The 56,353-nt window shown below is 37.2% G+C and carries 60 protein-coding genes, 20 tRNA genes, 2 rRNA genes, 2 pseudogenes and 5 riboswitches (1 of these 89 only partly in view); of the genes and pseudogenes, 20 read left to right on the top strand and 64 right to left on the bottom strand.

Features of this window, described 5'->3' with window-relative positions:
* Nucleotides 1-64 precede the first annotated feature (64 nt).
* Nucleotides 65-1,720, top strand: a complete 1,656-nt coding sequence (locus KPL75_RS18165) for a Na/Pi cotransporter family protein (protein WP_219917227.1) — start codon at nt 65-67, stop codon at nt 1,718-1,720.
* Between the two features lie 35 nt (nt 1,721-1,755).
* Here KPL75_RS18165 and KPL75_RS18160 read toward each other — a convergent pair whose 3' ends face one another.
* On the bottom strand, nt 1,756-2,754 hold the full coding sequence (locus tag KPL75_RS18160) for a YhdH/YhfP family quinone oxidoreductase (protein ID WP_219917226.1): 999 nt from the start codon (nt 2,752-2,754) through the stop codon (nt 1,756-1,758).
* Nucleotides 2,755-3,032: 278 nt separating this feature from the next.
* On the opposite strand from KPL75_RS18160, the gene KPL75_RS18155 reads away from it, so the two are divergent.
* Nucleotides 3,033-4,283, top strand: coding sequence for an LCP family protein (locus KPL75_RS18155; RefSeq protein ID WP_309137435.1), 1,251 nt, complete (start codon nt 3,033-3,035; stop codon nt 4,281-4,283).
* Nucleotides 4,284-4,431: 148 nt separating this feature from the next.
* Nucleotides 4,432-4,872, top strand: a complete 441-nt coding sequence (locus KPL75_RS18150) for a hypothetical protein (RefSeq protein WP_002010734.1) — start codon at nt 4,432-4,434, stop codon at nt 4,870-4,872.
* Between the two features lie 33 nt (nt 4,873-4,905).
* Here KPL75_RS18150 and KPL75_RS18145 read toward each other — a convergent pair whose 3' ends face one another.
* From KPL75_RS18145 to KPL75_RS18095, 11 genes are all read right to left on the bottom strand, one after another.
* Nucleotides 4,906-5,679 carry a sulfite exporter TauE/SafE family protein gene (locus KPL75_RS18145; RefSeq protein WP_002063893.1) on the bottom strand — a complete coding sequence of 258 codons (774 nt, stop codon included), beginning with the start codon at nt 5,677-5,679 and terminating at the stop codon, nt 4,906-4,908.
* Between the two features lie 33 nt (nt 5,680-5,712).
* Nucleotides 5,713-6,192: a DsrE/DsrF/DrsH-like family protein gene (locus KPL75_RS18140; RefSeq protein ID WP_002063892.1), complete on the bottom strand. Its 480-nt coding sequence runs from the start codon at nt 6,190-6,192 to the stop codon at nt 5,713-5,715.
* A 72-nt stretch (nt 6,193-6,264) separates the two neighbouring features.
* The gene (locus tag KPL75_RS18135; RefSeq protein ID WP_219917224.1) at nt 6,265-6,561 is read right to left on the bottom strand and encodes a rhodanese-like domain-containing protein; all 297 of its coding nucleotides are present in this window, start codon (nt 6,559-6,561) and stop codon (nt 6,265-6,267) included.
* A 15-nt stretch (nt 6,562-6,576) separates the two neighbouring features.
* The gene (locus KPL75_RS18130; protein ID WP_201040565.1) at nt 6,577-6,936 is read right to left on the bottom strand and encodes a rhodanese-like domain-containing protein; all 360 of its coding nucleotides are present in this window, start codon (nt 6,934-6,936) and stop codon (nt 6,577-6,579) included.
* Nucleotides 6,937-6,974: 38 nt separating this feature from the next.
* Nucleotides 6,975-7,205, bottom strand: a complete 231-nt coding sequence (locus KPL75_RS18125) for a sulfurtransferase TusA family protein (protein WP_219917223.1) — start codon at nt 7,203-7,205, stop codon at nt 6,975-6,977.
* A 21-nt stretch (nt 7,206-7,226) separates the two neighbouring features.
* Nucleotides 7,227-8,363, bottom strand: coding sequence for an MBL fold metallo-hydrolase (locus KPL75_RS18120; protein WP_219917222.1), 1,137 nt, complete (start codon nt 8,361-8,363; stop codon nt 7,227-7,229).
* A gap of 38 nt (nt 8,364-8,401) precedes the next feature.
* Nucleotides 8,402-8,962 carry a sulfurtransferase TusA family protein gene (locus KPL75_RS18115; RefSeq protein WP_219917221.1) on the bottom strand — a complete coding sequence of 187 codons (561 nt, stop codon included), beginning with the start codon at nt 8,960-8,962 and terminating at the stop codon, nt 8,402-8,404.
* Between the two features lie 88 nt (nt 8,963-9,050).
* Entirely contained in the window at nt 9,051-9,314 is a 264-nt protein-coding gene (locus tag KPL75_RS18110; RefSeq protein WP_002063885.1) for a metal-sensitive transcriptional regulator, read from the bottom strand.
* Nucleotides 9,315-9,493: 179 nt separating this feature from the next.
* The gene (locus KPL75_RS18105) at nt 9,494-9,883 is read right to left on the bottom strand and encodes a DUF2606 family protein (RefSeq protein WP_219917220.1); all 390 of its coding nucleotides are present in this window, start codon (nt 9,881-9,883) and stop codon (nt 9,494-9,496) included.
* Nucleotides 9,849-10,184, bottom strand: coding sequence for a trypsin-like serine peptidase (locus KPL75_RS27685; RefSeq protein ID WP_002063882.1), 336 nt, complete (start codon nt 10,182-10,184; stop codon nt 9,849-9,851). Before KPL75_RS27685 ends, KPL75_RS18105 begins: the two co-directional genes overlap by 35 nt.
* Nucleotides 10,185-10,606: 422 nt before the next feature.
* The gene (locus KPL75_RS18095) at nt 10,607-11,191 is read right to left on the bottom strand and encodes a DUF3238 domain-containing protein (RefSeq protein ID WP_219917219.1); all 585 of its coding nucleotides are present in this window, start codon (nt 11,189-11,191) and stop codon (nt 10,607-10,609) included.
* 96 nt (nt 11,192-11,287) lie between these two features.
* Here KPL75_RS18095 and KPL75_RS18090 point away from each other — a divergent pair, with 96 nt between their 5' ends.
* A complete protein-coding gene (locus tag KPL75_RS18090; RefSeq protein ID WP_219917218.1) occupies nt 11,288-11,761 on the top strand; it encodes a MarR family winged helix-turn-helix transcriptional regulator in 474 nt (157 codons plus the stop codon).
* A gap of 64 nt (nt 11,762-11,825) precedes the next feature.
* Here the strand turns inward: KPL75_RS18090 and KPL75_RS18085 are convergent.
* The 3 genes and pseudogenes from KPL75_RS18085 to KPL75_RS18075 all read right to left on the bottom strand — a co-directional run.
* Nucleotides 11,826-11,930: pseudogene (locus KPL75_RS18085) on the bottom strand (alkaline ceramidase); the annotation flags it as partial.
* Between the two features lie 107 nt (nt 11,931-12,037).
* Nucleotides 12,038-13,456 carry a stage V sporulation protein SpoVR gene (spoVR, locus tag KPL75_RS18080; protein WP_219917217.1) on the bottom strand — a complete coding sequence of 473 codons (1,419 nt, stop codon included), beginning with the start codon at nt 13,454-13,456 and terminating at the stop codon, nt 12,038-12,040.
* Between the two features lie 115 nt (nt 13,457-13,571).
* The gene (locus tag KPL75_RS18075) at nt 13,572-14,132 is read right to left on the bottom strand and encodes a nitroreductase family protein (RefSeq protein WP_002166344.1); all 561 of its coding nucleotides are present in this window, start codon (nt 14,130-14,132) and stop codon (nt 13,572-13,574) included.
* A gap of 231 nt (nt 14,133-14,363) precedes the next feature.
* Here KPL75_RS18075 and KPL75_RS18070 point away from each other — a divergent pair, with 231 nt between their 5' ends.
* The 9 genes from KPL75_RS18070 to KPL75_RS18030 all read left to right on the top strand — a co-directional run bounded on the left by KPL75_RS18070 (nt 14,364) and on the right by KPL75_RS18030 (nt 21,062).
* Nucleotides 14,364-14,960, top strand: coding sequence for a hypothetical protein (locus KPL75_RS18070; protein ID WP_219917216.1), 597 nt, complete (start codon nt 14,364-14,366; stop codon nt 14,958-14,960).
* Nucleotides 14,961-15,085: 125 nt separating this feature from the next.
* Complete coding sequence (locus KPL75_RS18065; protein ID WP_219917215.1) at nt 15,086-16,591, top strand: spore germination protein; 1,506 nt, start codon at nt 15,086-15,088, stop codon at nt 16,589-16,591.
* Nucleotides 16,588-17,670, top strand: coding sequence for a spore germination protein GerYC (locus tag KPL75_RS18060; RefSeq protein WP_219917214.1), 1,083 nt, complete (start codon nt 16,588-16,590; stop codon nt 17,668-17,670). The genes KPL75_RS18065 and KPL75_RS18060 overlap by 4 nt, the downstream gene beginning before the upstream one ends.
* A gap of 12 nt (nt 17,671-17,682) precedes the next feature.
* Complete coding sequence (locus KPL75_RS18055) at nt 17,683-18,792, top strand: GerAB/ArcD/ProY family transporter (RefSeq protein WP_219917213.1); 1,110 nt, start codon at nt 17,683-17,685, stop codon at nt 18,790-18,792.
* Between the two features lie 45 nt (nt 18,793-18,837).
* The gene (locus KPL75_RS18050; protein WP_219917212.1) at nt 18,838-19,347 is read left to right on the top strand and encodes a PCYCGC domain-containing protein; all 510 of its coding nucleotides are present in this window, start codon (nt 18,838-18,840) and stop codon (nt 19,345-19,347) included.
* A gap of 122 nt (nt 19,348-19,469) precedes the next feature.
* Entirely contained in the window at nt 19,470-19,721 is a 252-nt protein-coding gene (locus KPL75_RS18045) for a YhdB family protein (RefSeq protein ID WP_002150460.1), read from the top strand.
* Between the two features lie 167 nt (nt 19,722-19,888).
* Nucleotides 19,889-20,308: a disulfide formation protein C gene (locus tag KPL75_RS18040; RefSeq protein WP_002116351.1), complete on the top strand. Its 420-nt coding sequence runs from the start codon at nt 19,889-19,891 to the stop codon at nt 20,306-20,308.
* A gap of 12 nt (nt 20,309-20,320) precedes the next feature.
* A complete protein-coding gene (locus KPL75_RS18035; RefSeq protein WP_219917211.1) occupies nt 20,321-20,773 on the top strand; it encodes a thioredoxin family protein in 453 nt (150 codons plus the stop codon).
* A 73-nt stretch (nt 20,774-20,846) separates the two neighbouring features.
* Nucleotides 20,847-21,062: a DUF1540 domain-containing protein gene (locus KPL75_RS18030; protein WP_219917210.1), complete on the top strand. Its 216-nt coding sequence runs from the start codon at nt 20,847-20,849 to the stop codon at nt 21,060-21,062.
* Between the two features lie 33 nt (nt 21,063-21,095).
* Here the strand turns inward: KPL75_RS18030 and KPL75_RS18025 are convergent, their stop codons facing one another.
* The 3 genes from KPL75_RS18025 to KPL75_RS18015 form a co-directional block, all read right to left on the bottom strand.
* A complete protein-coding gene (locus KPL75_RS18025; protein ID WP_219917209.1) occupies nt 21,096-21,347 on the bottom strand; it encodes a hypothetical protein in 252 nt (83 codons plus the stop codon).
* Nucleotides 21,348-21,510: 163 nt separating this feature from the next.
* Nucleotides 21,511-22,272 (bottom strand): L,D-transpeptidase, encoded by a 762-nt coding sequence (locus tag KPL75_RS18020; RefSeq protein ID WP_219917208.1) that lies wholly within the window; start codon nt 22,270-22,272, stop codon nt 21,511-21,513.
* A gap of 221 nt (nt 22,273-22,493) precedes the next feature.
* The gene (locus KPL75_RS18015; RefSeq protein ID WP_219921125.1) at nt 22,494-23,360 is read right to left on the bottom strand and encodes an SDR family oxidoreductase; all 867 of its coding nucleotides are present in this window, start codon (nt 23,358-23,360) and stop codon (nt 22,494-22,496) included.
* Between the two features lie 224 nt (nt 23,361-23,584).
* On the opposite strand from KPL75_RS18015, the gene KPL75_RS18010 reads away from it, so the two are divergent.
* The 4 genes from KPL75_RS18010 to KPL75_RS17995 all read left to right on the top strand — a co-directional run bounded on the left by KPL75_RS18010 (nt 23,585) and on the right by KPL75_RS17995 (nt 28,747).
* Nucleotides 23,585-24,886, top strand: coding sequence for an NCS2 family permease (locus KPL75_RS18010; protein WP_002150469.1), 1,302 nt, complete (start codon nt 23,585-23,587; stop codon nt 24,884-24,886).
* Between the two features lie 91 nt (nt 24,887-24,977).
* A riboswitch (SAM riboswitch) is annotated at nt 24,978-25,083 on the top strand.
* An 88-nt stretch (nt 25,084-25,171) separates the two neighbouring features.
* Nucleotides 25,172-26,284 (top strand): sugar ABC transporter substrate-binding protein, encoded by a 1,113-nt coding sequence (locus KPL75_RS18005; protein WP_219917207.1) that lies wholly within the window; start codon nt 25,172-25,174, stop codon nt 26,282-26,284.
* The gene (locus KPL75_RS18000; protein ID WP_002150473.1) at nt 26,281-27,768 is read left to right on the top strand and encodes a sugar ABC transporter ATP-binding protein; all 1,488 of its coding nucleotides are present in this window, start codon (nt 26,281-26,283) and stop codon (nt 27,766-27,768) included. The genes KPL75_RS18005 and KPL75_RS18000 overlap by 4 nt, the downstream gene beginning before the upstream one ends.
* A complete protein-coding gene (locus tag KPL75_RS17995) occupies nt 27,752-28,747 on the top strand; it encodes an ABC transporter permease (RefSeq protein WP_002150474.1) in 996 nt (331 codons plus the stop codon). Before KPL75_RS18000 ends, KPL75_RS17995 begins: the two co-directional genes overlap by 17 nt.
* 179 nt (nt 28,748-28,926) lie before the next feature.
* Here KPL75_RS17995 and KPL75_RS17990 read toward each other — a convergent pair.
* The 4 genes and pseudogenes from KPL75_RS17990 to KPL75_RS17975 form a co-directional block, all read right to left on the bottom strand.
* Nucleotides 28,927-29,201: pseudogene (locus tag KPL75_RS17990) on the bottom strand (sugar ABC transporter ATPase).
* Between the two features lie 48 nt (nt 29,202-29,249).
* Nucleotides 29,250-29,453, bottom strand: coding sequence for a hypothetical protein (locus tag KPL75_RS17985; RefSeq protein WP_002150476.1), 204 nt, complete (start codon nt 29,451-29,453; stop codon nt 29,250-29,252).
* Nucleotides 29,454-29,565: 112 nt separating this feature from the next.
* Nucleotides 29,566-30,420, bottom strand: coding sequence for a patatin-like phospholipase family protein (locus tag KPL75_RS17980; RefSeq protein ID WP_219917206.1), 855 nt, complete (start codon nt 30,418-30,420; stop codon nt 29,566-29,568).
* Nucleotides 30,421-30,550: 130 nt separating this feature from the next.
* A complete protein-coding gene (locus KPL75_RS17975; protein ID WP_219917205.1) occupies nt 30,551-31,012 on the bottom strand; it encodes a MarR family transcriptional regulator in 462 nt (153 codons plus the stop codon).
* A 140-nt stretch (nt 31,013-31,152) separates the two neighbouring features.
* Between KPL75_RS17975 and KPL75_RS17970 the strand changes: the two genes are divergently transcribed.
* Nucleotides 31,153-32,334 carry an MFS transporter gene (locus KPL75_RS17970; RefSeq protein ID WP_219917204.1) on the top strand — a complete coding sequence of 394 codons (1,182 nt, stop codon included), beginning with the start codon at nt 31,153-31,155 and terminating at the stop codon, nt 32,332-32,334.
* A gap of 26 nt (nt 32,335-32,360) precedes the next feature.
* Here the strand turns inward: KPL75_RS17970 and kdpDN are convergent, their stop codons facing one another.
* From kdpDN to tenA, 18 genes are all read right to left on the bottom strand, one after another.
* Nucleotides 32,361-33,515: a KdpD-like non-kinase potassium sensor gene (kdpDN, locus tag KPL75_RS17965; protein WP_219917203.1), complete on the bottom strand. Its 1,155-nt coding sequence runs from the start codon at nt 33,513-33,515 to the stop codon at nt 32,361-32,363.
* A 56-nt stretch (nt 33,516-33,571) separates the two neighbouring features.
* The gene (gene kdpC, locus KPL75_RS17960; RefSeq protein ID WP_219917202.1) at nt 33,572-34,153 is read right to left on the bottom strand and encodes a K(+)-transporting ATPase subunit C; all 582 of its coding nucleotides are present in this window, start codon (nt 34,151-34,153) and stop codon (nt 33,572-33,574) included.
* Between the two features lie 17 nt (nt 34,154-34,170).
* On the bottom strand, nt 34,171-36,261 hold the full coding sequence (gene kdpB, locus KPL75_RS17955; RefSeq protein WP_219917201.1) for a potassium-transporting ATPase subunit KdpB: 2,091 nt from the start codon (nt 36,259-36,261) through the stop codon (nt 34,171-34,173).
* 13 nt (nt 36,262-36,274) lie between these two features.
* Nucleotides 36,275-37,942, bottom strand: a complete 1,668-nt coding sequence (gene kdpA, locus KPL75_RS17950; protein WP_219917200.1) for a potassium-transporting ATPase subunit KdpA — start codon at nt 37,940-37,942, stop codon at nt 36,275-36,277.
* A 19-nt stretch (nt 37,943-37,961) separates the two neighbouring features.
* Nucleotides 37,962-38,042: a K(+)-transporting ATPase subunit F gene (gene kdpF, locus KPL75_RS17945; protein WP_000972378.1), complete on the bottom strand. Its 81-nt coding sequence runs from the start codon at nt 38,040-38,042 to the stop codon at nt 37,962-37,964.
* Complete coding sequence (locus KPL75_RS17940; protein WP_127814081.1) at nt 38,039-38,143, bottom strand: SipW-dependent-type signal peptide-containing protein; 105 nt, start codon at nt 38,141-38,143, stop codon at nt 38,039-38,041. Before KPL75_RS17940 ends, kdpF begins: the two co-directional genes overlap by 4 nt.
* Before the next feature lie 95 nt (nt 38,144-38,238).
* Nucleotides 38,239-38,384: riboswitch (cyclic di-AMP (ydaO/yuaA leader) on the bottom strand.
* 262 nt (nt 38,385-38,646) lie between these two features.
* Nucleotides 38,647-38,880, bottom strand: coding sequence for a hypothetical protein (locus tag KPL75_RS17935; RefSeq protein WP_219917199.1), 234 nt, complete (start codon nt 38,878-38,880; stop codon nt 38,647-38,649).
* 13 nt (nt 38,881-38,893) lie between these two features.
* A complete protein-coding gene (locus KPL75_RS17930) occupies nt 38,894-39,280 on the bottom strand; it encodes a hypothetical protein (protein WP_219917198.1) in 387 nt (128 codons plus the stop codon).
* 93 nt (nt 39,281-39,373) lie between these two features.
* Nucleotides 39,374-39,521, bottom strand: a riboswitch (cyclic di-AMP (ydaO/yuaA leader).
* An 85-nt stretch (nt 39,522-39,606) separates the two neighbouring features.
* Nucleotides 39,607-40,428, bottom strand: coding sequence for a bifunctional hydroxymethylpyrimidine kinase/phosphomethylpyrimidine kinase (thiD, locus tag KPL75_RS17925; RefSeq protein WP_219917197.1), 822 nt, complete (start codon nt 40,426-40,428; stop codon nt 39,607-39,609).
* A 6-nt stretch (nt 40,429-40,434) separates the two neighbouring features.
* Nucleotides 40,435-41,454, bottom strand: coding sequence for a thiazole biosynthesis adenylyltransferase ThiF (locus KPL75_RS17920; protein WP_219917196.1), 1,020 nt, complete (start codon nt 41,452-41,454; stop codon nt 40,435-40,437).
* On the bottom strand, nt 41,447-42,217 hold the full coding sequence (gene thiG / locus KPL75_RS17915; protein ID WP_219917195.1) for a thiazole synthase: 771 nt from the start codon (nt 42,215-42,217) through the stop codon (nt 41,447-41,449). The genes KPL75_RS17920 and thiG overlap by 8 nt, the downstream gene beginning before the upstream one ends.
* A gap of 2 nt (nt 42,218-42,219) precedes the next feature.
* Nucleotides 42,220-42,423 (bottom strand): sulfur carrier protein ThiS, encoded by a 204-nt coding sequence (thiS, locus tag KPL75_RS17910; RefSeq protein WP_105585848.1) that lies wholly within the window; start codon nt 42,421-42,423, stop codon nt 42,220-42,222.
* A 15-nt stretch (nt 42,424-42,438) separates the two neighbouring features.
* Complete coding sequence (gene thiO, locus KPL75_RS17905; protein ID WP_219917194.1) at nt 42,439-43,548, bottom strand: glycine oxidase ThiO; 1,110 nt, start codon at nt 43,546-43,548, stop codon at nt 42,439-42,441.
* The gene (gene tenI, locus KPL75_RS17900; RefSeq protein ID WP_219917193.1) at nt 43,541-44,161 is read right to left on the bottom strand and encodes a thiazole tautomerase TenI; all 621 of its coding nucleotides are present in this window, start codon (nt 44,159-44,161) and stop codon (nt 43,541-43,543) included. Before tenI ends, thiO begins: the two co-directional genes overlap by 8 nt.
* Nucleotides 44,162-44,171: 10 nt before the next feature.
* Entirely contained in the window at nt 44,172-45,173 is a 1,002-nt protein-coding gene (locus KPL75_RS17895; RefSeq protein ID WP_219917192.1) for an ABC transporter substrate-binding protein, read from the bottom strand.
* Nucleotides 45,170-45,922, bottom strand: a complete 753-nt coding sequence (locus KPL75_RS17890) for an ABC transporter permease (RefSeq protein ID WP_219917191.1) — start codon at nt 45,920-45,922, stop codon at nt 45,170-45,172. Before KPL75_RS17890 ends, KPL75_RS17895 begins: the two co-directional genes overlap by 4 nt.
* On the bottom strand, nt 45,922-46,671 hold the full coding sequence (locus KPL75_RS17885; RefSeq protein ID WP_219917190.1) for an ABC transporter ATP-binding protein: 750 nt from the start codon (nt 46,669-46,671) through the stop codon (nt 45,922-45,924). The genes KPL75_RS17890 and KPL75_RS17885 overlap by 1 nt, the downstream gene beginning before the upstream one ends.
* Entirely contained in the window at nt 46,640-47,335 is a 696-nt protein-coding gene (gene tenA / locus KPL75_RS17880; protein ID WP_219917189.1) for a thiaminase II, read from the bottom strand. Before tenA ends, KPL75_RS17885 begins: the two co-directional genes overlap by 32 nt.
* A gap of 89 nt (nt 47,336-47,424) precedes the next feature.
* Nucleotides 47,425-47,528: riboswitch (TPP riboswitch) on the bottom strand.
* Nucleotides 47,529-47,588: 60 nt separating this feature from the next.
* Nucleotides 47,589-47,701: riboswitch (TPP riboswitch) on the bottom strand.
* 259 nt (nt 47,702-47,960) lie between these two features.
* On the opposite strand from tenA, the gene KPL75_RS17875 reads away from it, so the two are divergent.
* Both KPL75_RS17875 and KPL75_RS17870 read left to right on the top strand, forming a co-directional pair.
* Nucleotides 47,961-49,121 (top strand): SH3 domain-containing protein, encoded by a 1,161-nt coding sequence (locus KPL75_RS17875; RefSeq protein ID WP_219917188.1) that lies wholly within the window; start codon nt 47,961-47,963, stop codon nt 49,119-49,121.
* Between the two features lie 5 nt (nt 49,122-49,126).
* A complete protein-coding gene (locus tag KPL75_RS17870; protein ID WP_002150506.1) occupies nt 49,127-49,459 on the top strand; it encodes a hypothetical protein in 333 nt (110 codons plus the stop codon).
* A gap of 240 nt (nt 49,460-49,699) precedes the next feature.
* On the opposite strand, the gene KPL75_RS17865 is transcribed toward KPL75_RS17870, so the two are convergent.
* The 24 genes from KPL75_RS17865 to KPL75_RS17750 all read right to left on the bottom strand — a co-directional run.
* Nucleotides 49,700-50,851: a DUF3965 domain-containing protein gene (locus tag KPL75_RS17865; RefSeq protein ID WP_219917187.1), complete on the bottom strand. Its 1,152-nt coding sequence runs from the start codon at nt 50,849-50,851 to the stop codon at nt 49,700-49,702.
* Nucleotides 50,852-51,320: 469 nt separating this feature from the next.
* Complete coding sequence (locus KPL75_RS17860) at nt 51,321-51,740, bottom strand: CBS domain-containing protein (RefSeq protein WP_219917186.1); 420 nt, start codon at nt 51,738-51,740, stop codon at nt 51,321-51,323.
* A 130-nt stretch (nt 51,741-51,870) separates the two neighbouring features.
* Nucleotides 51,871-51,942 (bottom strand) — tRNA-Glu (locus tag KPL75_RS17855).
* Between the two features lies 1 nt (nt 51,943).
* Nucleotides 51,944-52,018: transfer RNA gene (locus KPL75_RS17850), tRNA-Asn, on the bottom strand.
* A gap of 7 nt (nt 52,019-52,025) precedes the next feature.
* Nucleotides 52,026-52,102: transfer RNA gene (locus KPL75_RS17845), tRNA-Ile, on the bottom strand.
* A 10-nt stretch (nt 52,103-52,112) separates the two neighbouring features.
* Nucleotides 52,113-52,183 (bottom strand) — tRNA-Trp (locus KPL75_RS17840).
* Nucleotides 52,184-52,189: 6 nt separating this feature from the next.
* Nucleotides 52,190-52,262 (bottom strand) — tRNA-Thr (locus KPL75_RS17835).
* Between the two features lie 14 nt (nt 52,263-52,276).
* Nucleotides 52,277-52,352, bottom strand: a tRNA-Phe gene (locus tag KPL75_RS17830).
* 9 nt (nt 52,353-52,361) lie between these two features.
* Nucleotides 52,362-52,437: transfer RNA gene (locus tag KPL75_RS17825), tRNA-Asp, on the bottom strand.
* A 2-nt stretch (nt 52,438-52,439) separates the two neighbouring features.
* Nucleotides 52,440-52,516, bottom strand: a tRNA-Met gene (locus KPL75_RS17820).
* 24 nt (nt 52,517-52,540) lie between these two features.
* A tRNA-Ser gene (locus KPL75_RS17815) sits at nt 52,541-52,633 on the bottom strand.
* A gap of 60 nt (nt 52,634-52,693) precedes the next feature.
* A tRNA-Ser gene (locus KPL75_RS17810) sits at nt 52,694-52,786 on the bottom strand.
* A gap of 18 nt (nt 52,787-52,804) precedes the next feature.
* Nucleotides 52,805-52,877 (bottom strand) — tRNA-Ala (locus KPL75_RS17805).
* Nucleotides 52,878-52,892: 15 nt separating this feature from the next.
* A tRNA-Pro gene (locus tag KPL75_RS17800) sits at nt 52,893-52,966 on the bottom strand.
* Between the two features lie 10 nt (nt 52,967-52,976).
* Nucleotides 52,977-53,050, bottom strand: a tRNA-Arg gene (locus KPL75_RS17795).
* 3 nt (nt 53,051-53,053) lie between these two features.
* Nucleotides 53,054-53,142: transfer RNA gene (locus KPL75_RS17790), tRNA-Leu, on the bottom strand.
* Nucleotides 53,143-53,158: 16 nt separating this feature from the next.
* Nucleotides 53,159-53,233, bottom strand: a tRNA-Gly gene (locus tag KPL75_RS17785).
* Between the two features lie 29 nt (nt 53,234-53,262).
* Nucleotides 53,263-53,343: transfer RNA gene (locus KPL75_RS17780), tRNA-Leu, on the bottom strand.
* A gap of 15 nt (nt 53,344-53,358) precedes the next feature.
* A tRNA-Lys gene (locus tag KPL75_RS17775) sits at nt 53,359-53,434 on the bottom strand.
* Between the two features lie 4 nt (nt 53,435-53,438).
* A tRNA-Gln gene (locus tag KPL75_RS17770) sits at nt 53,439-53,513 on the bottom strand.
* A gap of 12 nt (nt 53,514-53,525) precedes the next feature.
* Nucleotides 53,526-53,609: transfer RNA gene (locus KPL75_RS17765), tRNA-Tyr, on the bottom strand.
* Nucleotides 53,610-53,617: 8 nt separating this feature from the next.
* Nucleotides 53,618-53,693: transfer RNA gene (locus tag KPL75_RS17760), tRNA-Val, on the bottom strand.
* 5 nt (nt 53,694-53,698) lie between these two features.
* Nucleotides 53,699-53,814 (bottom strand): 5S ribosomal RNA (gene rrf, locus KPL75_RS17755).
* Between the two features lie 101 nt (nt 53,815-53,915).
* Nucleotides 53,916-56,353, bottom strand: a 23S ribosomal RNA gene (locus KPL75_RS17750); it runs 484 nt beyond the window's last position.

Below are 56,353 nucleotides of genomic sequence, written 5' to 3'. Positions count from 1 at the left end.
GTTTACAGTCACTCAAGGTTCAGTTAATAATTACATCGTACATGAAATTTAAGGAGTGGAATGCGTGGAATATAATGTTCAAGAAATGATCTTCCAGTTCATTGGTGGATTAGGTATTTTCTTATTCGGGATTAAATACATGGGCGATGGACTGCAACAAGCAGCTGGAGATCGTCTTCGCGATATTCTAGATCGCTTTACAACGAACCCACTTATGGGTGTACTAGCAGGTATGTTAGTTACTGTATTAATTCAATCAAGTTCAGGAACAACTGCTTTAACGGTCGGACTTGTAAGTGCCGGATTTATGACATTAAGACAAGCAATTGGTGTTATTATGGGTGCGAATATCGGAACGACAGTTACTGCATTTATTATCGGAATTAAAATCGGAGAATACGCTCTCCCAGTTATGGCAGTTGGAGCGATTTTACTATTCTTCTTTAAAAATAAAAAAGTACATTCTGTAGGTCAAGTTGTATTCGGTTTTGGTATGTTATTCTTCGGTTTAGAATTAATGAGCGCAGGTATGAAACCTCTTCGTTCTTTAGAGTCATTCCAAGATTTAATGATTAGCATGAGTGATAATCCAATTCTAGGAATTATTGTCGGTACAGTCTTCACTTTAATTGTACAAAGCTCAAGCGCAACAATCGGTATTTTACAAGAATTATTTGGCCAGGGTGCAATCGATTTACAAGCTGCCCTTCCTGTATTATTCGGTGATAACATCGGTACGACAATTACAGCAGTATTAGCAGCAATCGGTACTTCAATTGCAGCAAGACGTGCAGCATTAGTTCACGTTATCTTTAATATTATCGGTACCATTATCTTTACAATTATATTGATACCATTTACAAGTTTAATTCAATATTTCCAAACGTCATTAAACTTAAATCCAGAAATGACAATTGCATTTGCACACGGAACATTTAACGTAACGAATACAATCATTCAGTTCCCATTCATTGCAGTATTAGCCTGGATTGTAACAAAAATTATTCGTGGTGAAGATGCATCCATTAACTTCAAACCACAACATTTAAATCCAATCTTTATTGAACAATCTCCAGCTATTGCTTTAACAGAAGCTCAAAAAGAGATTATCCGTATGGCGGAGTTTTCATTAGATGGATTAAAAGAAGCAAACCAATTTTTAAATACACAAGACAAAAAACACGCGAACATGGCTACTCAATTAGAAGGCGCTATTAACAATTTAGATAAAAAAATTACCGAGTATTTAGTTTTACTATCAGAAAAACCACTTTCACCTTCAGATTCTGAAAAACATTCCGTTTTAGCAGGTGTTGTCGGAGATATTGAACGTGTCGGTGATCATGTAGAAAACCTTGTAGAACTTGTAGATTTCCAAATTTCAAACCGTGTTTCACTATCGGATGAAGCACTAGCTGAACTAAATGAAATGCTTGAATTAACAATTTCAACATTACAAGACTCAGTTGAAGCTTTAACAAACTTCGATACTGAACTAGCTCAAACTGTTATTGCAAAAGAACGTAAAATTGACCAAATGGAACGTGTTCTTCGTAAACGTCACGTATTACGTCTAAACGAACGTAGCTGTTCAGGTGATGCAAGCATCATCTTCGTTGATATGGTAAGTAACTTAGAGCGTATCGGTGATCACGCTGTAAATATTGCTGATGGTGTTTTAGGGGAACAAGGAAAAGTAAATTTAAAACAATCATTATAATAGGAAAAGAGACGCTCAAATTAGCGTCTCTTTTTTCATTTCATATTTACAACCGTTCTCCCTTTTAACTTTCCTTGCAGTATAAGTACAAATTTCTCATCTAATTCTTCTAATGTACATTCTTCTGTATAGGACGCTAACTTTGAATTTTTCCACTCAGTCGCTAATAACGCCCACACTTCTCTTCTCACATCTATCGGACATTGAACTGAATCTATTCCTATAAGGCTAACTCCTCGTAATATGAATGGATATACAGTTGTATTTAACTCATGCCCCGCTACATTACCACACGTCGTGACACAACCTCCATACTTAACTACCTTTAAAGAACTTTCTAACATGTTTCCGCCTACAGTATCGACAACCCCAGCGTATATTCCTTTAAGCATCGGTCTTCCTGATTCATCACTCAATTCCGCGCGGCGAATCATCTTTTTTGCACCTAAACGTAGCAGCATCTCTTTCTCTTCCATTTTCCCTGTTGCCCCTACTACGCTATATCCTAGCTTTCCTAAGATACTAACTGCTACACTGCCTACTCCGCCCGTAGCACCAGTTACTAAAACATCTCCCGTACTAGGCGTAATTCCCGCTCTAATAAGCTTATATACCGATAAGGCAGCTGTGAAACCTGCTGTCCCATACATCATACTTTCCTTCAAAGACATTTCTTTTGGTAAAGGAACGACCCAAGATGATGGCACGCGAATATATTCCCCGAAACCACCAGAAGTATTCATACCTAAATCATATCCAGTTACAATAACTTGATCGCCTTCCTGAAAGGCGCTATTTTCACTACTAACTACCTCTCCCGCTGCATCGATGCCTGGTGTATGAGGATATGTTCTCGTTACACCTTTATTACCATTAGCTGAAAGGGCATCTTTATAATTTAATGAAGAATAATAAACACGTATTAATACGTCTCCTTCAGGTAAACTATCGACTTCTCTCTCAACAAAGGTTCTTTCAAATTGATTATTTTCCTTTTCTTTCACGACCATTGCTCGGAATGATGTATGATTCATTACGCTCTCTCCTTCATCCGTAAAATCCTTCTTTATTATATAAGAAATACCCATAAATCTATTCGCTTCTTCTTGGCTATATTTCAACAAATCTTACTTCTCTATCACTTTCTCACAATACATATTTTCATTTCTACTAAAACACATTATACTTGTTCTACATCTTTAAAATAAAATATAGAAAATCTGACTTTTTATAAATAAATTGAATTTTTACGAAATGTAAATGATTTGTAATGTTTTTTTTCGCTAAATTTCATTATAATAAGTGGATATGAGTGTCGTATTTCAATCCAAATGAAGGAGTACAAGAAATGGAGCAAAACCCATCTTTACAAGAAAATACACGAAGTAAACCGAAAAATAGTAAGAAAAAAACAAAAATTATTATAAGCGTTATTCTATTAGTTTTAATAATAGGTGGCGGTTATACATGGTTTTTAGTAAATAAAGCATCTTCTGCTGTTCGAAACGCCGCTCACGATTTAGCACGCGGTGATAAGTCTGATTTACGTGCTAAAGCTGTAAAACCTATTACAAATAACGTCTCTGTCTTAATAATGGGCGTTGATGAAAGCGATGTCCGCGGGAAAGAATATGGTGAAGCTATAAGAACGGATGCACTATTACTTGCAACTTTTAATAAAGATAGCAAAACTGTAAAGCTATTAAGTATTCCACGTGACACGTATACTTATATTCCAGTAGAAAAGAAAAAAGATAAAATTACACACGCTCATGCATTCGGTTCTACCAAAAACGGAAAAGATGGTGGACCACAAGCAAGTATTGATGCAGTTGAAAAGTTAATGAATGTCCCTGTCGATTACTTTGTAAAATTTAACTTTAAATCATTTATGAAAATTGTCGATGATTTAGGTGGCATTGAAGTTGACGTACCAGTTGAATTTACTGAACAAGATAGCAATGATAATGCCGATGCAATTCACCTGAAAAAAGGTGTTCAAAAGTTAAATAGTGAAGAAGCTCTTGCTCTTGCTAGAACAAGGCACATTGATAGTGATGCAATGCGTGGACAACGTCAGCAACTTGTTATTGAAGCAATTTTAAAGAAACTAACAAGCGCTGGGTCTGTAACAAAAGTTGGTAACATAATTGATGATATTAACGGACAATTCGTTACAAACTTAACATTCGATGACATGCTTTCATTCTATAAATATGGATCGGATTCGGAAATTGAGAAATTACAACTTCAAGGTGAAGATTGTTACATGGCAAAAGGTGATGATACATGTAGTAAGTCAGCTGGTGGTGGCCGAACTTACTACTACAATCCAGATAAAAAAGAATTAGCTAATGTTACAAACGAACTTCGTAGTCACCTTGGACTACCTGCCTATACAAAATCTGATTCTGATTCTGATTCGAAAAAAACAAGCTCAGAGAAAACAAAAGAATCTAAGTCTGAAAATACGAGTGAACGCGAATCAAGTAACAATGAAACTAAAGATAAGAATAAAAATAACAGTCAAGATACAGAAACATCGTCTAATGACAATGAATAAAGTGAAGCAGTGCTCTATGGAGGTAGAGCACTGCTTCTTTTTAATGCTTTCAAAACAAAAAATCAGAACTTTCCAACTATCTTTTTTAATATTTTTAAATTATAATAAATAATAGTAATCTATTCCAATTATCAGGGGGCTCATACATATGAAAGCTGCAGTAAAACATAACATTTCAGATTTTAAAGAGTACTTAAAATCAAACGATATATACATGGAAGAAAATATAGATGAAAATGATGGTTCGGTACATTTTTCAGTAGGATTAGAAACAGAAGCTGGCGCAAAAATTCAACTTATCGCTGCTTTCCAAAGCGAACATCCTGCTGTGGATATATACTGCTTCAATGTTGCTCTTGTACCTGATTCAACATCAAAAAATGACATTTTACATGTCATCAATGAATTAAACACATCTTATCGATTTGCAAAATTCACGCTAAACAAACAAAATGCAATTGATATTTCAACATCTCTTGCATTCTCAGAACCAAACTTTAATCCCGCACTTGTCTTTGAACACACGAGAATGCTATATAAACTGGCAAACGATGAATATAAGAACTTAATGAAAGTTATTTGGGCGTAAATAAAAAGATGGTGCTACAAGAGCACCATCTTTTTATTTCGATATCATATCAATCCACATCTTTATCGCAGTTCCTACAATTAAAGCGGACAATACATATTGCAAAATTTTTTGATTCAGTCTCTTCCCTACTTTCACTCCAAGAGGAGCGGCAAATAAACTTGCTATCGCAACGATAAGAGCCGGAATAACAACTATTTGTCCAGTAATCACTTTCCCAGTAGTAATTCCTATCGAGGAAATAAAAGTAATAGCGATAGAGGTTGCTATTGTCGTACGTATCGGTAGTTTTAAAACAACTAGCATAATCGGGACTAAAAGAAACGCACCACCAGCCCCAATAATGCCGGAAACACTTCCTACAATAAACGCTAACAAACTAGCTAGCCATTTATTGTACATAATCCCCTCTGATCCCTTACGATCGCTTCGCTTCGGTATAAACATCATAATAGCCGCGATAGTAGCTAATATTGTATAAACAACATTTACAGCATGCTCATTTAATAAATTCGCGCTAAAGCTACCTACAAAGCTTCCTATTAATATACTAGCTCCCATATACACAACCAACGTTTTATCCATATCGTTACTTTTCCTGTACGCCCACGCGCCTGCAAAAGTTGCAAAGAATACTTGAACTGCTGTAATACCACTCACTTCATGTGATGTATATCCGGCAAATCCTAGCAATACTGGAATGTATAGGATCATCGGATAATTAATAATTGCACCGCCAATCCCAACCATCCCTGATATGAACGAACCTATAAATCCAATAATAAAAAGTAGTACTGTTAAACTCATATTGTATCCCCCGCCTTCTAAAAAGAAGGTGATTTAAATAAATAAATTCACATTCCCATCCGAAGCATCTGCTAAATATGCACCTACTCCTGCAAACTCTACCCCTTCCATAATCTCTTCCTCTTTTAACCCTAATAAATCTACTGTCATTTGACAAGCTACAAGCTTAACCTCTTGCTCTTTCGCCATATCAATTAAATCTGGCAAAGACATCGCATTATGCTTCTTCATAATGCCTTTAATCATCTTTGGCCCCATACCAGCAAAATTCATTTTTGATAATCCCATCTTATCAGCGCCGCGCGGCATCATTTTTCCAAACACTTTCTCTATAAACGTTTTCTTTACTTTCACATGTTCATCTTTCCTAAGCGCATTTAAACCCCAGAAAGTATGAAAAATAGTCACCTCATGATCGTACGCCGCTGCACCATTTGCAATAATATAAGCTGCCATCGCCTTATCATAATCTCCACTAAATAAAACAATCGTCGTTTTCTTCTGTTGTTCCATGTTGTTCTCCTCCTAATTACCTATAGGGGTATTTAATTATTTATAAAAAGGCTCAAATCATTTATCTCCGTACTATACAACTTTACCTTCCCAAGCTAACATGCCACCTACCATATTTATGGCTCGAAAACCGTAACTCTCTAAAAACTGAACTGCTCTTGCACTTCTCCCGCCTGAGCGACAAACGATAATATATTCTTTATTTTTATCCAGCTCATGTATTCGAAACTCTAGTAAACCTAACCTAATATGAATCACTCCTGGAATTTTCCCTTCCATCACTTCTTCCACTTCACGAACATCAATCACATGTATCTCTTCATTTCGTAACAATCTTTCCTCTACTTCTCTCGCTGTTATTTCTTTCATCTTGCTATCCCTTCCTTACAAAGCGTTCATACCGCCTGAAACATTTATAATGTGCTGAAATCCTAATTTCTTTAATACTTTTGCTGCTTGCTTACTTCTCATCCCGCTCTGACAAATAACGATTACTTCCTTATTTTTATCTAGCTGATTTGCCTTACTAACTAACTCATTTAGCGGGATATTCTGAAATCCTCTCATATGATTTCCTCTATATTCACCTACTGTACGAACATCAATAAAGTACTTCCCCTGTTTTCCCACTATACTTTTTAATTCTTTTCCATTTATATTTTGAACACCTTTCACCGGTAAAAAACGTGAAATAACAAACCATGCAGCAAATACAATGAACAGCGTACTTAATATTGTATTCATATAACCAACCTCTCCGCCTTTATAAAACTAGTTCTTCACTACGCCTTCTTAATCCAAAACTTCAGCACACCGTCTTCTATATTATGCTTTACTATTTCATGACCGCCTGTTTTTGACCATGCTGGAATATCCTTAACTGACCCTTTATCCGTTACATGTACTTCTAACACTTCTCCAGATTGTAAAGTATCCATCGCTCTCTTCGTTCTTACAATCGGCATTGGACATGCTAAACCTTTCGCATCTAATACTTGTTTTACATTCATCATCTATTCCTCCAGTTTGTTATTTTATAATGAATCATGAACTGCACAACGATTTGGGCCAATCTCCATTTCACGCTCTTCTTCCACACTCGGATAAATCTTACCCATATTCGTTTGACGAATTTCTTCATAAGCATTCGGCTGAGGCGGTAAGTTCTCTGTCACAGTTTTACGAAACTCTCCCTCATCAACAATATTTAACCCTACATTCTCCTTAAATAAATCTTGTAAATGCGCACTCACAATGCCTCTGTCGTCCATTTCACTTATTTTTGAATAATGAGCTGGTAAAACAATTAAATCTTGAGACAGTTCCTTATAAAGTTTATATAACGTATTTCGTAAATCACTCACCCAATCTTCAGCCTTCCCAGCAAGATCTGGACGGCCAATTGAATCTACAAATAAAATATCACCTGATAATAAATAGGAATCATCTACAATAAATGACGTACTCCCAATCGTATGCCCTGGTGAGTATAACGCGTCAATTCCAATTTTGGTACCCCCCACCGTAATAACAGATCCTTCTACAAGTGGTTCGTATGAGAAAACGACTTCCTCCGCATCTTTTGGAGGTAACCAATACGTACCACCTACTTTTTCAGCTAACTTACGACCACCAGAAATATGGTCTGCATGTAAATGTGTATCCATTACATTCGTAATAGTAACTCCATGCTCTTTCGCAAATTCCTCGTATGCTTCAACCGTTCTTACTGCATCAATAACTGCTGCTTCACCGTTTGAAACGACCATATAAGATAGGCAGCCTTTCCCAAGACGGTTAAATTGATATATACTCCCTCCGCCCTGTACATCTCCTACTTTGAGCGGCTTTACATATTCATTCCAAGCTTTCATCCCACCAGCTAAATAGGAAACATCGTTGAAACCAGCATTTAACAATTGCTCCGCAACAAACTGCGAAGAACCTTCTTTCGCACATACGACTAAAATCTCTTTTTCTCTCGGTAATTCATCTACAATATGATCTACACCATCTAACAAGTCAAAATAAGGTTTATTTATAGAAGAAACTTGTTTCCCTTCAATTTTCCAATCTTCATAATCCGTCTCATTACGAACATCTAAAATAAACAAATCTCCGAATAAAACTTTCTCTGCAACATCTTTTGCTTGTAACATCTTAATGTTCATTTAATTACCCCCATAGGTATATTTTCATTTAAAAAATTTTATTTCTCCACATTCCCTTGCCACTCTAACATACCTGGAATGACATTTTTCACGTTTGAAAAACCTTTTTCTTTCAACATTTGACACGCTATATCACTACGATTACCCGTTCGGCAAACAACATAAATTGGTTTCGCACTGTCTAACAAAGCACTATCTAATTCACCTAACGGCACCGAAATTGCGGATGGAATATGACCAAAGACGAATTCCGCTTCTTCACGAACATCTAATACAGTGCAATCCTCACCACTTAATAATATATTTTGCAATTCCCCATTCGTAATCGTATAAGAATATTTCACAACTTCATTCACTTCATGCTCATGGGCTTTTCTTACATAATGCTTTAATATATCTCCCTCTTGTTTCGTCCCGATATATTGATGCCCTACTTTACTCGCCCAACTTTGAATATCTAACGTAGATCCTTTATCTGTTGCCTCGATTTCAATCACTTGCCCTGATGCCAATCTTTCCATCGCCTTCTTCGTCTTCACAATCGGCATCGGACAAGCCAATCCTTTACAATCTAGACTCGTATCCACTTTTATACTCATCGTCATTTCCTCCCTAATCACTATACATATACCTGTAGGGGTATAATAAAATGTTTTTGAAAATCTGTCAACACATATGTTTGACAGATTATCGGCTTTTTACAAGTAATTGAACAGCTTCTTTAATTAATTCTTCATTTGAACCATTTCCACTTTCAAACTGTTCACGTAAACATTGCTCTAAATTTGTTCCCACAACGAGTCCAATTGTACGATCTAGCGCAGAACGGGATGCAGTTAACTGTGTAATAACATCTCGGCAATCTTTTCCCTCTTCCATCATGCGAAGCACACCACGAACTTGACCTTCAATACGTTTCAATCTATTTTTCATATCTTGATTATATTCCACTGTAGACCACCTCCGTAATTATAACTATATTATACATTACTTTGTAACTTTGTATAATATCATATACCCTTGAGGGTATATTGTAAAGTTTTTAATTTTAAGCCTATAATTTATACTTTCTAACCAGATAAAAATAGACCGAATCAACCATATGGCGGGTTTCGGCCTATCCTTATTCATTAATTTACGTTAATCGTTATTAATTCAGCTATATTTCTATCATTAATCACAATCGCTTTTTTCTCATTATTCGGCAGTAAAATTATATACTTCCCTTTTCTGGGAGTCTTCCAAATAAATTTTCCTTCTTGATTAGTCTTCCCTATCGAAATTACGATTTCTTTGCTAGGCCCAGGGGATTCATCTTTTATAAGCATAATTTCAAAATCTTTTATCGGTTGTTTCTCTTTATTCTGAACATAGAAAGTTATAGGATTACCAACCTTACTAGCATTCTCCTCATTATTTGCTATACAACTAGACATCAAGATTATGACCAATATACAAAACAAAATCCCAATATACTTACTATATTTATTCAGACCATTTTTTAATATTATTAAAAACATCGTCTGTTATCCGATTTCCAGAATTCATATTTTTATTTCCTCTTGTATGAATGGCTATTATTCTGACACCCGTATCAAAATAATGGTATACAGGTGATCCACTTTGCCCCTCATAAGTATCAATCCTATATGTTAAAATTCTAGGGTTAACGCCTTCAAACGAAGGCGAAACAAGATCTTCTCCTCTTAGATCATTACTATACAAAGATTGTTCTTGAAAAAGTACTCTTTCTCCCTCATTCGAAACTGATGTCCAAGGTACATCTTCTGCATATACCTTCTGATTCACCCAAAATACCATATAAAAAAGATAAAGAGAACACCAAAACTGTAAAGAGCCAATCTACATCTTATAGAAATAAAGCTATACACTTTAACTTACCTCCTATATAAATGATAGCGAACAATTGAGGATCCCCTTTATAAATTCTAATTTTTCTTTTCTTAGAAGTCAATGTAATTAATAATGATTATCATTATTAATTACATTGACTTAACAAAACGATAAAATTATTTACATTCTTTACTTTGAGTTAAAAAAGCTTAGTTCTTCCAAGGATTCAGCTGTAAAGAAAAGGAGTTAGGTGGGAGATCAACTTCCCGTAAATGCCCAATTGGTGATGGCTAATACTCGGCGGATACTATGACTAATACAATATATCTACTACAAAAAATTCATTTCATTTACGAACGAAAGAATCAACCGTTTTATTATCCTACTTCCTATAATCTCTTTGTAAAACTATAATCCATCTCTCCACCTAAAGCTCCAGCTGTATCACCAGTTTCTCTAAAATCATGTGTATAAATTTGCTCAAATGAACCAAAATCTACTTGTTTATAAAATTCATAACAAGGGAATCCATCATGCTCTCCTTGAATATCGATACTACCATCCTTTTTAACACATACAGTTAATAAATAATCCACAGGAGGTGCATATATATTTAATGGATTACTTGCACTGGCACTCATTTTGAATTGGACACCATCAGAATTCCATGCAATATGAGTACACACAATATTTTCAGTACTCGCTTTTCCTGTTCTTTTATTCACAGAACCATCTAGATTTGTAATCTTCTCTGTCGTAATACCCGTGTTTGCATATGAAAACACTTCTTCTTTATAAAAATCTACTACTACCTCTTGCTCAACTCTAGAGCGCATAGTATTTACCGCATGTGGTGTAAATTCACGTGAATCACCTTCGAATTGGATTACTCTTCCTGTTTGTACATCCTTCTGTGGTTCTGTCCACGACATTGGAATAAATACGTTAGCTCTAATTTTAACGATATTAACCATGTGAAACCTCCATTAATTCTATTTATATAAATCATTATTTGTTCTATCACTAACATATAGTCAATTTAATTGACTATATGCAAGGAGGTTATTTACATGGATCATCAAACATTTAACGAATTAGATCTTACTTCACTTTTATCACTATCCTTCAGTACATTAATTACTGAACTACACGACAAATTAAGTGAATTGGGATTTGAAGATATTAGGCCCGCACACGGTTTTATGTTCAAACGTATCCTTCCTAATGGAGCAACCGGTATAGAACTAGCTGAATATTTAGGGGTTTCAAAACAAGCCATAAGTAAAATGGTAGATTCTCTTGAGAACAGTGGTTATGTCGCGCGCCAAACGCATCCTACTGATAAAAGAGGTAAAATCATTGTTCTCACCGAACGTGGTTTAGCAGTAATGCAAGCAAAAAAAGAAATAGTAGCTGAAATAGAACAGCGATGGATTGCAAACATAGGTGCAGAACGAATGCAAATGCTTAAAGAGGATTTAACAACATTCGTTACTAAAGAAAATACAGGTAGATTTTCATCAAGTATACGACCTGTTTGGTAACCAAAAGCTCCATATAAAAAACGAATCCATTTTGATTAGTCTTTTTCAAAATGGATTCGTTTTCTACAGTTTTATTAAAATCATTGATTCCCTTATCTCTATGATATCCGATAAAATCAATACCTAAAGGCGGCGTAATATCCACCTGACATACCCCTACTTTGCTCATTTGAATCGCTCCATTTCTATATTTAACTCCCTTTCTTCAAGAATAGCATAATTAACTTTGTTCCAAATAAAAAGAACGGACACAGCATTCTATGTCCGTTCTTGCCCTCACACATACTTCCGATGCACCATCTTCCCATCATAAGAAAACACAACACCCTTACTCTCCACAATGGACTCCATATGCACCGTTCTTCCCCATAACTGATGAAGATACGGTAATACCTTTTCTAAGTATTTTAAATCGAGCTCAATTCCTTCGTAACTATGTTTAATGTACAATTCCCCATTCTTTAAGTAATCGCCATCTTCTACCACTAAGTATGGGAAACCTCCATTTGTACGCATATTTACAAGTTGATCTCGTACTTGTTTCCACTCTTTATCAATTACTTTATATTCTTTACCTTGGCGCTGGAATAAGTACATATCTTCTCTCATTACGAGTTCTTTATTTAAGTAATTTCTTAGGAATGATACGTCCCATTCAATTTCTCGTACTTCAAACATTTTCTCACGGCCAGAACCAGGCTTCACACCACGCCTTTTCATTTCTTCTGTCGGATTGTTATAGCGTTCTTCAATATCTTCAAACATTTTAATACCAAGGTAGTATGGATTAATACTTGTTTTTGATGGCTGTACGACACCCGCATTTAATTTCGCAAATTCAATTGCTTCACCAGATGTTAAGTCCATTTCACGAAGTATGCGTTGATGCCAGTAGGAAGCCCAGCCTTCATTCATGATTTTCGTTTCAAGCTGCGGCCAGAAATATAACATTTCTTCACGCATCATCGTTAATATGTCGCGCTGCCAATCTTCTAGCTCACGGCTATATTCTTCGATAAATAGGAGTAAATCTTTCTCTGGTTGCGGAGGGATTTTCCTCTTTTTATGCATATTAGGTCGTTCTCTCTTTTTGTTTCGATCATCTAAATTCCATAAATCATCGTACTGTGATACCTTTTTCTTTTCTACTTCTTCCTCTTCTAAATCATCAATACTCCACGCAAGTTTCGGACGCATAAGTGACGGGTCAATATGTTCTTGAATGGCAAGTACGGCATCTAAAAATGTTTCTACCTCTGCCTTTCCGTACTTATGCTCATATGCTTTCACACGATCCGCTGTTGCAGCCATACTTTCTACCATGTCTCGCTTCGTATTCGAAAAACGAATATTATTTTTAAAGAAATCACAGTGCGCTAAAACGTGCGCTACGATTAGTTTATTTTGAATTAAAGAATTCGTATCTAATAAAAAGGCGTAACATGGATCAGAGTTAATAACGAGTTCATAAATTTTACTAAGTCCTAAATCGTATTGTAATTTCATTCTGAAAAATTGCTTTCCAAAACTCCAATGTGAAAACCTCGTCGGCATCCCATATGCACCAAATGTATAAATAATTTCCGCTGGACATACTTCATAACGCATCGGATAAAAATCAAGCCCAAATCCAGTCGCAATTTCCGTAATTTCCGCAATCGCATATTGCAATGCTTTATCTTCACTTGCTCTCATTATTTTCCCTCCTTACACTTTCCCTTAAGAAAGTGTATGATGGGGCACAAGCTTTCATGAGGATTGATTACATAATAAAAAGACACCCTCGTAAAAAACGAGAATGCCTTCCAAACTAACCCTCAATAATCTCCATCTTCTCCGTAATCGGCGTACGAGCTTTTCCTTCTGGTGCTTTATCGAAATAGCCGATGTGAAGAATTCCAATGATGCGTTGACCTCTTGTTAAACCGATTCCTTCTATAAATAGTGGATTATAGTTTAATCCACCTGATTTCCAAACACAGCCTAAGCCGCGTTCCCAAGCAAGCAATTGGAAGTTTTGCATAAATGCACATGTTGCAGCGTAATCTTCGTCACGTGGAATTTGACGCGGATCTTCATCAATGTAAACAACGATTTGTGCAGGCGTACTTAAGAAACGATCAGATAAAGTTTTGCCGCGTTTTGCTCTTTCTTCTTCTGTGAAAGAGTTTAATACTGCGTCTACTAATTTCTGACGGCCTTCTCCAATGTATAATTTACAATTCCATGGTTCACGGTGTTTATGATTCGGTGCCCATGTTGCGTCGTTTAATAGTTCAATTAATAGCTCTTTTTCTACTGCTTTATCTGTAAATGTACGAACAGAACGTCTTTCTTTAATAACGTTTGCGATGGAAGTATATGTAGTCATATTTTTCTCTCCCTTATTTTTATCTATATGTATAAATCCGTCATTGATATTGATTTTCAATTTCGATTATAACCTAGTTTTTCACTATTAATCAATGTTTTATGTTGGAAAACCATGAAAAACTTCTTTTTATACTGTGAATAAAAAAACTTAACTTGTTCACAAGTTTTTCACATTTTATGGAAATGATATGTGTAAGTTTTCCACATTACCCATCTAGGAGGAGTTTACATGTATAAGAAAATCGTAGTAAGTATGACTATGGCAGCATTATTGTGCGGGATATCTGTCTTTCCTGCTTCCGCTGCCACGCCAAAAGAAGTAACAATGCACCATCATAAGCCTATTTCAGAAGAAGAAATGCAGTCGCTCGAAAAACTCGGCTATAATAAACATGAAATTTGGAAAGCTGCCCACATTGCAAGAATAAGTAAAAAAGAAATTAAGGACGTTTTAGCTTACTATAAGCAAAATAAATCTTGGGAGAAAACAGCCGAGCATTTCGGTGTAGACCCAAGTAAATTGAAAAAGCATCATATGAATAAAGAAACGAAAAAAGCACTACTGCAAAAATTAGCAAATATGCAAAAGTCCACACCAGATGGACTAAAACAAAAAATGAAAGAGTATAACATAGGCTTACGTCAGCTCACGGTATTAACAATCATCGCTCAAAAAAGTAATACTTCTCTCGATGATGTACTGAAAATGAAAAAAGATGGGATGGATATTAAACAAATTGCAGAAAAACTAAATGTTAAAAAGGAAGATATACGGGCAGAAATGATTAAATTAGTGAAGTCTATTAAAGAAAAGAAAACAAATTAACATGCCAAAAAGGAAGAGATATTCATCCCTCTTCCTTTTCTTTATGAACTTTCAATTTTCAAGTATAAATTCCCGTATTCCCCAAAAACTAACATAAGTAAATAATGTAGGTAAGGGGTGAGAAAATGTTTCGTTTTTCATCTAAGAAGAATAAAAAAACAATCTGTTCCATTCCAGAATTTATCCAAACTATGAAAGAGTCTAGTGATTTCGTTTCTTATAACATCGTAGAAGATGGGACGTTATGTTTGTTTTACTATAAATCTACGGCTGAATCACTCCTCATTAATCGATTCATTTTAACACCTATAAAAAGAGAATTAGATCACATTGAAAATATAAGTGATATAGCAAATATCGTCACACTTGAGGAGATTATCACTGGCCCTACTATTGATGACATTCGTGAAAAATTATTAGGTGGGTATGTACTTATACAACTAAAAAATGATTCTCAAATCGCAGAATATGCACTTATTCGTGCTGAAAGTTCCGTTTTAGGTACACGGCTATATAACGATACTGAAAATGAATATAGTGTCATCGGTCCAAAAGTCGGATTTGTTGAGAATATCGATACAAATATACACTTACTTCGGCGAAATATTGTCACAGAACAATTAGTTTTCAAAGAAGTTATGGTTGGTTCTATATCAAAAACAAAAGTCGTAGTTGCTTACATCGAAGATATTACGAATGAGCAGCACGTTAATACTGCGATGCAGCGCCTACAAGACATTGACTTTGATGTTCCTTTCGATGCAACTATGATTGAACAGTTTATTAGTGATAACAGCAACTCTCCCTTCCCTGTTTTACTCCCTACAGAGCGTTTAGATCGCTCCGTTTATGCATTATTGAATGGAGGAGTCGTCATTTTAACAGACGGTTCACCTTACGCATTAGCTGGACCAGCGACATTACTCGATTTCTTCGTCTCTCCAGAAGATTATTATTTACCATGGATAGCAGGCTCATTTCTTCGAATGGTTCGCTTTTTCGGAGCAGCATTCTCGCTATTTTCATCAGCTATTTATACAGCTGTATTAACGTATCACTATCAAATGATTCCTGCGGATTTACTAGGTCCGATTATTTTTTCAAGAGCTAATGTACCCTTTCCGCCCATTTTAGAAGCACTTTTTTTAGAAATCACAATCGAATTGCTCCGTGAAGCTGGAGCACGATTACCTACAAAAGTTGGACAAACAATCGGCATCGTTGGCGGGATTGTAATTGGCCAAGCATCTGTTCAGGCTGCTTTAACGAGTACCATTTTATTAATTGCAGTTGCTTTATCAGCACTCGCTTCTTTTACAACACCAACTGTAAAAATGTCTTCTACTATCCGGATACTACGATTTCCACTTATTCTTTTAGCTGGTGCATTTGGGGGCTTAGGTCTCATTGTAGGATTCGTACTCATATTAGCTCATTTAATTCGCTTAAAATCACTTGGATCACCTTATTTATTACCTCTATATCCATTTCGCGGTTTAGGAACGGCAGAAGGTCTCTTTCGCTTGCCATTTAGTCAAACTGCAGGACGTGCCTCTTTTCTAAGACCAAAAAAGAAATGGCGCTATGATCCAAACAAAGCGAAAGAAAAACATGATGGTGAAGAGAAATGAAAAATACTTTATTATGCTTTTCCATTATCATTTTAATTTTCCAATCCGGCTGTACACAACCGAATATAGTAGACACACAGCGAATGATTCATATAGGTGGATTTGATATAACGAAAGATAAAAAATTTCGCGGGACAATTTTATATCCCGATTACACAAAAGGCGTTCAATCAAAACCAGAAACTCAGTCAACTACCGCAGATACAATTGAAACAATTTCTTCACTTCTAAACGCCAAATCACCACATACGATCGCTGTAGGTCAAATGCGTGTTGTCCTATTTGGAAAATCATTTGGTGAACGTGGAATTGGGGATGTTATTAACAACTTACAACGTGATCCTAATATTGGCCGAGATGTGCAACTAGCGCTTGTAGATGGTTCAACAGAAGAATTACTTAAACATGTCAAAACGAATGGATCGCTATATCTATCTGATTTACTGGAGCAAAATATAGAAACCGAGACAATCCCTCGGACAGCTTTAAATATTTTTTTATATAACTTTTATTCATCTGGATGCGATCCATTTCTTCCTTATATTAAAGTTGATGAAGACAAGTCTGCTTCCATTAAAGGAATTGCTTTTTTAAAAAAGGATAAAGTGGTTATGTACACAGATAAAAAAGGATCTTTTTTATTAAAACTACTCATTAATCCAACTAAAAATGGTCGTTACGAAGTTCCGATACGTCAAGGTAAGCGTAAAGGATTGATCGCTACTCAAAACTTATCCGGGAAAAGTTTTTGTTCTCTTTCCCAAAACGGTGACATTCCGAAAGTTAACATCCACTTAAAGTTAAACGGACTTATAAAAAATGCTCCCGACTGGCTCGATTTAGCAAAGCACGAAAATATAACTTACGTAAAAAAACATGTAGAAAAAACGCTTGAGAAGCATTTAAACGAATTAATAAAACAATTCCAAGAAAAAGAAATCGATCCGATAGGTATACAAGAAGAAATTCGTAGTCATTCAAGAAAATGGACTATAAAACAAATTCAAGAAATGTACCCTAATGTAGACGTTGCTGTTCATGTGCAAATCAATGTCGTGCAATCTGGTATTGGAGAATAGTGAGGTGCTATAGTGGTTGAACAAGATAAAACACATACTGTTTCCCCTTATTTCACATTCCTTCTATTACACTCTCTTCAAATTGGAGTAGGCGTGTTAGGATACCAACGAGTTATTGCACAATATGCTGGTTATGATTCTTGGATTTCCCTTATTGTTGCGGGTGTCTTAACTCATATCGTACTGTTTTGTATGTTAAAAATGTTAGATAAAGACAATGATTTGATGACCATTCATACGACATGTTTCGGAAAATGGATTGGAACCTTTTTCTCTATGTGCTTTGCCGCATATCTTCTCTTATTTTGCCTTACTGTGCTTCGTACATATATTGAAGTCATTCAAGTTTGGGTTTTTCCTACAATTAAGCCATGGAAATTAACATTATTATTTTTACTCGTGACGTATTACGTAATAAAAGGCGGCTTCCGCTCTGTAACAGGAATGTGTTTTTGGGGTGTCATAATACCGATTTTCGTACTATTCTTCTTAGTTTTCCCTATGAAATACGCACATGTCCGTAATATTTTACCTATTTTCACCCATTCACCTGCAGACATTCTATATTCAGCGAAAGCATCTGCATTAGAATTTCTTGGCTTTGAAGCAATCCTTATCTTTTATCCATTTATTAAAAAAGGAAAATCCTTAAATAAATGGGCACATAGCGGTATTGCTTTTACAACCATTCTATACGTAATATTAGCAATCGTATCCCTTATGTACTATAGCCAAGGACAATTACATCATACAATTTGGCCAACATTAACGATGCTAAAAATAATTAAGGTTCCTTTTATCCAAAGATTTGAGTACATTATTATTTTCTTATGGTATCTTATTATTTTACCTAACCTTTGTTTAACGATTTGGTCTTCTTGTTGCATTAGTAAGAAATCTTTTCGCATACCATTTAACATTACACTGCCATTTTTTATCGCAGCTATATTTATTTCATCCTTGTTTTTCACAAACCGTGAAAGTATCAATACATTAAATACAGTACTGTCTCAAGCTGGGTTATATATTGTATACGCTTACATCCCAATCTTATTTCTATTCCATTCACTACGATGGCACTTCAAAAATAAGTCGAAAAAATCTTCTCCCGACACCCCATGATATTTGATACAATTTTATTAATACATTTGTAAAGGGGACAAGCGAATGAAAAAGTATGTATTTTCTTTACTCGTAGTACTGAGCTTAATTCTTACTGGATGCGGGAGTACTGGTACAGATGAAAAAAAATCTTCTGAATCAAAAGAAGAGCATGACCACGCATCACATACTCAGCAAGCAGATATTCAAGAAAAAACAAAGGGAGTCGACACACTTCCGGCCTTCCTAGACAAGCTTGATCCACAAATGAAAGACATCTATACTGTCGCTGGACAAAATGCTGAATTATTAGATTGGATTCCTTGTTACTGCGGGTGTGGTGAAAGTGTAGGGCATAAAAATAATAAAAATTGCTTTATTCGTGAAATCAAAAAGAATGGTGAAGTTGTTTGGGATTCACATGCGACAACTTGTGTGAATTGCTTAGAAATCGCAGTTGAATCTGCTTCGATGAAACAAAAAGGAAAATCAACGCTTGAAATTCGTAATTATATTGATAATAAATACAAAGAAGGATATGGGAAACCAACACCTACGCCAATGCCAAAAGCTTAAAAAACGAGGAGACTCCTCGTTTTTTTCTTTTCATTCACTTTTTTTCTTAACAAATTCTTTCAAGTGTATTTCTTCTTACTTGTCACACACTATATATAACTCCTCAGTAAGGAGGGTATACAGTGCAAACATATAACGACTATGACAAAGCTCTCTATTACACGTATTGCTGTAATTGGGATAAACTACTCGTTTTAATGGTTCAAACGAATGATCAACTATTTTCTAAGCGTATTGAACACTTTTTACACGCTTATCAATACAGTAAAGAATTGCCAGAAGTTGACAAACAATTGCAGCTCCTATTTCAATATATTGACCATGCATCCCAGAAGTCACATGTAGAAGAAGTAGTAGAGCAAATTCAAATGTAAAATATAGCGCTATTCTCTCTTAGAGAATGGCGCTTTTTTGAACATTTTTTATATCAATAAAAGTTTTCTTTTACAAAACTTTTATTGATAAACATATTTTCTCTTTCTTTTCTGTGCTACTTCATACTATAATTTAGTATGTAACTATTATAAGTGAGGTATAAAATATGGGACGAGAAAAAAAGCAAGAGTATGCTTTATTTACTGCATGGGGAGCTTCTTTTATTGCTACGCTAGGTAGCCTATACTTTTCTGAAATCATGAAATTTGAGCCTTGTGTCCTTTGCTGGTATCAACGTATCTTTATGTATCCATTCGTTTTATGGCTCGGCATTGCTGTAGTAAAAAAAGATTATCGTATTGCAAGTTATTCCTTACCAATTGCAAGTATTGGTGCTTGTATTTCTTTATATCATTATGCAATTCAAAAAGTTTCAGCACTATCAGCTGCAGGAGCAGCTTGCGGACGCGTACCTTGTACGGGAGAATACATAAACTGGTTCGGCTTTGTGACAATCCCGTTTTTAGCTCTTATCGGCTTTATCACAATCGCTATTTGCAGCTTTATTGTAATTAAAAACAAATAAGGAGATGAAAGAATGAAAAAAATGCTTATATTTGGTGGTATTATTATCGCTTTGTTTGCAGCAATTTTCGCTGTAACACAAATGGAAGAAAAAAGTGCTTCAACGAGCCAAAAAATTGATAATGCTACTAGTCAACCAGATGGCCCTGACTACTACACAAATAAAATTTCTCTTTCAGATCTCCAAAAGAATTTAAAAGAGAAAAAAGAACAAACAGTATACTTTTATCAAACATCTTGCGTTCATTGCCAAAAATTATCTCCTATCGTAGTACCAATGGCTAAAGACTTGAATGTCGATATGAAAGTTATGGATATTGAAAAATTAGATGCTCCTTGGGATGAATATAAAATTAAAGGAACTCCAACAATCATTCATTTTAAAGATGGTAAAGAAGTGAGCCGTATTAGCGGCGAACAATCGAAAGACAAATTAAAAGAATGGCTTGAGCAAACGAAGCAATAATGAGAAAAGGAAACTCCTTCTACACATGAAATGGGCGTAAAATCCCACACTAATGTATAAGGAGGGGGTTTTTATGCCAGAAGTAAAATGCTCTGTTTCCAATTGCTCATTTTGGGGACAAGGTAACTTTTGTCAAGCAAGTGCAATCGTTGTTCAACCTGATGCACAAGAATCAGGTCAAATTGAAAACAGTTCGTATACAAGCGCTACTTTAACAAACGAGACGCTTGAAAGTTCTGTAACAACGAGTGTAGAAACGTGTTGTCATACATTTAAACCGAAATATTAAACGTAAAAGCATACGATTGGTCGTATGCTTTTTTTATATTCCCCTCCAAAAATCATGCATTATAAAAAAATACAAAATAACGAGAAGGACCGTCCCGCACAAAGTAATACGTCGGTATATACTCTTCTCCCCTTCCCTCGCTTTAACAAATGCCCAAATAAATCCGACGAACAATATTAAATCAACATATGGAACATAAAAAGAAAAGACGAGAAACGCATACAAATACACGATAAATAAACAGGTCGTTACTAAGAAAATTTTAAATGCAAATTCACTTTTCATACTGTGACCGCCTCCCAATCTGTACTGTATTATATTCACCAAAACATAATAGTTGCTGTTTCAATTTTCTCATCTCACTATTTGTAGGCACGCGATTGGTATGAAATCAATAAAAACAACTAAACTTCATCACAAATAAGCTACCGCCTATACACGGTAGCTATTATGGAATATTATATTTCCGCTTATATATATTACTCAAAATCGAATAAGATAATTGCTCATAACGAATTTTTTCTCCCGTTTCCTCTACAATATACAAATTGTTTCCTATATAATAGGTTCCATCTTTTCGTTTGGAGTACACTGCGTATTTTTCATTTGGCAATACCGTTTTTACTTTCGTTAATTGTCCATTTGGTTCTTGCCAATATATATTTACACGATCTACTAACATAAGCATTCCAATTTGTTCTTCTTCTACTTTACGACCATTCCAGCTCACAACACGATACCCAAGCTTATGAGCTTCGTATTCGGGACTCGTATGAAAACGAGAAATAATTACTTTTGTCTGTAATTGTACCCGGTCATATAACCATTGTATGTCTCGATCGTGCATGCGAATACAACCATTTGATTCCCGACTTCCAATCGTTCCTTCACGATTTGTCCCGTGAATGGCATATTCCTTTTTATCCAGACCTAGCCATCTCGTACCGAGAGGATTATTCGGTGCACCCCCAGGTATTTTTTTACGATGGTATTCTTTATTTTTATATTTATTTATAATACAAAAATTCCCTTCAGGCGTCGGAGTGCTATCTCTTCCTGTCGTTATCGGAAATGTTCTAGTATAGTTTCCCTCTTCAAAAAAAGAAAGCTGATTCGTCGTAAGGTTAACTAATATTAAATGATCTGTATTAGCAAAAACGCTAGCTGGCAGGCAGAAAAATAGGATTACGATACACCATACTTTCTTCATCTAAATCCTCCCTAGCACTAACATCATAATAAAGTGAAACTTTACTCGGTGGGGGGAGTTGTCCATCCCCACTGAGTATTAGCCTTCACCAATCGGGCATTTACGGGCAGCTATCTCCCATCTAACTTCCTTGCATTCGCTGAATTTTGAGGTAGGAGTCTTACTGCCCGCAAATAGCGGGATAAATGTAATTAGCTTTACTTTGCTCTTATAAATGAAAACTATCCATTCACAATTACTCCACCATTTACATGCATCATTTGCCCTGTCACATATGCCGAATCACTAGACGCCAAATATACATATGCAGGCGCTAATTCATACGGCTGACCAGGTCTTTGCATAGGAACATTGCTCCCAAACTGTGATACTTTTTTCTCATCAAAACTGGATGGAATAAGCGGTGTCCAAATTGGGCCTGGTGCAACACCATTTACACGAATTCCTTTTTGTACTAAAGACTGAGATAGCGATCTTGTAAAAGCGACAATTGCTCCTTTCGTTGCAGAATAATCGATCAACGTTTCATTTCCTTCATACGCAACGATAGATGCCGTGTTTATAATTACATCACCTTTCTTTAAATAAGAGAGTGCTGCTTTCGCAACGTGAAAATAAGAAAAAATATTAATACGAAACGTTTTTTCTAACTGTTCCGCTGTAATATATTCTAATCCTTGCTGCGGATATTGCTGTGCGACGTTATTCACTAAAATATTTAAACTACCTAGCTGCCCAGCGGTCTCTTCCACAATATCTTTACAATGTTGCTCATTACTTAAATCACCCGGCAGCAATACACACTTCACGCCTTCTTTCTCAACAAGTTTTTTCGTCTCATTTGCATCTTCGTCCTCATCTAAATAAGCAATCGCAATATTTGCTCCCTCTTTTGCAAAAGCGATGGACACAGCTCTCCCAATTCCACTATCTCCCCCTGTAATTAATACATTCTTTCCTTTTAACTTTTCGCTTCCTTTATAATTAGGATCTTCAAACTTTGGACGAGGATTCATTAACGATTCAATACCAGGCTGTTTATTTTGATGTTGCGCTGGCATCGTTAAAAAGTTTTTTTGCTGCGGCATAACTTCCTTCAACTCCTTTCCCCTTATAATGTGCACAATATTAAAAACTACTTACACATTAAAAAACCGCAATTCACGCTCATTTTTACGTTTAATATTCGAATTTAAGACATAAAATATGAATTGTTCTAAAGTTTTTATGCAAAACTATTGCAAAATAGTTAAAAAACGAATATTATATATAACTGTTGTGAAAATTATTCGTAAAAAGAAAGGATGTTTATATGTTTAACCTTTCAAAACATAAAACTTCTATTAAAACTGAAATTATGGCAGGTATTATTACCTTTTTAACAATGGCATATATCATTGTCGTAAACCCTGTCATCCTTGGGGATGCAGGTGTTCCGTTTGAACAAGCATTTACAGCGACAATCATTGCAGCTGTTGTCGGAACATTATTTATGGCGATCTTTACTAATCTACCAATCGCAATTGCACCAGGTATGGGATTAAATGCTTACTTCTCTTACTCTGTTGTAAAAGCTCATGAAGGCATGACTTTCGCGATTGCATTCTCTGCTGTATTCGTAGCAGGTATGATTTTAATTTTGTTATCATTCACATCTTTCCGTACGAAATTAATGGAAGTAATTCCTGAAAACTTAAAACATGCACTTACTGCTGGTATTGGTCTTTTTATTGCTTTTATCGGTTTGCGCTTAACAGGAATTGTTACAAAAAATGATGCAAACTTAGTTGGGCTTGGCGATCTTCACTCTGCTCCAGTTCTACTAGCATTAGCTGGCCTCGGAATTACAATTATCCTTATGTCTTTAAATGTAAACGGGGCATTATTTATCGGAATGTTATTAACTGGTATTATTGCTTACTTCACAGGTCAATTAACATTCTCAAATGGCGTTACGTCAATGCCTGGATTACCAGAAGGAATTATCGTTTCAAATCCAATTACTGCTGTTTCTGATGTAATTAATTACGGATTATACGGTGTTGTGTTCTCATTCTTCCTCGTTACACTATTTGATACAACAGGAACATTACTTGGTGTAGCACAACAAGGCGGATTTATGAAAGACGGAAAACTTCCAAAAGCAGGACGAGCTCTTCTATCTGACTCATTCTCAGCAACAATTGGAGCTATGTTCGGAACAACACCATCAACAGCTTACATTGAATCATCTGCAGGTGTTGCAGCTGGTGGTCGTACTGGTTTAACAACTGTGACAGTAGCTGTTCTATTTGCATTAGCAGCATTCTTCGGACCTTTAGTGAGCGCTGTTTCTGGCGTTTCAGCTATTACAGCACCATCATTAATTATCGTTGGTAGTCTTATGATGGGCTCAGTTCGCCACATCGATTGGGATACATTCGATGAAGCATTCCCAGCATTTTTAGTAATCTTAAGCATGCCACTTACATCAAGTATCTCAACAGGTATCGCACTTGGATTTATTTCATACCCACTTATGAAAGTGGCAAAAGGACAATTCCGTGCTGTTCACCCACTTGTGTATTTATTCGGAATCTTGTTCGCTTATCAATTAGTTTTCTTACCACATTAAAATCCCTCTTTATGAGGGGTTTTTTATTTTCAAAAAACATTTGACAACCGTACAGAATCATGGAATAATTCGAAATAGTTAAATATTCGATGTCTTATCAAGAGCAGGTGGAGGGATGAGCCCTACGAAGCCCGGCAACCGACCCATTTATGGGCACGGTGCTAATTCTTACAACACGTTGTGTTGAAAGATAAGAGTAATATGATAAGACGTCTTTTCTATTTGAAAAGGCGTTTTTTATTTTCACTCCCTCCCCTCTCTTCTTAGTTTAGGAGGGATTTTTTTATGAAAAAATTATGTTCCATCGTACTTATTTTTCTCTTACTTACATTAACATCTTGTACAAATGAACAAGATGCTATCTCTTCACAAAAGCAACAAACTGTGAAAAAAGTAACTACAACAGTAGAAAATCACTTACAAACAGAAGTTCCAACCCAAGTAAAGAAGCCATTAAAAATCGCATTAATTATGCAAATGTCTATCGGAACTTTTTCCTCTCAATATATTGAGGGCGTCAAAAAACAAGTCGAGCTATTTGGCGGCAGTGTACAAGTCTACAATTCTGATAACGATTTAGCAAAAATGGCTGCAAATTTAGATACTGCTATTAATTCAAAAGTGGATGGCATTTTAATTGATCATGGCCGATCTGAAGCGCTAAAACCTGGAGTCGAAAAAGCGTTACAGGCGAACATTCCCGTAGTCGCATTTGATAACGATCTACGCTTACCAGGTGTAACGATTATTGATCAAGATGACTATAGCCTTTCATGGAAATCATTAAAAACGTTAGCGGAAGATTTGAATGGACAAGGAAATATCGCAGTTGTATGGGTTGGTGGATTTGCTCCAATGGAACGTCGCAACGTTATCATTGATGCTTTTTATAAACGTTATCCAAATATAAAAGAAGTTGCGCGATTCGGTACTGCTAGCAATAACACACCGCTTGATACACAAACACAAGTAGAAGCTTTACTAAAAAAATATCCGAAAAAAGGAGAGTTACAAGCTATTTTCGCTTCATGGGATGAGTTTGCTAAAGGAGCTGTTAAAGCACTTGAACAAGCTGGTCGTACAGATATAAAAGTATACAGCATTGATTTAAGTAATGAAGATTTACAACTTATGCAAAAAGAAAACTCACCTTGGTCTGCTACGGCTGCAACTGATCCAGCGGAAGTAGGTAAAGTTCAAGTACGATTCTTATACAAAAAAATTGCCGGTGAACAAACACCAGATATTTATTCACTAGAACCTTATTTAGTAAAGAAAAATAGTTTACCAAAAGAAAATATAACAATGGATCAATTATCAAAACATATAAACAGTTGGGGAGACTCGAAAGATGTGTATTCTCCTTGGATGAAAAAATTAGAGAAGGAGAAAAAATGATGACATTCTCTCTTCAAAACATTACACATTCTTATCATGTCGCTACACCTGTTCTAGAAGATGTTTCTATCCATATTCAAAAAGGAAAAGTTCATGCCCTACTAGGAATGAACGGTGCTGGGAAAAGTACTCTACTGAAAATAGCAACTGGTGAATTTCAACCAGTTGCTGGCGATATAAAAATTGATAATCAATCTGTTTCCTTTACTTCACCACGCGATGCAAAAAAGCACGGTATTTCTTTTGTAACACAAGAAGTAGATCACGGACTTATTCCGGGATTATCTGTATTAGAAAATGTACTTATCGATCATTTAGCAATGCAAAATAAAGTACTATTTTCAAAGTCAAAATTAGTCTCACTCGCTAAACAACATTTGCAAACTGTACAGGCTGATTTAAATGTTTCTGAAGATGTTTCCAACTGCTCATTACATGAAAAACAATTACTTCTTATCGCAAGAGCTTTATCCAACAATACAAATTATCTTTTATTAGATGAGCCTACTTCTTCTCTTGGACCTAAAGAAGTTGAAAGTTTCGGGAAACTATTAAAAGATTTAACATCAAAAGGAATTGGCATCATCTTAATTTCTCATCGTTTATCAGAGATTCGAAATTTCGCGGATGATGTAACGGTATTACATAACGGTAAAGTTGCACTTTCTGAAGCTATTACACAGGTTACAGATCAACAAATTGTGGAAGCGATGACTGGAAAACAACTTACACTTCCTATTAATACAGCACCAAAACGAGGGAACGAAGAATTATTTAAAGTACAAGAACTTCCCTTACACAAAGACCATCCTCCCCTTTCTCTCACCATATGGAAAGGTGAAACTGTTGTGATATACGGATTAATTGGCAGTGGCAAAACAACAATTGCTGAAACTTTATTTGGTGCACGTCACACTTATCATGCAAAAATAGACGGCCAAAATATTACGATTAAAACACCGCGAGATGCGATTAAAGCGAAAATCGCACTTGTACCAGAAGAAAGAAGAAAACAAGGCGTATTTCTTTCGGAAGATATTATAGGTCACACAAATTTACACCAATCAGGTTGGAGACGAAAACAAACCGAATTAAATAATGCTACTACGGCAATTTCTTCTTTCAGCATTTCACCCGATGACCCAAAAGCCTTTATTCATTCACTTAGCGGTGGAAACCAGCAAAAAGTCTCCATTGCAAAGTGGGATGGATTCAAACCGAATCTATTTCTTTTAGACGAGCCAACTAAAGGGGTGGACATAGCTGCAAAACAAGACATTTTTCAATTCATTCGCAACATTACAGAAAACGGAAGTTCCGTAATTTATTTCACAGGAGAACAAGATGAAGCGCTGCATATCGCCGATCGCATTCTTATACTGACAAACGGTGAATTTGTAGGTGAATACTTGCCAAACGATCTATCTCCTGAGCATCTTTTACATTTATCTGAAGGGAGCTATTCCATTGAATCTCGTTCATAAAACGAAAACTAAGAAACTATATTTACCTACTCATCTTTTTTATCAATTTAGTACGATTGCTATCATTATAGGTGTTACAATTTTCTTCTCTATCGTCAACGATTCTTTTTTAACATACAACAATATTAGTGATATTTTACGTTCCATTTCTATCGTAACGTTACTTGCAATTGGTGTTACCTTTACATTAATTGTAGATGGATTTGATTTATCAGTCGGCTCTACCGCTAGTTTAGCAACAATTGCAGCTGCTTCCTGTCTCGTTTTATATCGACAAGAGCTATTAGTCACACTCCTTATTCCTATTCTTTGCGGGCTATTAGTTGGATTATTAAATGCCTTACTCGTTATCCGAATTAAACTACCAGATTTACTAGCTACATTAAGTATCATGTATATCGTTAATGGACTACACTTAACATTTTCAAAAGGATCTTCTATTTATGAAGGAATGTCTGGTGCCAAAGGACATTTTATTCCATCCTTTTTATTTATCGGTCAAGGTTCCTTGTTAGGAATTCCAGTCCCTGTCATTATCATGCTTATCGTCGTTTTGATTGCATATGTATTTTTAGAAAAAACAACGTACGGTCGTTTCTTTTATATGACAGGTGGGAATCGAGAAGCTGCTAGACTAGCTGGTATTCCTACTGATCGTTACCGTGTATATGCTTATATGATTAGCGGTTTACTTGCCTCTATTGGCGGTATTATTCTATGTAGCCGCGTTGGAACAGGACAAGTTTCAGCTGGCGTCCCATTATTAATGGATGCAGTTGCAGCTGCCTATATCGGTTACGCAATGTTCGGTGCTAAGAAACCAAATGTCATCGGAACATTTCTTGGTTCCGTATTAATTGGGATCATATTAAATGGCCTCACAATGATGAACGTTCCTTATTATGCACAAGATATCATTAAAGGCAGTATTTTAATTGCAGCTTTAGCCTTTTCATTTATTAAAAAGAAGCGTAAATAAAGTGAAACTTTAATCAGTGGGGGGTTTTCTTCACCCCCACTGATTATTAGTTGAACCAATCGGGCTTTTACGGGCAGTTGATCCCCCACCTAACTTCTTTGCTTTCGCCGAATTTTGAGGTGAGGGTCTTACTGCCCGTTAATGCGGGATAAAAAAGTAGAGCATCGAATCCCGATGTTCTACTTTCCTTTTGCAACAATCACACGAACTACTTTCAACGCAAGGAGCAGAAGACCGTTCGCTATTGCTGTATAACACCTAAGAAGATTGCTATCATAAGCTCTCCCATTCCGTTATTACATACAAACGTAATAGAAGAAATGAAAGCCAAAATAAACAATATGAACGCTGGTATATATTTAATAAACGGCTTCTCATATGATCTTTTAGAAAGAAAAAACGTCATTAACAATGTCATAATAAAAACAAAATATACTGCAAATAAAAAAAGCATATGAAAGCCTCCTCTACGACCAAACTACTTAAAAGAGGCTAGAAACCTTTAATATTTCTCATTTACCTGCAATTCTTTACTATACTTTTGAATGAAAACTGTTGAAATAACCATCACCATTCCTACACTGAACCCAATAAGCTGATCCAGTAGCATTTCATTATGAATAAGCCAGCGAAGTAAAAATACGCCGCCAAAAATAAGCATTGCAGTAAATCCAGTATGTCTAAGTCCTTTATATACATTTTTCATATGTATCATTCCTTCACACACTTTTATCCATATTATACCATATTTTCGTTGTATATTTCCATCAAGCAATACAAAAAAAACTGCGGAGAACTCCTTCTCCACAGCCTAATTATTATTTTTGCAAAAATGCCTGTAAATCTGCAAACTGTCTCTTCGCATCTTCATAGCCTTGCTCATATAGATTTTGTAATTTAGCCGTATCCTTTTCCATACGATCTACTTGAAGCTGCACTTCTGGGCGAATAACAAATAAATTACCAGCTTGTTCTTCTTTTTCAATGTAGTGAAGTGTTTCATTATACACTTCATAACGAGCTAGCATCGTGTTAACAAGGTTCGGATATTTTTTATAAGCTTTCGTTGCAACCCAGCCAAATTTTGATTTTTTCTTTGCGTAACCATGATTTCTCGTCAAAATAACGACTGATTTTTTAAATCCATCCTCCTGTGCTTTACGAACTGGAATCGGATCAGAAATCCCGCCATCTAACAATTGCTTACCACGGTAATTTACTACTGGTGCAATGAAAGGTAACGAACTAGATGCTTGTAATAAATTTAGTGCATCATCATTCGTTCCCTCTTTTTCAAAATAAACAGACTGTCCTGTTTCACAATCAGTTGTTCCTACAAGGAAACGCTCTGGACTATTAAAGTATGTTTCAAAATCAAATGGGACATGTTTTTCTGGAATTTCATGAAAAATGAAATCCATATCGAATAATTGACGTTTTTTCCATAAGTTTTTATACGATAAATATTGTGGATGCGATGCATAATCAATATTTACTGTTTTATTTCTATTTCTTTGTCTGGAAAGATACGACGCTGCATGACAAGCACCAGCTGATACACCGATTACATATGGAAAATATAAATCTTGTTCCATAAAGTATTCTAGTATCCCTCCCGTATATACACCACGCATACCGCCGCCTTCTAATACTAACCCCGTATTTTCAAGCATGTTATTCTCTCCTCTTTATATATATTGACTCTTTAATTATTCACTATGTTAAGTATCTTGTTCTATTATATATGAGTTCTTTCAGAAATTATATTCAAAAGGCTTGAGAAAAAGGTATTTTTTCTTCCAATTATATTTCCAAATGACCCGTGACATCCTTTATAAACCTTTGAATACAATCTTGCTCTTCTTTCGTATACCCATCTAAAAGTAACAGCCACTTTTCTTCAGCTTGTTTATGCAATTTTTCATGAGCCTTATATATTTCAGCTCCTCTTTCTGTTAGACGGAAGAAAATTTCCTTTTGATTATCTAACATTTTCATCTTCTCAACAAATTGTTTTTGGAACAACTTTGTACAAATTTTAGAGATTGCTCCCTTCGTCATCCCCATCTCTGCCGTAATTGCAGTTACATTCATCACTCCTGTCTTTCCGATGCACTCGATAACATGTAACTCAGATAAAGACAAACCACTTACACCTGTCTCAAGAAGAAACTTCTCATTATTTTCTTTCAAATGCTCTTCTTTTTTATGCAAAAGTGTACGAATATCCGAAAGTATTTCCATTTGTTTCGTTGTACGTTCCAATCCGTTCGCCTCCTAAGTTTCCAAAGAAACAATTTAACTATATACCATTTTAAAATCATTTTTCCATCTTTACAAGTGAGAAAATCATGTTAAAATAAATTTAGTTTCCAAGGAAACTAAATAACAAGGGGGTTAACATTATGGAAAAAACCAAACTGAATTTCATTTTATATATTATCTGTATGAGCGCCTTACTCGGTTCCTTCGCTCAAAATATTTACACACCTATCTTACCGATGATTCAAAACTCGTTTCATACTTCTCTTTACCTTGTAAATTTAACCGTTTCACTTTTCACATTCGTTCTTGCAATTATGCAGCTCATATATGGACCTTTAATTGATACAAAGGGAAGAAAATCTGTCCTTATCCCTAGTTTAATTATTAGTACGATCGGCTCAATTGGTTGTGCTTTCTCACCAAACATTTACTTATTTCTATTTTTTAGAGCTGTTCAAGCTTTAGGAATAGCAGCTATACCTGTAGTTGCAGCAACTATTATCGGTGATTTATTTGAAGGAAAAGAACGCGGAGAAGCGATGAGCCTTTATCAAATGTTACTTGCTCTCGCACCTGCGATCGGTCCTCTCATAGGTGGTTATCTCGGCAATATAAATGGTCATTTATCTGTATTTCTCTTTTTATCTACAATTGGCATTATCGTATTAATTATAAACATTTCACTACTCCCAGAAACAAAACCAAATGTAATTGAGCAACCTAAAACAAAAAAGAATTACTGGCTTATCTTAAAAAATAAAACTGGATTTTCTATTACCCTTATTGGCTTTATTCAATTTTGTATATATTTTTGTTTCCTCGTTTTTTTGCCTAGCATATTAACAAATATATTTCATCTACACGCAAGTGAAATTGGTCTTATGTTTATACCAATGTCCCTTTCCATTATGTTAGGAAGTTATTGCTACAAGTTTTTGCAAACAAAGCTCCCAACAAAGCAGGCTTTACTAATTACTAGTCTCTTCAATATTATATGCATCACTTTATTCTCTTTCACATATAGCATCAATATCCCATTCATAATTATCGTTACCTCTCTATACGGTTTTAGCATGGGACTTTCTATGCCAACTCACACTACTTTATTAACGGAAGAATTCATACAAGAACGCGCAACTGCTATCGGTATGTACAACTTCATTCGCTATCTTGGCATGGGTACAGGACCAATTGTAGGTGGGTTTCTTTTATTTCATCAAAATTACTTTTGGATTTTCTTCATAGGAGCAATTACGTTTCTACTCGTAATCTTATATGCAATGAAAATGCTACATTTTCACACTGTACAAAAAGCAAACTAGAGACTTCCCGAAAGGAGGTCTCTAGTTTAAGTTCGTTGATCCGCAACAATATGAATATCAATATACTTCGTTTGTCTCATAATTTCATTTACAATAGAACCTTTTCGTATTTCCTCCCACCGTGTTCTCGCCGATTGCCCGAGTAAAACTTGTGTTACTTGTAGTCTCTGGGCAACTTCAATAATAACATCAGCCGGTTTTCTTCCTTTCGCTTCTTCTAATACAAAACTCGCATCAAATTGATTTGTTAGCGACTTCCACTCTTCAATTGTTTGCTTTTTCCCTGCTGAAAGAGAATCTATATTTTCCCTCTCAACGTTTAAGACATACAATTCAGCGTTTAACCGGTCAGCCATACGCCAACCTCTTCGTATTAACTTCTCTGCTGTTGAACTGTATTGTACACAAACGAGAATTTTTTCTTTCACCCCAATTGGTTCTGTAACTGTTTGACTAATTTTCTCATCCATATCATCTGCCACTTCACGAAGCGATAACTCTCTGAGTGCCCCTAAATTATTGAGTGTGAAGAAATTTTGTAAGCTTTGCTCTATTTTTTCTTCCTTATATATCTTTCCATCTATTAATCTCTTCCGGAGTACCTCAGGTGTTGCATCAACGAGTTGAATTTCATTTGCTTTTTGCAAAATAAAATCCGGAATTCGTTCTCGTACTTTTACATTCGTAATTTGAGCTACAATGTCATGAACACTTTCTAAATGTTGAATATTAAACGCAGATAATACAGATATACCTGCATCTAACAATTCTTGCACATCCATGTAACGCTTCTTATTTTTAGATCCAGGAATATTACTATGTGCAAGTTCATCCACTACAACTACTTGCGGTGCACGCTTTATAATTCCTTCCACATCAAGCTCATAAAATCCCTTTCCTTTATAATCTATTTCTTTTAAAGGGACTTTTTCTAAATCAGCAATCGCTTCTTCTGTCTCTTCCCTCCCATGTGTTTCAATTAAACCAATTACAATATCAATGCCATCTTTTTTCATCTCTCTTGCATCAAAGAGCATTTTATAACTTTTCCCTACTCCTGGTGCAGCCCCTACGTATAGCTTTAACTTCCCACGATTTTGTTGACGAATGTATTCTAAATACTCTTCTGGTGTCCGCCTTTGAAACGTCGGTTTATAGTCATCCGCATACAAAACACTCACAACCTTTCTTTCGAAACAACACTACCTCAATCCGTTAGATTGAGGTAGCACTGTTACTATTTCATTAATTTCTGTAATTCTAAATTTAGCTTTAAGACGTTCACGCGATTTTCTCCAAACAAGCCGAGCGCAGCACCTTCCGTTTGATCCTTAATCAATTGATCTAGCTTTTCTTTCGGAATATTCGTTAATTTCGAGATGCGATTTACCTGCACAGAAGCCGCTTTTGGACTAATGTCAGGATCAAGCCCTGAACCCGAATTCGTCACTAAATCTATCGGTACTTCTGTAACTGGAACGGCCCGGTTTTGTTGCTTCCAGTCTTCAATACTTTTCTCAACTCGTTTTGCTAAATCTGGATCAGATGGTGCATAGTTATTTGAACCAGATGCTTCTGCTTTATATTCTATACTAGAGACACGTCCATGAAAATAACGTGGATCTGTGAAATTTTGACCGATTAATTTTGAACCAACTACTTCATCCTTATCATTATATATAAGACTTCCATCCGCATTATCCTTCATTACCGCTTGCGCAATACCAGTTACAATAAGCGGGTATACAAGGCCGCACAAGACTAAGAACGTAAAAGTAATACGAATAATTGGTGAAAGTATACTTTGTTTTTTCGCCATCTTTTTTCCCCTCTTCCTTATATGAACAAGCCGACAATCATATCAATTACTTTAATTCCAATGAACGGAACGATAACTCCGCCAAGCCCATAAATGAGTAAGTTTCGGCTAAGTAGTGCATTCGAACTCATCGGTTTATATGCGATACCTTTCATCGCTAGCGGAATAAGTAACGGAATAATAACCGCATTAAATATTAATGCTGATAAGATTGCTGAAAGCGGTGATGTTAATTTCATAATGTTTAATGCTTCCATTTGCGGAATCGCAAGTGTAAACATTGCTGGAATGATTGCAAAATATTTTGCAATATCGTTCGCAATACTAAACGTCGTTAACGCACCACGTGTCATTAACAATTGCTTACCGATTCCTACAACCTCAATAATTTTCGTTGGATTCGAATCTAAATCAATCATATTTGCTGCTTCTTTCGCAGCTGTCGTACCACTATTCATCGCTAATCCAACGTCAGCTTGCGCTAATGCCGGAGCATCATTTGTACCATCACCTGTCATCGCTACAAGTTTCCCTTTATCTTGCTCTGCTTTAATAACCGCAATTTTATCCTCCGGTTTACACTCGGCAACGAATTCATCTACCCCTGCTTCTTTTGCAATTGTTGCTGCTGTTAACGGATTATCACCAGTACACATAACCGTTTTAATCCCCATTTGGCGCAATTGTTCAAAACGTTCACGCATACCAGGTTTTACTGTATCCTTTAAATAAATCAAACCGTAAATACGATCATCTACTGCAACTACAAGCGGTGTCCCGCCCTCTTTTGAAATTAAATCTGCTTTTTGATTCACATCTTTCGGAATTGTTCCGCCTTGCGATTGAACCCATTCAATAACTGCACTAACAGCACCTTTTCTCACTTTCGTTCCGTCCTGTAAATCAACACCACTCATTCTCGTTTCTGCTTTAAATGGAACAAATTCACCTTGTTCTGCAATTTCTCTATTATATGATATAGATTTCGTTTGTACATATTCTATAACTGATCGACCTTCTGGTGTTTCATCTAAAACTGAGCTAATCGCAGCCCATTTTCCTACTTGCTCAATTGTTTCATTTCCTACAGGAAGCAGTGTATGTGCCATCCGGTTCCCAAAAGTAATCGTACCCGTTTTATCTAAAATAATTGTGTTGATATCGCCCGCAGCTTCTACTGCTTTCCCTGACATTGCTAGCACATTAAACTTTGTCACGCGGTCCATCCCGGCAATACCAATCGCTGATAATAACCCACCAATTGTCGTTGGAATTAAACAAACTAACAACGCTACAAGTACAGCTGTATCAATTTGAAACCCTAAATAATTTGTAAAAATCGGCAACGTCACAACAACTATTAAGAAAATAAGAGTTAAACTCGTTAATACTGTATTTAAAGCAATCTCATTCGGCGTTTTTTGACGCGCAGCTCCTTCTACTAAAGAAATCATTTTATCAATAAATGATTCACCTGGGTTACTCGTAATCACAATTGTAATCTCATCACTTACGACCATCGTACCGCCTGTTACGGAACAAAAATCGCCACCTGCTTCTTTTATAACAGGAGCAGATTCTCCTGTTATTGCAGATTCATCTACAGACGCTAATCCTTTAATTACTTCACCATCATTTGGAATCATTTCTCCTTGTTTTACAATAACAACGTCTCCTTTTCTCAGATCAGTTGCTGAAACTTGAACAATGTCTCCATTTTCTTTTACAACATTTGCAAATACATCTTTTTTCGATTGTTTTAAAGAATCGGCTTGCGCTTTACCACGACCTTCAGCTAACGCTTCTGCAAAGTTAGCAAATAAAACTGTAAATAATAGAATGAGAGAAACTGTTATATTAAACCATCCTGGTACGCTACTCGAACTACTTGGAAGAAAGGATAAAAGTAACGTTATGATAAATCCAATTTCCACAATGAACATAATAGGATTTTTTATCATTACTTTCGGATTCAATTTCGCAAAGGATTGCTTTATCGCATGCGTAACAATATCACGATCCAACGTTTTCGCTTGTCTAACCTCATCTTCTACAGCATGTATTTGTGACTGATTTACTTGTTTTTCTTTTACTACTACCGGTCTCATCATTTACCCTCCATTACTTCAATGTAAGAAATTCTGCAATTGGACCTAATACTAACATCGGGAAGAATGTTAACGCACCAACAATTACAATCGTTCCGATGAAGATGCCACCAAATAAACTATTATCCGTACGGAATGTTCCGACTGTTTCTGGTACGACCGTTTTCTCCTTCAGTGAAGCAGAAACAGCTAGCATCGTAATTAAGCTGAAATAACGTCCTAAAAACATAACTAAACCAGTCGTAATATTCCAAAACGGCGTATTATCCCCTAAACCTTCAAATCCAGACCCGTTATTCGCAGCTGACGATGTGTATTCATATACAACTTGCGTTAAACCGTGGAAACCTGAATGAGAAATGGCATCTGTTCCTAAACTTGTTGAAAGAGCTAATGCTGAAAATCCTAAAATAAGCAACGGATGGAATAATATCGTTACCGCAATTAATTTCATTTCCTTACCTTCAATCTTTTTACCTAAAAACTCTGGCGTCCGTCCGACCATTAATCCTGATATAAAGACTGCAATAATTGCATACATGATAATATTGATAAAGCCTGCTCCAACGCCGCCATATACTGTATTCAACATCATATTTACGAGTGGAACTAAACCGCCAATTGGTGTTAACGTATCATGCATCGTATCAACCGCTCCTGTTTCAGCAGCTGTCGTTACTGTCGCGTAAAGTGAAGAAAATACGGTTCCGAATCGTACTTCTTTTCCTTCTGTGCTTCCTTGCACATGCTGGATACCCGTTTGGTTCAATACTGGATTTCCATGTAATTCGGATGTCGTAATCGTTATAAATCCTAGTAAAAAGACCATGAACAGTGATACAAAAAGGATACGGCCTTGCTTTTTATTTCCTACCATTCTTCCGTACGTAAATGGAAGTGCTGTTGGTAATAACATCATAAGCATCATTTGCAAAATATTACTAATTTGTCCTGGGTTTTCAAATGGATGTGCTGAGTTTGCTCCGAAGAAACCACCACCATTATTCCCAAGTTCCTTAATTGAAACGAATGATGCAACTGGTCCACGCAATATACTTTGCTTTGCACCTTCAATCGTATGTGCTGTAACTGCCCCGTCTAACGTTTGTGGTACACCAAGTGCGACAAAGACTAATGCTGCAATAAATGCGATAGGAAGAAACACTCTCGTTAACGCTCTCGTAAAATCAACGAAAAAGTTACCAAGTTCTTTTCCAGCAAGCCCTCTTATAAATGCCATAACAATCGCTAAAGTCGTTGCTGGTGCTGCAAACATTAAAAACGTAATGGCGATTAATTGTGATAAATAAGATAAACCATTTTCACCGCTATAATGCTGCAAATTTGTATCAGCCATAAAACTAATTGCTGTATTAAAAGCGAGCGTAGGCTCCATCCCTGCAATATGCGCTGGATTTAGCGGCAGCACACCTTGTAATCTGAAAATGAAATAAACAACGACAATCATAAACCCGTTTAACAATACTAATGATAATGCGTATTGCTTCCACGTTTGATTGTATGCTTTTACACCCGTAATTTTAAAAATAAGTTTTTCAAAAGGCCCGAATACTTTATCTAGCTTCTTGCTACCTTGAAAAGCTTTCTCTAAATAAATCCCCATTGGCTTTGCTACTAGAATAAACAAGAGCATTGTAATAACGACTGCAACCCAAATCATAATGAATGATTCCCCCTAATTAAAACTTTTCTGGATTTAATAATGCGTATACTAAGTACACCGTAATCGCTGCAACAATAACCGATAAGGCAATCATCATGATTGCTTCCCTTCTTTCACAACTTTATCTGACCAACTTGCAAGACTTACCATCGATGCGACTAACCCAACAAAAATCCCGATCATTACAACATCTAACATAACTACCCCTCACTTTTTGTTAAAATTTGACATTTATTCATCAAAAAAAGAACACTAAGCTCTACTTAGTGTTCGAAGTGAACAACACAAAGTAAACCTCCTCTCTAAACGCTTACGAGGTTAGCTGTCGGATTCGGGCCTAAAGAGTAGCCCTACTTTCAAAACTGAAAGATTCACCCCAAGTGACGATGCACAAAATTGGTTCCCCCGCTCCATTTCTGGAACTCAGCGATTTTAGGTTTTTTTTGGAAATTTCATGAATGATTTATGAGAGTAAATATACTCCTCTATATTTAACTTGTAAAGAGGCAAATTACTTAAAATAAGAAAATATTCCGCCGTTTAAACGCTTACATTACGTATTATTCATATAATTTCATCTATTTTCTTGTCTTTTCTTTCTGTTTCATAAAAATGATCTTTTAAATATGAAATAAAAAGAGCAAATTACATGAAGTGCATAGCTTGTTGCACCCAGCATTCGCTCTTTTTTCATTCAACCTTTATTCTCCTCGTAGAAATGCACGTAAATTTCTTCCACGAATATAAACCTGTGCTAATTCTACATGCAATTCCTCATATTCGATAATATCCGCCTCTAAATACAAAGCATCTTTTGATGGTAATAAAATATATGGCCTTGGAAAAATAGGATCAATCTGTGCCAATTCTTGAACCCTCTCGATCGATACCGCCCAACGATCTGCTACATCTCCAAATAGTAGTACCTTCATCATTTCTTCCCCCGCTCTATTCAAAAAATAAAAAAGAAATATTATCACAGTTCGTAAACACAACAAATTTTGCTCCAATTGTTTCATAGAGCCGCGCTGGATATCTTTTATTTTTTGTAACAACAGTAATAGGCGCTTGAAAAGAAAAACGAATGCGTTCTGTGAAGAAGCTAACTATCGGAAGCTCATCTCCTAATAAAATTACTTTCTTAATCCGCTCACAAATACTAGTAAAATCCTGCTCCTTATTACAGCTATAAGTCGAATCAAATCCACAATTTCTAACTTCAGCTGCTATCTCTTCATTTGCTGTAAAAATAATTAGCTCCTGCTGAAATGCTACTAGCTCTCTTAAACTCTTTACCTTATTTTCTTCTCCAACGCAAATAAGCGTTAATTCCATATACCTCATCCTCCTTAGCATAAAAGAACTCAAACATAGATTGATATTCTCCTATACTAATCAGACCGACGAAGTGATGTATCCATCATGGCACCGTCCTCTCTCAAGACGCTTACGAAGTTAGCTGTCGGATTCGGACTTTGAGAGTAGCCCTACTTTCAACATTGAAAGATTCACCCCTAGTGACGACGCACAAATTGGTTCCTCCGCTCCATACAATTGGACTCAGCGTATTACAAAAAATGTATTCTGGCTGATATATTACTCCTGTATTTTGAAAAAGTAAACATAAAAAAAGCCAGTTAACAAACTGGCTTCTCATGTCTTTATACACGTGTATTATTCATCTTATAAGCAAAATGATTCGTCGGTCCATGGCCACTACCAATATTCAATGGCTCTTCAATTGCTATACTAATAAATCGTTTTGCCTCTTGAACTGCCTCTTCAATTGAGTATCCTTTTGCAAGTCCAGCTGTAACTGCTGAAGCAAATGTGCAGCCACTTCCGTGCGTTTGCTTCGAAGGAATTCGTTCACTTCTAAATTCAATAAACTCTTCTCCATCAAAGAGTAAATCAATTACTTCATTCCCTTGATATTCTGCATGTCCGCCCTTCATAAGCACATATTTAGCACCTAATTCGTGCAACACTTCTGCAGCTTTTTTACTATCTTCTATATTATGAATCTCCATCCCAGTTAACACTTCTGCTTCCGGAACATTCGGTGTTACAACCGTTGCTAGTGGCAATAAATATTCTTTTAATGCTTGCACTGCTTCTTGCTGTAATAATGATGCCCCGCCCTTAGCAATCATAACAGGATCTAGCACAATATTATTCCAGCCAAATTTCTTAATATGTTCTGCAACAATTTGAATAATTTCACTGCTAAATAGCATTCCTAGTTTCACAGCATCTGGCGTTAAATCCGTACCAATTGAATTCAGCTGTTCTGTAATTCCTTCTAAAGAAACAGGATATACCCCTTGAACGCCAAGCGTATTTTGCGCAGTAATTGCTGTAATAGCCGTCATTCCATACACACCAAGCTCTTGGAATGTTTTTAAATCTGCTTGAATTCCAGCACCGCCTCCGCTATCAGATCCTGCGATTGTTAAAGCTTTATTTACTTTCATCCCACTCATCCTTTTCTATCCAAAATAGCGATGATAAATCGTCTTTGCTTCGCTTATATCTTTCGTTCCATGTACAAGTACACGGCCATCTTTAAAGGCAACTAATCTCTTTCCTTCAACTGAAAACGATAGTAAGTATGGATTTACATTCAAATCATTCACACGGTCATTCAGCAGTTTTTTATATTGTTCAAAATTCATTTCCTCTTTATACGGTGGTCTAATTTGAACTGTATTTCTCCCGCATAAAACTGCTGTTTTCGATGTGTTTTCTTTATTTAAATATGGATATAACGCATTCTCACCGCACGATGGACAATTATGTTTACGAAGTTTTTGCACGTTCATACATGAATATTCATTTTTCCATACATCAAATGATACAAGTCCATCTCGAAGCGATTCATAATCTTCTACTAACAGTTTAAGTGTTTCCGTTACTTGATGAGAAACGACAAGAGATACAGCAGGTGATATAATCCCCGCTGTATCACATGTCGCTCCGCCAAGCGGAATCGATTGTAATAAACATGATAAACATGGCGTTTTACTAGGAAGAATTGTGTAAGAAAGGCCGTAACTTCCTACACATGCCCCGTAAACCCATGGAATAGAATATTTTTGCGATATATCGTTCACAATGAAACGCGTTTCGAAATTATCGGTTGCATCAATAATTACATCAACGTTTGTAACAAGTTCTTCTAATTCCTCAGCTGTTACATCTTGAACGAGAGCTTCTACTCTTACTTCACTATTGATCTCTTCTAGACGCTTCTTTGCCGCTACAGCCTTCGGAAGGTTATTCTCTACATCACACTCTGCATACAATTGCTGCCTTTGTAAATTACTCCAATCTACATAATCGCGGTCAACAATTGTCACCTTACCAACGCCTGCTCTTACAAACATCTCTGCGTTTGCACTACCTAATGCGCCTGCACCGATAATAAGTACATGCTTTGCCCTTATCTTTTGTTGCCCTTCTTCCCCAATTGGAGAAAATAGCTCTTGGCGAGAATATCGATTATTCAACTACACTCATTCCTTCTAAAGGACTACTTGCTGTCGCGCAGCGCTTGCGCGCAATACGACCCGCTTCAAAGCCTAATCGGCCTGCTTCAATACCTAATTTCATCGCGGATGCCATTTTAATAGGATCTTTCGCACCAGATACTGCTGTATTTAATAACACGCCATCTGCTCCTAATTCCATTGCAAATGCCGCATCAGCTGGGCTACCAATACCGGCATCAACGATAACTGGTACTGTCGCTTGTTCAATAATGAAGCTTAAGTTTAATGGATTTACAATACCGAGCCCTGAACCAATTGGTGATGCTCCTGGCATAATCGCGTGTACGCCAAGTTCTTGTAATTTACGAGCTAATACAACATCATCAGATGTGTATGGAAGAACGATAAATCCTTCTTCCAGTAACATTTCAGATGCCTTTAATGTTTCCACTGGATCAGGTAGTAACGTTCTATCATCCCCAATAACTTCTACTTTTATCATGTCACAAAGCCCTGAAGCTTTTGCTAATTTCGCAATTCGAACAGCTTCTTCAGCATTTTTTGCTCCTGCTGTATTTGGTAATAACGTATATTTTTTCACATCAAGTTTCTCTAATAAATTAGGTTGCTTTGCATCAAATATATCCATACGACGTACTGCAAATGTTAAAATTTCAGCTTCTGAAACATCAATTGCCTTTTGTTGCACATCAAAATCAGAGAATTTCCCTGTTCCTAATAAAAGTCTAGAATGAAATGAAAATGGCCCAATGTTTAACATAATCAACCGCCTCCTACGAAAGTTACAATCTCAATTTGGTCTCCATCAAAAACAGATGTATCGTTATGATCATCTTTTTGTAAAATATCTTTATTACGTTCTACTACAACAATCCTGTTATCTAACTCTAAATGTGTAAGTAACCCAGCTACTGTTTTTACACTCTCTGGTACTTCAACTTGGTTACCATTAATTTTTAAATTCAAACTTCCATCCCCTTTCTAAACCGTTTTAGAAAGCAATGAATCTAGCAAGTGATTCTTCTGCTTTCCTTCTATTAAATCAGCCATATACTGACCTGAAACAGGACTTAATAAAATGCCGTTTCGATAATGGCCCGTACAAGCATATAAACCTTTTATTTCTTCATGCTCTCCTATATAAGGAGCTTCATGATTAGACTGCGGTCTTAACCCAGCCCACGTACTTTCCCACTCTGCTTCTTTTAAAGCAGGCAATATCGTATAAGCACGCTCTAATACGGAAGTAATACTTTCTGGTTGTACAGATTTATTGAACGTATGAGGCTTCATCGTTGCCCCAATCACATAACGGCCACCGCGCTTCGGCGTAATATAAAACCGCTCTTGGAAAATAGGAGCTTTCAAGAGCGGTTTCCTGCTTCTTACTGCAACAACCTCGCCCTTAACAGGATATGTACCCCAATCACTATGGAAATAATGTAGTAATTTCGTACTCCATGAGCCTCCAGCGATAACGACTTTTTCACATGTGATTACACCTTCACTCGTAACAATTCCAGCCACTTTATTGTTTTCAATTTGAATATCAAACACTTCTGTCTGTTCATATATATCGGCTCCCGAAAATGCAGCGGAATGTGCGAATGCTTTCGTAAGCTCTGGCGCAATAACATGACCATCTTTCGGATAATATACCGCTCCTATAATTGACTCGGATAGAAACGGCTCTTTTTCCCGTAAATGGTCCCCCGTTAGAAAATAGGAATCTTCACCTGTTTTCTGTTGCCAATCCATAATATGAAGAATTCTTTCCTTCTCATCTTCATTTTGGGCAATGCGATAAATACCTTTTTCCTCATACCCAATATCGATGCCTGTCTTTTCACGTAAAACTTCTGCAAGTTGTGGAAATATAGCACGGCTTTCTCTAGCAAGTTCAAACAGCGGATCATATTCATCCCACTCTGCCTGAACACCGAGTAAACCAGCAGCTGCTTTCGAAGCTTCAGATGCGATTCTTTGCTTCTCTACAATCGCTACTTTATGCCCTCTTTCTGCTAGAAAGTGTGCAACTGAACTACCAATTACACCTCCGCCAATAATCGCTACATCATACTTCTTACACATGTTTTTCCGCCCACTTTCTTATTGATTCCTTATAAGATTTCACCTTACTATACGGATTACTACTGCTTATAATCCCGGACATAACAGCAATGCCACTTACACCATTTGCAAGAACATCACCTGTATTTTCAGGAGTGATTCCACCAATTGCAGTTATTGGTATGGATAAACACCTTGCCATATGAGCAATTTCTTCTAATCCTCTTGCTGGTACATCCTTTTTACAAGCCGTTGGAAATACATGACCGTAAACGAGGGAATCCGCTCCATTTTTAAATGCCACTATCGCTTCATCTAGAGAATGTACTGAATAACCAACATGCAAATAAGAAAACTTTTCTTTTACTAACCTTACATCTGCGCTTCGATATCCTAGCTGAACACGCGGAATATTTAATAGAATAGCAATATCAATTCGATCATTTATCACTATCTTTGATGCCGGAAAGCCTTTCCCCAAAAGACTTTCCACACCTTCATATAATTCCTTCGTACTTTTCTCACGCTCACGAATATGCAAATAATCAATCTCACTCTCAATTTGCATCGCTACATTCACTAACTCTTCGAATGGCATATGGCCATTTGAGATTACATGGAGCTCATTTTTCATATTCATTCGCCTACTTTAAAATGTTTTCAAATAATTCATCGGCCGGAACGATTTCTTTCGTCATTCCTTTGTCTTTCAACCATTTGTTTTGTTTCTCCCATGACTCTTTTGAATCTGATAAGAATGGCTCATCTTTCGTTTCCATCTTCTCTAATAAAATTTTCATACTTTCTTTTTCAACTTCTGGTACAAGCGGGAAGTTTTCTTTTTCTTGATGATCTAATAAAATATTTAATGCTTCATCAGGGTTTTTCTTCATAAAGTCATACCCTTTTTGTGCCCCACGTAAAAAGGCTTGCAATGCTTCTTTATCTTTTTTCAACGTTTTATCACCCGTTACAAACACAAGCTCATGATAGTTCGGTACTCCGTAATCAGCTGGATTAAAGTATGCTGGTTCATGGCCCTCATGACGCATAACAGGTACTTCATGGTTAATGTATGCTCCTGTTACAGCATCTACTTTTTTCGTAATTAACGCTGGTACTAAATCAAATCCAACATCGACTACTTTTACTGTATCTGGATTACCACCATCTTCTTTTACCATCGTTTTTAAATATGCTTCACTTAAAGGAGTTCCAGAATATCCAACTGTTTTTCCTTCTAAGTCTTTAGGTGACTTAATACCTGCTGATTTCAGTGATACAACATGATTTAACGGCGAACGTACGACAGCTCCAATTGATTTCACTGGAATTTGTTCATTTGCTCTGGCCATAACAACATCTGGCTGATAATACAAACCAACTGTCACTTTCCCTGCTGCCGCTAGCGTTAATGGATCAGTCGGATTAGAAGGGAATTTAATATTCACCTTTACTCCTTCTTCTTTAAAATATCCTTTTTCAATTGCCGTATAAATAAAGCTATGTACCGCATTCGGGTACCAATCGAGCATGACCGTTATTTCTTTTTCTTTTTTATTCTTATCTGATGCTGAATTACTCGAACATCCTGCAATCATTGCAACTAATAATGTAAACACAAAGATGCGTTTTAATAATTTCATGAATGTTTCCTCCAACTAATAAATTTCTTTTCTAATATAGAAATAAGTATGACGAAGAAAATAGCTAATAATGATAACAATACAATGGGTGCAAATACACCAGCTCCGTCTAACTGCGTCATCATTCTTTTACTGAAATATCCAAGCCCAGCTTGTGCACCGAGCCATTCTCCAATTGCTGCCCCTATTACACTAAGCGGAACTGCAATTTTTAACGCTGAGAAAAAGTAAGGAAGAGCAGATGGCAATTTTAGCTTTAGAAAAATATCCTTTTTCGTTGCACCATACGTAACTAAGAGCTCCTCCCATTCTTTCTTCGTACTACGCAGTCCATCATACGTATTTACCGCAATTGGGAAAAACGTAATTAAAACTGTAACAACAACCTTGCTCCAAATGGTATATCCAAACCATAAAACAAATAGCGGCGCAAGTGCTGTAATCGGGATTGTTTGTGAAGCTACTAATAACGGATAAAATGCTCTCTCCATCCATGTACTCGCATTCATTAACATTGCTAGCCCTACGCCCAGTACGATAGAAATAACAACGCCTATTAAAACGACGTACAACGTTGCAGGTAAATGAACCGTAAATAATATATCCTTTAGCACCCATATCTTCATTACAATTGCAGACGGTGATGGCAAAATGTACATCTCATCTACAATTCTTGCTCCTACTTCCCACAGAGCAAGTAAAATTCCACTTAATATGAGGGCAGGTAATAGCTCCTTCAAGCGATCCATCATACGAGCACCTGCCTTTGTAACATACTAAGAAGATCTTCTTTAAGCGCTAACACTTCAGGCTTATATAAATCTTTTCTTGTTCGGTTACGATCAAGCGGCACAATTCTCTCAGTTAAAGTTGCTATCGGTTGATTTTCTACAACCAAAATTCGATTAGAAAGAAACAGTGCTTCTTCAACATCATGAGTGATAAATAAAATTGTTTTTTCCCACTCTTTCCATTGTTCAAACAACCATTCTTGCAAAGATGCCTTCGTTAAAGCGTCCAATGCACTAAAAGGTTCATCTAACAATAATATCTCCCCGCCCGTTAATAAAGTTCGGATAAAAGATACGCGTTGCCTCATACCGCCAGATAAATCTTTCGGATATTTTTTCTCGTACCCTTGTAAACCAAATTTATGTAACAGTTCTTTCGCTTTTACTTGCGCTTCTTTCTTCTGCACTCCTTGGCACTCTAGCGGTAGGGCCGCATTCTCAATAATCGTTCTCCACGGCAAGAGCATATCTTTTTGGGGCATATACCCTACAGGATGACTCTTTGTTTCTGTCAGCTCTATCTGTCCAGCACTTGCCTCTTCTAAACCTGTAATAAGGCGAAATAAAGTACTTTTCCCGCAGCCACTCGGTCCGATAATACTTACAAACTCTTTATCTTGTATAGAAGCATTTAATTCATCGATGATTGGTTTTTCATCATAATGAAAGGAAACATTATGAAACTGTAGTATGTTCTTGCTCCTCAAAACCCCACATCTCCTTACGATAAGCCATATCCCAGAATAAATATTCAAATCGGCTGGAATATAAGAAAATCTCCTCTAATCGGTCTAGCTCTTTCTCTGACTTTCCAACTGCCATTTCATTTAATAAATCTATTAACCAAATACAAAGCTTACCGTATTCTTCAGAACTATATCCTTGAATCCACTCTCCAAAGAACTCATGATCTCTTGCTCCAAGAATATCATTTAAACGCTTTCCAATCTCCCAATAGCTCCACATACATGGAAGTAAAGCTGATATTAATTCTGCAAGTGTGCCATTTTGAGATACAGACATCATGTAATTTGTATAGGCTAAATTTTTAGCAGATGGTTTCGCAGATTCCATCTTTTGTGTAGAAATGCCAAGTCTTTTTGCATATTGTTTATGAATCGTCATTTCACCATTTAAAATCCCATCAATTTGCTCTGCAAATTTTGCCATAACTTGTGGATTCGTTGCCTTTACAACCCCAATTGCATATAGCTTTGCATAATCTAACAAATATAAATAATCTTGAATAATATAGTACTGGAATTTGTCTTTTTCCAACGTACCATCCCCCATACCTACTACAAACGGATGATTATGACTTTTCTCCCAAACAGGCTGCACCGTATCAAATAATCTTTCACAAAATTTCATTAATAATTCCCCTTCCTATATATCTATTTATCTCAATAAAAAAACCACTTCTGTATATAAGAAGTGGTTACAGCAAATAAAATTATAATTTATTCGTTGTTCCACTTCCCTTCGCTAGTATTATCTAGATCAGGTGTTGTAAGGGTTAAGGATTATTCCTCTCTCAGCACGAAAAGCACCCCTAGTGGTGTTAATATGAAATTTTCAAATAAAAAAGCCCCGTTTCTATACGCAAAGAAACGGGGACTCATTGTTAATGTCCGAATTGCTTCCCTACGCTAGCATAATCTAGATCAGGTAATAAAAAGGATCAACGGCTTACGGCCCTACTCTCAGCTGGCAACACCAGCCCTCCTAGCAAACTATAAAATTATCACTGTCAGTATAACACCGCCATAAGACATCATCAACTGTTTTAATTTTCTTAATTGCGAATTAAATCTTAATGTGTTAAACAAATATAAATGCGACCCCACAAATGATATATACAATATTTATATACGAATCTCTCTTCTAACATTATTTTTATTGATTTCATATTACATTTATGTGAATACGACCAATATATTATATCTTTATACTATAATAAAATTACAACTATACAACTAGAGGAGGTCTTTATTACATGAATATGAAAGCTACAGCTTTAACAGCAACTACTATCGCAATTGCTTCTTTACTTCCTTCTATGGGAGAATCCGATATACAAACAGCGTCTGCTAAGCAACTATCTACAGTAAAAACTGGATATGTAAAAATTGACAACGTTGCACTGCATCAAAATAACCATGCAGACAGTGCAATAATTGATAACATTCGATTTAATAGCCCAGTTACTATTCTTGAGACAACTCAAGATTGGTATAAAGTATCTGTTAACAACAAAACAGGCTATATGAAAAAAGATGCAATTCTATTCAAAAAAAATGTTCAACCAAAGAATCAATATATCGTAAATGCAAACGCATTAAACGTTCGTTCTGAACCTAATACAGAGTCTTCTATTCTAGATATATTACCAAATGGTCAATTCATTACCATTCAAGGTGAACAAGGGGATTGGTACAAAATATTACATAACGGTCAAATTGGATACGTACAAAAAACATTTGTATCTAATGGATCCACACCTCTAGTAAAAGGTGTAACTGTACAAGGTTCTCCTTCCTATACTGTTGCAACACCAAAATTAAATGTACGTAGCAACGCTAGTACAAGTAGCACTCTACTTGGCTCATTACAAAATGGTACACAAGTACAAGTAGTAGAAACGGTAGGTACTTGGTATAAAATTCGTTTTGGCACAGGATACGGATATGTAGCGAAACACTATGTAGCGCAAAATCAAAATCAAGCACAAGCTAAAACAGCTCAACCTGCATCAATTCCAGCAGTTTTCAAATTCCCTACTCAAGGGAAAATCAGCTCCACTTTTGATATGCGCTGGGAGCAAATGCATTATGGTATAGATATAGCAGCACAAGGAAATGTCTCTATTCAAGCTGCTGCTGCAGGTAAAGTTGTGAAATCTTATTATTCGGCTAGCTACGGCAATGTCGTGTTCATCGCCCATCAAATAAATGGGAAATTATATACAACAGTTTATGCTCATATGAAGGATCGCACTGTACAAGCTGGTGATCAAGTACAAACTGGACAATTAGTAGGTCATATGGGAAACACAGGTCATTCATACGGGCAACATCTCCATTTTGAATTACATAATGGGGAATGGAATTTTGAAAAAACAAATGCAGTGAACCCACTGCCATATTTAGTTAGGTAAATTATATGCCACGCAATATACCTCTCTTTATTGAATACCTGGCCTTTTTAGGTTTAATCTGTTGTTTAATCATTTATAATACGAACACTGTATTTTTATCTATTATTATTGCTTTTGTTGCTTTAGAAATCATTATGGAAGCATTACAAATGCGGCTAAAACAAAAAATTGCCCATATTTATAATGCAATTTTTCTTTTGAGTGCTCTTATAACAAATATAATTAGTAATGGTTTTTATTTATCTACTGTACTTCCTGTATTCTTTATAGGTGTCTTATTATTCCTAGCTAGATACGTTAATGTCCCTAATAACCAAAAACATGAACAAGAAGCTTAGAAAGAGGAGACACTGTGTACCAATCTTTCAAAGATAATCCAATGAAATATATATTGAATTTATATAAAAAAATGAATACTTTTTTTGGTATACAAGGAAGTTATACTTCACAATTTCTCCTTTATGGAATGTTATTTCTTATCTTAGTTACTTTCTCCTTGTTTTACTAACAAAAAAGGATCTCACATAAACTTGAGATCCTTTTTAATTTATATTAATTTTTAATATGTAAAATACGGTTTATCCACAAGCATATTTTTCATAAATGAAACTAAGATTATATTTTTTCTCTAAGCTCATTCTTTGTTCATCGTCGCACCAATAGAAAAGAATATCATGAATCGTTGCATAACGCTTATTTTTAAGAAATAGTTTAAAGAATGATGGTAAACAATCATGTAATTGTATAAATATATAATTGCGTAGTATTTCTTCTTTGTATTCAATTCCCTTACAAATATACAGTAATTCTTCACAATAATATGCATGCTGTGGAACTTGGATCATTTCGAAAAATGGTACATATGATAGTAACTTTCCAATAAAATGACCATACCGATCCATTACCCCTATCGTCATATGCTCCATCATTTCTTTCATCACATATAAATAATCATCTACATGAGTTGTCTTTAAAGGGTCTAATCGATCGGAAATTTGAGAAAGTACAGCTCTTTGACAAGCTAAAACTGCTTGACTAGGTCCATAATATGATAGGAAATCTGTACACTTACGATACTTTCGTAATAAGTCATGTGTATATAAATCATACACAAAAGTATTACAATACATTGCTAGACTCATCATATCACTATTTAATTGTTCTTTTGATAGTGTTTTTGCTCGCTTACACATATAAAAGAATGTAAATTCCAACACTTCTTTATGAGATAATAGGTGTTTACAATCTGTTATACATTTCTCGTTAAATTTAACTCGATTCCAAATTTCTACATCCTCAGCTGTTAATTCACCAATACGATATTTAATAATTAAATAGTTTAAAGCAACTGCTTTCGTCAAAAGATCCCATGTTTCATACTCCAATGAAGTTTGGACAAATTCATCTAGCCCTTGGGTTACCATAAAAGCATTTGCCTCTTCATACCAACCAATCTCTTGACATAGACGAAGAATACGTACTAGAGTTGGAATTTCATCTTTATGAAACTGCGGTAAATTCTTTACTCTATTCATGCCATATACGATAAATGACGCTAAATTTTCTTCTTTATAAAATTCTTTTTCTTTCCATACTAATATAGTTCGCTCTTTCCCTTCACCTTTTGGATGACAAGGTACAAGTAAAGAAAATAACTCAGCGAAATTATTTGGTTCTATATATGTATCTGTAACCAAATTCCAATTTGGATCGCCCTGTACATCCCTCATATAATTCCCCTTCCCTTTTTATCCCGCTATTTTCGAGCAGTAAGACTCCCACCTCAAAATTCGGCGAATGCGAGGAAGTTAGGTGGGAGATAAAACTGCCCGTAAAAGCCCGATTGGTTCAACTAATAATTATTGGGGGATGGACCCCAATAATTAAAGTTTCACTTTATCTACATAGGAAATATTAATTCATTATTACATCATTAATAATAAATATTGTTATATTCAAAATCTATCATAATACTTATATCTCTCAGTATATCATTTTTTCTCTTATTAAAAATTAGGAATGACAAATTTAAAAAAACTGTCAAAAATATTGACTCTACACTTATTATATAATGTCTCAGATACATCATGCTAACATATCAGTTTAATCCATATATACTAGAATAATGTATCTGATTTTTATACGTAATTTATCTCGCTCTTTTCGGGCAGTAAGACTCCCGCTAATTAAAGTTTTACTTTATTCCGTATGCTCCGAGATTTCACTTAAAGCAAAGCCTGCTTGATCATCTGCTGATTCTCTTATAGCTAAATCCCCTAGTGCTAGCATCCCAACAAGTTGACCGCTCTCAACTACCGGTAACCGTCTAATTTGATATTGTGCCATTAATTCTGTAGCTTTTTCAATAGAATCATCTGGAGAAACTGAAACAATGTTTGTTGTCATTACATTTGTAATTTGATTAGATCCAGGATGTTTTTCAGCAATCCCACGAACAACTAAGTCTCGATCAGTAACAAGCCCAACAACTTGTTTATTTTCAATAACAGGAATCAATCCAACCGATTCTTCCTTCATTTTTACAGCTGCCTCATATACATTGTCTAATGGTGTACAATGTACGATATGAGTACTCATAAGTTCTCTAACTTGTGTCATTTTCATCTCCTCCTTTTAATACATACCATAGCTTTTCCTAAATCCCTTTATTTATTTCAGGAAAATAAGGTGATAAAAAGAGGCTTATACATAATAAAAAAGAGTCAGCATATTGCTGACTCTTTTTTTATGACCCGTACGGGATTCGAACCCGTGTTACCGCCGTGAAAGGGCGGTGTCTTAACCACTTGACCAACGGGCCATGGCTCCGCAGGTAGGACTCGAACCTACGACCGATCGGTTAACAGCCGATAGCTCTACCACTGAGCTACTGCGGAATATATATGGTGGGCCTAAATGGACTCGAACCATCGACCTCACGCTTATCAGGCGTGCGCTCTAACCAGCTGAGCTATAGGCCCATATACTTTACAGGGGCAGTAGGAATCGAACCCACACTGGAGGTTTTGGAGACCTCAGTTCTACCTTTAAACTATGCCCCTAAATGATGCCGGCTAGAGGACTTGAACCCCCAACCTACTGATTACAAGTCAGTTGCTCTACCAATTGAGCTAAGCCGGCATAATTTAAAAAAATGGTGGCTCGGGACGGAATCGAACCGCCGACACGAGGATTTTCAGTCCTCTGCTCTACCGACTGAGCTACCGAGCCAACATAAAATGGCGGTCCCGACCGGGGTCGAACCGGCGATCTCCTGCGTGACAGGCAGGCATGTTAACCACTACACCACGGGACCATTGGTTGCGGGGACAGGATTTGAACCTGCGACCTTCGGATTATGAGCCCGACGAGCTACCGTACTGCTCCACCCCGCGACGATATTATGTTTTAAAAATAAATGGAGGAGGTAGAGGGATTCGAACCCCCGCGCGACTCTCGCCGCCTGTCGGTTTTCAAGACCGATCCCTTCAGCCGAACTTGGGTATACCTCCATGAAGGAAAAATTAATATCTTATTCATTTTTATATGTACTAAACCACTTTTTAAAAAAATGGAGGAGGTAGAGGGATTCGAACCCCCGCGCGACTCTCGCCGCCTGTCGGTTTTCAAGACCGATCCCTTCAGCCGAACTTGGGTATACCTCCGACATATAAAAAATAAAGTGGAGCCTAGCGGGATCGAACCGCTGACCTCCTGCGTGCAAGGCAGGCGCTCTCCCAGCTGAGCTAAGGCCCCATGTTTTTGGGAAAATCGGGAAGACAGGATTTGAACCTGCGACCCCCTGGTCCCAAACCAGGTGCTCTACCAAGCTGAGCCACTTCCCGTTAATAAAAGCGCGCCCGAGAGGAGTCGAACCCCTAACCTCTTGATCCGTAGTCAAACGCTCTATCCAATTGAGCTACGGGCGCATATGGTGCCGAGGGCGGGGGTCGAACCCGCACGGTGGTCACCCACCGCAGGATTTTAAGTCCTGTGCGTCTGCCTGTTCCGCCACCCCGGCATATCATACTGAAAATTGGAGCGGAAGACGGGATTCGAACCCGCGACCCCAACCTTGGCAAGGTTGTATTCTACCACTGAACTACTTCCGCAAGACATGTATGATATATTTTTTTAAAAGTGCGGGTGAAGGGAGTCGAACCCCCACGCCAAAGGCGCTAGATCCTAAGTCTAGTGCGTCTGCCAATTCCGCCACACCCGCATATTTTATTGAAAATGGTGAGCCATGAAGGATTCGAACCTTCGACCCTCTGATTAAAAGTCAGATGCTCTACCAACTGAGCTAATGGCTCTTAATGGCTGGGCTAGCTGGATTCGAACCAGCGCATGACGGAGTCAAAGTCCGTTGCCTTACCGCTTGGCTATAGCCCAATAATTAAGAAATGGTGGAGGGGGGCAGATTCGAACTGCCGAACCCGAAGGAGCGGATTTACAGTCCGCCGCGTTTAGCCACTTCGCTACCCCTCCGACATATATGGTGGAGGATGACGGGATCGAACCGCCGACCCCCTGCTTGTAAGGCAGGTGCTCTCCCAGCTGAGCTAATCCTCCATTTTGCCTGGCAACGTCCTACTCTCACAGGGACAAGGTCCCAACTACCATCGGCGCTAGAGAGCTTAACTTCCGTGTTCGGTATGGGAACGGGTGTGGCCTCTCTGCCATCATTACCAGACTATATTCATTTAAGACAAGAATGATTGTAACTCATTCACTTTTAAAGGTCAATAAGTTTTTTATATTCTTTCAAAACTAGATAACATTGCTTCATATTATATGGTTAAGTCCTCGATCTATTAGTATTCGTCAGCTCCACATGTCACCATGCTTCCACCTCGAACCTATCAACCTGATCATCTTTCAGGGATCTTACTAGCTTACGCTATGGGAAATCTCATCTTGAGGGGGGCTTCATGCTTAGATGCTTTCAGCACTTATCCCTTCCGCACATAGCTACCCAGCTATGCCCTTGGCAGAACAACTGGTACACCAGCGGTGCGTCCATCCCGGTCCTCTCGTACTAAGGACAGCTCCTCTCAAATTTCCTACGCCCACGACGGATAGGGACCGAACTGTCTCACGACGTTCTGAACCCAGCTCGCGTACCGCTTTAATGGGCGAACAGCCCAACCCTTGGGACCGACTACAGCCCCAGGATGCGATGAGCCGACATCGAGGTGCCAAACCTCCCCGTCGATGTGGACTCTTGGGGGAGATAAGCCTGTTATCCCCGGGGTAGCTTTTATCCGTTGAGCGATGGCCCTTCCATGCGGAACCACCGGATCACTAAGCCCGACTTTCGTCCCTGCTCGACTTGTAGGTCTCGCAGTCAAGCTCCCTTATGCCTTTGCACTCTACGAATGATTTCCAACCATTCTGAGGGAACCTTTGGGCGCCTCCGTTACACTTTAGGAGGCGACCGCCCCAGTCAAACTGCCCACCTGACACTGTCTCCCGGGTCGATAAGACCCGTAGGTTAGAATTTCAATACAGTCAGGGCGGTATCCCACCAGCGCCTCCACCGAAGCTAGCGCTCCGGTTTCAATGGCTCCCGCCTATCCTGTACAAACTGTACCAAAATTCAATATCAGGCTACAGTAAAGCTCCACGGGGTCTTTCCGTCCTGTCGCGGGTAACCTGCATCTTCACAGGTACTATAATTTCACCGAGTCTCTGGTTGAGACAGTGCCCAAATCGTTACACCTTTCGTGCGGGTCGGAACTTACCCGACAAGGAATTTCGCTACCTTAGGACCGTTATAGTTACGGCCGCCGTTTACTGGGGCTTCAGTTCAGAGCTTCGCTTACGCTAACCCCTCTCCTTAACCTTCCAGCACCGGGCAGGTGTCAGCCCCTATACTTCGCCTTACGGCTTCGCAGAGACCTGTGTTTTTGCTAAACAGTCGCTTGGGCCTATTCACTGCGGCTTTCCGTTAAGAAAGCACCCCTTCTCCCGAAGTTACGGGGTCATTTTGCCGAGTTCCTTAACCAGAGTTCTCTCGCACACCTTAGGATTCTCTCCTCGCCTACCTGTGTCGGTTTGCGGTACAGGCACCTTTTATCTCGCTAGAAGCTTTTCTTGGCAGCGGGGAATCAAAGACTTCGCTCCATAAGGAGCTTCCCCATCACAGCTCAGCCTTCACGATAAGCGGATTTGCCTACTTATCAGCCTAACTGCTTGGACGTGCACAACCAATCGCACGCTTCTTCTATCCTTCTGCGTCCCTCCATTGCTCAAACGATAAAGAGGTGGTACAGGAATATCAACCTGTTGTCCATCGCCTACGCCTGTCGGCCTCGGCTTAGGTCCTGACTAACCCTGAGCGGACGAGCCTTCCTCAGGAAACCTTAGGCATTCGGTGGACGGGATTCTCACCCGTCTTTCGCTACTCATACCGGCATTCTCACTTCTAAGCGCTCCACCAGTCCTTCCGGTCTGACTTCACTGCACTTAGAACGCTCCCCTACCACTGATACCATTGGTATCAATTCGCAGCTTCGGTGGTGTATTTAGCCCCGGTACATTTTCGGCGCAGAGTCACTCGACTAGTGAGCTATTACGCACTCTTTAAATGGTGGCTGCTTCTGAGCCAACATCCTAGTTGTCTAAGCAACTCCACATCCTTTTCCACTTAATACACACTTTGGGACCTTAGCTGGCGATCTGGGCTGTTTCCCTCTTGACTACGGATCTTATCACTCGCAGTCTGACTCCTAAGGATAAGTCATTGGCATTCGGAGTTTGACTGAATTCGGTAATCCGATGAGGACCCCTAGTTCAATCAGTGCTCTACCTCCAAGACTCTTACACTTAAGGCTAGCCCTAAAGCTATTTCGGGGAGAACCAGCTATCTCCAGGTTCGATTGGAATTTCTCCGCTACCCACACCTCATCCCCGCACTTTTCAACGTGCGTGGGTTCGGGCCTCCATTCAGTGTTACCTGAACTTCACCCTGGACATGGGTAGATCACCTGGTTTCGGGTCTACGACCACGTACTAAACGCCCTATTCAGACTCGCTTTCGCTGCGGCTCCGCCTCTTCAGCTTAACCTCGCACGGGATCGTAACTCGCCGGTTCATTCTACAAAAGGCACGCCATCACCCATTAACGGGCTCTGACTATTTGTAGGCACACGGTTTCAGGATCTCTTTCACTCCCCTTCCGGGGTGCTTTTCACCTTTCCCTCACGGTACTGGTTCACTATCGATCACTA

This window comes from Bacillus sp. NP247, assembly GCF_018966865.1.
In the GTDB taxonomy this organism is placed as follows: Bacteria; Bacillota; Bacilli; order Bacillales; family Bacillaceae_G; genus Bacillus_A.
This window is presented reverse-complemented; position numbering and strand designations above follow the sequence as displayed.

What these genes read in the sequence shown, in the direction of transcription:
- KPL75_RS18015 (WP_219921125.1), bottom strand. Translation starts at nt 23,360, where the DNA reads ATGCCGCAGCAAAAAAACTTTTTAACGATGCCAGCGCAACATCAAAAT.
- KPL75_RS17870 (WP_002150506.1), top strand. Translation starts at nt 49,127, where the DNA reads ATGCCACGCAATATACCTCTCTTTATTGAATACCTGGCCTTTTTAGGT.
- kdpC (WP_219917202.1), bottom strand. Translation starts at nt 34,153, where the DNA reads ATGGCGAAAAAACAAAGTATACTTTCACCAATTATTCGTATTACTTTT.
- thiO (WP_219917194.1), bottom strand. Translation starts at nt 43,548, where the DNA reads ATGTGTAAGAAGTATGATGTAGCGATTATTGGCGGAGGTGTAATTGGT.
- KPL75_RS18090 (WP_219917218.1), top strand. Translation starts at nt 11,288, where the DNA reads ATGGATCATCAAACATTTAACGAATTAGATCTTACTTCACTTTTATCA.
- spoVR (WP_219917217.1), bottom strand. Translation starts at nt 13,456, where the DNA reads ATGAGAGCAAGTGAAGATAAAGCATTGCAATATGCGATTGCGGAAATT.
- KPL75_RS18145 (WP_002063893.1), bottom strand. Translation starts at nt 5,679, where the DNA reads ATGAGTTTAACAGTACTACTTTTTATTATTGGATTTATAGGTTCGTTC.
- KPL75_RS18005 (WP_219917207.1), top strand. Translation starts at nt 25,172, where the DNA reads ATGAAAAAATTATGTTCCATCGTACTTATTTTTCTCTTACTTACATTA.
- KPL75_RS18020 (WP_219917208.1), bottom strand. Translation starts at nt 22,272, where the DNA reads ATGAAGAAAGTATGGTGTATCGTAATCCTATTTTTCTGCCTGCCAGCT.
- KPL75_RS27685 (WP_002063882.1), bottom strand. Translation starts at nt 10,184, where the DNA reads ATGGTATTTTGGGTGAATCAGAAGGTATATGCAGAAGATGTACCTTGG.
- KPL75_RS18150 (WP_002010734.1), top strand. Translation starts at nt 4,432, where the DNA reads ATGAAAGCTGCAGTAAAACATAACATTTCAGATTTTAAAGAGTACTTA.
- KPL75_RS18035 (WP_219917211.1), top strand. Translation starts at nt 20,321, where the DNA reads ATGAAAAAAATGCTTATATTTGGTGGTATTATTATCGCTTTGTTTGCA.
- KPL75_RS17890 (WP_219917191.1), bottom strand. Translation starts at nt 45,922, where the DNA reads ATGGATCGCTTGAAGGAGCTATTACCTGCCCTCATATTAAGTGGAATT.
- KPL75_RS18065 (WP_219917215.1), top strand. Translation starts at nt 15,086, where the DNA reads ATGTTTCGTTTTTCATCTAAGAAGAATAAAAAAACAATCTGTTCCATT.
- tenI (WP_219917193.1), bottom strand. Translation starts at nt 44,161, where the DNA reads ATGAAAAATGAGCTCCATGTAATCTCAAATGGCCATATGCCATTCGAA.
- tenA (WP_219917189.1), bottom strand. Translation starts at nt 47,335, where the DNA reads ATGAAATTTTGTGAAAGATTATTTGATACGGTGCAGCCTGTTTGGGAG.
- KPL75_RS18125 (WP_219917223.1), bottom strand. Translation starts at nt 7,205, where the DNA reads ATGATGAATGTAAAACAAGTATTAGATGCGAAAGGTTTAGCATGTCCA.
- KPL75_RS18070 (WP_219917216.1), top strand. Translation starts at nt 14,364, where the DNA reads ATGTATAAGAAAATCGTAGTAAGTATGACTATGGCAGCATTATTGTGC.
- kdpB (WP_219917201.1), bottom strand. Translation starts at nt 36,261, where the DNA reads ATGAGACCGGTAGTAGTAAAAGAAAAACAAGTAAATCAGTCACAAATA.
- KPL75_RS18120 (WP_219917222.1), bottom strand. Translation starts at nt 8,363, where the DNA reads ATGAACATTAAGATGTTACAAGCAAAAGATGTTGCAGAGAAAGTTTTA.
- KPL75_RS18030 (WP_219917210.1), top strand. Translation starts at nt 20,847, where the DNA reads ATGCCAGAAGTAAAATGCTCTGTTTCCAATTGCTCATTTTGGGGACAA.
- thiG (WP_219917195.1), bottom strand. Translation starts at nt 42,217, where the DNA reads ATGTTAAACATTGGGCCATTTTCATTTCATTCTAGACTTTTATTAGGA.
- KPL75_RS18025 (WP_219917209.1), bottom strand. Translation starts at nt 21,347, where the DNA reads ATGAAAAGTGAATTTGCATTTAAAATTTTCTTAGTAACGACCTGTTTA.
- KPL75_RS18040 (WP_002116351.1), top strand. Translation starts at nt 19,889, where the DNA reads ATGGGACGAGAAAAAAAGCAAGAGTATGCTTTATTTACTGCATGGGGA.
- kdpA (WP_219917200.1), bottom strand. Translation starts at nt 37,942, where the DNA reads ATGATTTGGGTTGCAGTCGTTATTACAATGCTCTTGTTTATTCTAGTA.
- KPL75_RS17970 (WP_219917204.1), top strand. Translation starts at nt 31,153, where the DNA reads ATGGAAAAAACCAAACTGAATTTCATTTTATATATTATCTGTATGAGC.
- KPL75_RS17940 (WP_127814081.1), bottom strand. Translation starts at nt 38,143, where the DNA reads ATGTTAGATGTTGTAATGATCGGGATTTTTGTTGGGTTAGTCGCATCG.
- KPL75_RS17930 (WP_219917198.1), bottom strand. Translation starts at nt 39,280, where the DNA reads ATGGAATTAACGCTTATTTGCGTTGGAGAAGAAAATAAGGTAAAGAGT.
- KPL75_RS17935 (WP_219917199.1), bottom strand. Translation starts at nt 38,880, where the DNA reads ATGATGAAGGTACTACTATTTGGAGATGTAGCAGATCGTTGGGCGGTA.
- KPL75_RS18010 (WP_002150469.1), top strand. Translation starts at nt 23,585, where the DNA reads ATGTTTAACCTTTCAAAACATAAAACTTCTATTAAAACTGAAATTATG.
- KPL75_RS18060 (WP_219917214.1), top strand. Translation starts at nt 16,588, where the DNA reads ATGAAAAATACTTTATTATGCTTTTCCATTATCATTTTAATTTTCCAA.
- KPL75_RS17985 (WP_002150476.1), bottom strand. Translation starts at nt 29,453, where the DNA reads ATGAAAAATGTATATAAAGGACTTAGACATACTGGATTTACTGCAATG.
- kdpF (WP_000972378.1), bottom strand. Translation starts at nt 38,042, where the DNA reads ATGATGATTGCCTTATCGGTTATTGTTGCAGCGATTACGGTGTACTTA.
- KPL75_RS18095 (WP_219917219.1), bottom strand. Translation starts at nt 11,191, where the DNA reads ATGGTTAATATCGTTAAAATTAGAGCTAACGTATTTATTCCAATGTCG.
- KPL75_RS18000 (WP_002150473.1), top strand. Translation starts at nt 26,281, where the DNA reads ATGATGACATTCTCTCTTCAAAACATTACACATTCTTATCATGTCGCT.
- KPL75_RS18135 (WP_219917224.1), bottom strand. Translation starts at nt 6,561, where the DNA reads ATGAAAGAAATAACAGCGAGAGAAGTAGAGGAAAGATTGTTACGAAAT.
- KPL75_RS17895 (WP_219917192.1), bottom strand. Translation starts at nt 45,173, where the DNA reads ATGAAATTATTAAAACGCATCTTTGTGTTTACATTATTAGTTGCAATG.
- KPL75_RS18160 (WP_219917226.1), bottom strand. Translation starts at nt 2,754, where the DNA reads ATGAATCATACATCATTCCGAGCAATGGTCGTGAAAGAAAAGGAAAAT.
- KPL75_RS17860 (WP_219917186.1), bottom strand. Translation starts at nt 51,740, where the DNA reads ATGACACAAGTTAGAGAACTTATGAGTACTCATATCGTACATTGTACA.
- KPL75_RS18075 (WP_002166344.1), bottom strand. Translation starts at nt 14,132, where the DNA reads ATGACTACATATACTTCCATCGCAAACGTTATTAAAGAAAGACGTTCT.
- KPL75_RS17980 (WP_219917206.1), bottom strand. Translation starts at nt 30,420, where the DNA reads ATGCTTGAAAATACGGGGTTAGTATTAGAAGGCGGCGGTATGCGTGGT.
- KPL75_RS18140 (WP_002063892.1), bottom strand. Translation starts at nt 6,192, where the DNA reads ATGGAACAACAGAAGAAAACGACGATTGTTTTATTTAGTGGAGATTAT.
- thiD (WP_219917197.1), bottom strand. Translation starts at nt 40,428, where the DNA reads ATGAGTGGGATGAAAGTAAATAAAGCTTTAACAATCGCAGGATCTGAT.
- KPL75_RS18115 (WP_219917221.1), bottom strand. Translation starts at nt 8,962, where the DNA reads ATGAGTATAAAAGTGGATACGAGTCTAGATTGTAAAGGATTGGCTTGT.
- KPL75_RS17865 (WP_219917187.1), bottom strand. Translation starts at nt 50,851, where the DNA reads ATGAGGGATGTACAGGGCGATCCAAATTGGAATTTGGTTACAGATACA.
- KPL75_RS17875 (WP_219917188.1), top strand. Translation starts at nt 47,961, where the DNA reads ATGAATATGAAAGCTACAGCTTTAACAGCAACTACTATCGCAATTGCT.
- KPL75_RS18105 (WP_219917220.1), bottom strand. Translation starts at nt 9,883, where the DNA reads ATGTTTTTAATAATATTAAAAAATGGTCTGAATAAATATAGTAAGTAT.
- KPL75_RS18050 (WP_219917212.1), top strand. Translation starts at nt 18,838, where the DNA reads ATGAAAAAGTATGTATTTTCTTTACTCGTAGTACTGAGCTTAATTCTT.
- KPL75_RS18130 (WP_201040565.1), bottom strand. Translation starts at nt 6,936, where the DNA reads ATGAATACAATATTAAGTACGCTGTTCATTGTATTTGCTGCATGGTTT.